42 protein-coding genes, 1 tRNA gene and 3 pseudogenes (2 of these 46 only partly in view) are annotated in these 57,419 nt (G+C 73.8%); 17 read left to right on the forward strand and 29 right to left on the reverse strand.

Annotated features, from left to right (window positions below):
• The 3 genes from ACE4Q9_RS01460 to ACE4Q9_RS01470 all read right to left on the reverse strand — a co-directional run.
• Window positions 1-8,897, reverse strand: partial view of a non-ribosomal peptide synthase/polyketide synthase gene (locus tag ACE4Q9_RS01460; protein WP_397982350.1) — the beginning only. Its footprint begins 9,976 nt before the window's first position; 8,897 of the gene's 18,873 nt are visible here — the first part of the coding sequence; its start codon is at window positions 8,895-8,897; its stop codon lies beyond the left edge, outside the window.
• 460 nt (window positions 8,898-9,357) lie between these two features.
• Window positions 9,358-10,710 carry a serine hydrolase domain-containing protein gene (locus tag ACE4Q9_RS01465; RefSeq protein ID WP_397982351.1) on the reverse strand — a complete coding sequence of 451 codons (1,353 nt, stop codon included), beginning with the start codon at window positions 10,708-10,710 and terminating at the stop codon, window positions 9,358-9,360.
• A gap of 99 nt (window positions 10,711-10,809) precedes the next feature.
• Entirely contained in the window at window positions 10,810-12,018 is a 1,209-nt protein-coding gene (locus ACE4Q9_RS01470) for a cytochrome P450 (protein ID WP_397982352.1), read from the reverse strand.
• Between the two features lie 1,103 nt (window positions 12,019-13,121).
• Between ACE4Q9_RS01470 and ACE4Q9_RS01475 the strand changes: the two genes are divergently transcribed.
• On the forward strand, window positions 13,122-13,391 hold the full coding sequence (locus ACE4Q9_RS01475) for a hypothetical protein (protein WP_397982353.1): 270 nt from the start codon (window positions 13,122-13,124) through the stop codon (window positions 13,389-13,391).
• Window positions 13,392-13,689: 298 nt separating this feature from the next.
• Here the strand turns inward: ACE4Q9_RS01475 and ACE4Q9_RS01480 are convergent, their stop codons facing one another.
• Window positions 13,690-13,983: a hypothetical protein gene (locus ACE4Q9_RS01480; RefSeq protein WP_397982354.1), complete on the reverse strand. Its 294-nt coding sequence runs from the start codon at window positions 13,981-13,983 to the stop codon at window positions 13,690-13,692.
• Window positions 13,984-14,049: 66 nt separating this feature from the next.
• Window positions 14,050-15,168, reverse strand: a complete 1,119-nt coding sequence (locus ACE4Q9_RS01485) for an FAD-dependent oxidoreductase (protein WP_397982355.1) — start codon at window positions 15,166-15,168, stop codon at window positions 14,050-14,052.
• Window positions 15,169-15,249: 81 nt separating this feature from the next.
• Here ACE4Q9_RS01485 and ACE4Q9_RS01490 point away from each other — a divergent pair, with 81 nt between their 5' ends.
• Window positions 15,250-15,942, forward strand: a complete 693-nt coding sequence (locus ACE4Q9_RS01490; RefSeq protein ID WP_397982356.1) for a TetR/AcrR family transcriptional regulator — start codon at window positions 15,250-15,252, stop codon at window positions 15,940-15,942.
• A gap of 30 nt (window positions 15,943-15,972) precedes the next feature.
• On the opposite strand, the gene ACE4Q9_RS01495 is transcribed toward ACE4Q9_RS01490, so the two are convergent.
• Window positions 15,973-17,433, reverse strand: a complete 1,461-nt coding sequence (locus tag ACE4Q9_RS01495; RefSeq protein ID WP_397982357.1) for an FAD-dependent monooxygenase — start codon at window positions 17,431-17,433, stop codon at window positions 15,973-15,975.
• A gap of 115 nt (window positions 17,434-17,548) precedes the next feature.
• On the opposite strand from ACE4Q9_RS01495, the gene ACE4Q9_RS01500 reads away from it, so the two are divergent.
• Complete coding sequence (locus ACE4Q9_RS01500) at window positions 17,549-18,514, forward strand: Lrp/AsnC family transcriptional regulator (protein ID WP_397982358.1); 966 nt, start codon at window positions 17,549-17,551, stop codon at window positions 18,512-18,514.
• Between the two features lie 79 nt (window positions 18,515-18,593).
• On the opposite strand, the gene ACE4Q9_RS01505 is transcribed toward ACE4Q9_RS01500, so the two are convergent.
• Window positions 18,594-19,208 (reverse strand): TetR/AcrR family transcriptional regulator, encoded by a 615-nt coding sequence (locus ACE4Q9_RS01505; protein WP_397982359.1) that lies wholly within the window; start codon window positions 19,206-19,208, stop codon window positions 18,594-18,596.
• A 113-nt stretch (window positions 19,209-19,321) separates the two neighbouring features.
• Between ACE4Q9_RS01505 and ACE4Q9_RS01510 the strand changes: the two genes are divergently transcribed.
• Entirely contained in the window at window positions 19,322-19,780 is a 459-nt protein-coding gene (locus tag ACE4Q9_RS01510; protein ID WP_397982360.1) for a cupin domain-containing protein, read from the forward strand.
• 31 nt (window positions 19,781-19,811) lie between these two features.
• Here ACE4Q9_RS01510 and ACE4Q9_RS01515 read toward each other — a convergent pair whose 3' ends face one another.
• Complete coding sequence (locus tag ACE4Q9_RS01515) at window positions 19,812-20,639, reverse strand: alpha/beta fold hydrolase (protein ID WP_397982361.1); 828 nt, start codon at window positions 20,637-20,639, stop codon at window positions 19,812-19,814.
• A 604-nt stretch (window positions 20,640-21,243) separates the two neighbouring features.
• Here ACE4Q9_RS01515 and ACE4Q9_RS01520 point away from each other — a divergent pair.
• Window positions 21,244-21,341: pseudogene (locus ACE4Q9_RS01520) on the forward strand.
• Window positions 21,342-21,395: 54 nt separating this feature from the next.
• On the opposite strand, the gene ACE4Q9_RS01525 reads toward ACE4Q9_RS01520, so the two are convergent.
• The 4 genes from ACE4Q9_RS01525 to ACE4Q9_RS01540 all read right to left on the reverse strand — a co-directional run bounded on the left by ACE4Q9_RS01525 (window position 21,396) and on the right by ACE4Q9_RS01540 (window position 26,347).
• Entirely contained in the window at window positions 21,396-22,508 is a 1,113-nt protein-coding gene (locus ACE4Q9_RS01525) for a hypothetical protein (protein WP_397982362.1), read from the reverse strand.
• A 25-nt stretch (window positions 22,509-22,533) separates the two neighbouring features.
• Complete coding sequence (locus tag ACE4Q9_RS01530; RefSeq protein WP_397982363.1) at window positions 22,534-23,409, reverse strand: geranyl diphosphate 2-C-methyltransferase; 876 nt, start codon at window positions 23,407-23,409, stop codon at window positions 22,534-22,536.
• Window positions 23,410-23,424: 15 nt separating this feature from the next.
• Window positions 23,425-24,819 (reverse strand): family 2 encapsulin nanocompartment cargo protein terpene cyclase, encoded by a 1,395-nt coding sequence (locus ACE4Q9_RS01535; protein ID WP_397982364.1) that lies wholly within the window; start codon window positions 24,817-24,819, stop codon window positions 23,425-23,427.
• Between the two features lie 112 nt (window positions 24,820-24,931).
• The gene (locus tag ACE4Q9_RS01540; RefSeq protein ID WP_397982365.1) at window positions 24,932-26,347 is read right to left on the reverse strand and encodes a family 2B encapsulin nanocompartment shell protein; all 1,416 of its coding nucleotides are present in this window, start codon (window positions 26,345-26,347) and stop codon (window positions 24,932-24,934) included.
• Window positions 26,348-26,902: 555 nt separating this feature from the next.
• Between ACE4Q9_RS01540 and ACE4Q9_RS01545 the strand changes: the two genes are divergently transcribed.
• Both ACE4Q9_RS01545 and ACE4Q9_RS01550 read left to right on the forward strand, forming a co-directional pair.
• A complete protein-coding gene (locus tag ACE4Q9_RS01545; RefSeq protein ID WP_397982366.1) occupies window positions 26,903-27,358 on the forward strand; it encodes a hypothetical protein in 456 nt (151 codons plus the stop codon).
• A gap of 382 nt (window positions 27,359-27,740) precedes the next feature.
• Window positions 27,741-28,673: an Ig-like domain-containing protein gene (locus ACE4Q9_RS01550; RefSeq protein ID WP_397982367.1), complete on the forward strand. Its 933-nt coding sequence runs from the start codon at window positions 27,741-27,743 to the stop codon at window positions 28,671-28,673.
• A gap of 165 nt (window positions 28,674-28,838) precedes the next feature.
• Here ACE4Q9_RS01550 and ACE4Q9_RS01555 read toward each other — a convergent pair whose 3' ends face one another.
• The 8 genes from ACE4Q9_RS01555 to ACE4Q9_RS01590 all read right to left on the reverse strand — a co-directional run bounded on the left by ACE4Q9_RS01555 (window position 28,839) and on the right by ACE4Q9_RS01590 (window position 39,505).
• The gene (locus tag ACE4Q9_RS01555; protein WP_397982368.1) at window positions 28,839-30,512 is read right to left on the reverse strand and encodes a class I adenylate-forming enzyme family protein; all 1,674 of its coding nucleotides are present in this window, start codon (window positions 30,510-30,512) and stop codon (window positions 28,839-28,841) included.
• On the reverse strand, window positions 30,509-32,257 hold the full coding sequence (locus tag ACE4Q9_RS01560; protein WP_397982369.1) for a CoA transferase: 1,749 nt from the start codon (window positions 32,255-32,257) through the stop codon (window positions 30,509-30,511). The genes ACE4Q9_RS01555 and ACE4Q9_RS01560 overlap by 4 nt, the downstream gene beginning before the upstream one ends.
• Complete coding sequence (locus tag ACE4Q9_RS01565) at window positions 32,254-33,063, reverse strand: class I SAM-dependent methyltransferase (protein WP_397982370.1); 810 nt, start codon at window positions 33,061-33,063, stop codon at window positions 32,254-32,256. Before ACE4Q9_RS01565 ends, ACE4Q9_RS01560 begins: the two co-directional genes overlap by 4 nt.
• A gap of 71 nt (window positions 33,064-33,134) precedes the next feature.
• A complete protein-coding gene (locus ACE4Q9_RS01570) occupies window positions 33,135-34,691 on the reverse strand; it encodes a class I adenylate-forming enzyme family protein (RefSeq protein WP_397987084.1) in 1,557 nt (518 codons plus the stop codon).
• 1 nt (window position 34,692) lies between these two features.
• Window positions 34,693-36,063 (reverse strand): FAD-dependent oxidoreductase, encoded by a 1,371-nt coding sequence (locus tag ACE4Q9_RS01575; protein ID WP_397982371.1) that lies wholly within the window; start codon window positions 36,061-36,063, stop codon window positions 34,693-34,695.
• Entirely contained in the window at window positions 36,060-37,034 is a 975-nt protein-coding gene (locus tag ACE4Q9_RS01580) for a UbiA family prenyltransferase (protein ID WP_397982372.1), read from the reverse strand. The genes ACE4Q9_RS01575 and ACE4Q9_RS01580 overlap by 4 nt, the downstream gene beginning before the upstream one ends.
• 237 nt (window positions 37,035-37,271) lie before the next feature.
• Complete coding sequence (locus ACE4Q9_RS01585) at window positions 37,272-38,414, reverse strand: DegT/DnrJ/EryC1/StrS family aminotransferase (RefSeq protein WP_397982373.1); 1,143 nt, start codon at window positions 38,412-38,414, stop codon at window positions 37,272-37,274.
• Complete coding sequence (locus ACE4Q9_RS01590) at window positions 38,411-39,505, reverse strand: DegT/DnrJ/EryC1/StrS family aminotransferase (protein WP_397982374.1); 1,095 nt, start codon at window positions 39,503-39,505, stop codon at window positions 38,411-38,413. Before ACE4Q9_RS01590 ends, ACE4Q9_RS01585 begins: the two co-directional genes overlap by 4 nt.
• A gap of 379 nt (window positions 39,506-39,884) precedes the next feature.
• On the opposite strand from ACE4Q9_RS01590, the gene ACE4Q9_RS01595 reads away from it, so the two are divergent.
• From ACE4Q9_RS01595 to ACE4Q9_RS01620, 6 genes are read left to right on the forward strand one after another with little or no spacing between them, the layout of a single operon-like run.
• Window positions 39,885-40,922, forward strand: coding sequence for a Gfo/Idh/MocA family protein (locus ACE4Q9_RS01595; protein WP_397982375.1), 1,038 nt, complete (start codon window positions 39,885-39,887; stop codon window positions 40,920-40,922).
• A 1-nt stretch (window position 40,923) separates the two neighbouring features.
• Window positions 40,924-41,802 carry a sugar phosphate isomerase/epimerase family protein gene (locus ACE4Q9_RS01600; protein ID WP_397982376.1) on the forward strand — a complete coding sequence of 293 codons (879 nt, stop codon included), beginning with the start codon at window positions 40,924-40,926 and terminating at the stop codon, window positions 41,800-41,802.
• The gene (locus tag ACE4Q9_RS01605) at window positions 41,799-43,121 is read left to right on the forward strand and encodes a M20/M25/M40 family metallo-hydrolase (RefSeq protein WP_397982377.1); all 1,323 of its coding nucleotides are present in this window, start codon (window positions 41,799-41,801) and stop codon (window positions 43,119-43,121) included. The genes ACE4Q9_RS01600 and ACE4Q9_RS01605 overlap by 4 nt, the downstream gene beginning before the upstream one ends.
• 49 nt (window positions 43,122-43,170) lie before the next feature.
• The gene (locus ACE4Q9_RS01610) at window positions 43,171-44,289 is read left to right on the forward strand and encodes an Ldh family oxidoreductase (protein ID WP_397982378.1); all 1,119 of its coding nucleotides are present in this window, start codon (window positions 43,171-43,173) and stop codon (window positions 44,287-44,289) included.
• On the forward strand, window positions 44,286-45,230 hold the full coding sequence (locus tag ACE4Q9_RS01615; RefSeq protein ID WP_397982379.1) for a Gfo/Idh/MocA family protein: 945 nt from the start codon (window positions 44,286-44,288) through the stop codon (window positions 45,228-45,230). Before ACE4Q9_RS01610 ends, ACE4Q9_RS01615 begins: the two co-directional genes overlap by 4 nt.
• Window positions 45,227-45,634: a DUF6917 domain-containing protein gene (locus tag ACE4Q9_RS01620; protein WP_397982380.1), complete on the forward strand. Its 408-nt coding sequence runs from the start codon at window positions 45,227-45,229 to the stop codon at window positions 45,632-45,634. Before ACE4Q9_RS01615 ends, ACE4Q9_RS01620 begins: the two co-directional genes overlap by 4 nt.
• Before the next feature lie 161 nt (window positions 45,635-45,795).
• On the opposite strand, the gene ACE4Q9_RS01625 is transcribed toward ACE4Q9_RS01620, so the two are convergent.
• The 4 genes from ACE4Q9_RS01625 to ACE4Q9_RS01640 all read right to left on the reverse strand — a co-directional run bounded on the left by ACE4Q9_RS01625 (window position 45,796) and on the right by ACE4Q9_RS01640 (window position 48,862).
• A complete protein-coding gene (locus ACE4Q9_RS01625) occupies window positions 45,796-46,329 on the reverse strand; it encodes an EF-hand domain-containing protein (protein ID WP_397982381.1) in 534 nt (177 codons plus the stop codon).
• A 168-nt stretch (window positions 46,330-46,497) separates the two neighbouring features.
• Window positions 46,498-47,757 carry a nucleotide sugar dehydrogenase gene (locus ACE4Q9_RS01630; RefSeq protein ID WP_397982382.1) on the reverse strand — a complete coding sequence of 420 codons (1,260 nt, stop codon included), beginning with the start codon at window positions 47,755-47,757 and terminating at the stop codon, window positions 46,498-46,500.
• Between the two features lie 68 nt (window positions 47,758-47,825).
• Window positions 47,826-48,119, reverse strand: coding sequence for a hypothetical protein (locus tag ACE4Q9_RS01635; protein WP_397982383.1), 294 nt, complete (start codon window positions 48,117-48,119; stop codon window positions 47,826-47,828).
• Between the two features lie 137 nt (window positions 48,120-48,256).
• Window positions 48,257-48,862 carry a hypothetical protein gene (locus ACE4Q9_RS01640; protein WP_397982384.1) on the reverse strand — a complete coding sequence of 202 codons (606 nt, stop codon included), beginning with the start codon at window positions 48,860-48,862 and terminating at the stop codon, window positions 48,257-48,259.
• Between the two features lie 256 nt (window positions 48,863-49,118).
• On the opposite strand from ACE4Q9_RS01640, the gene ACE4Q9_RS01645 reads away from it, so the two are divergent.
• Window positions 49,119-49,214 (forward strand) — tRNA-OTHER (locus ACE4Q9_RS01645).
• A gap of 218 nt (window positions 49,215-49,432) precedes the next feature.
• Here ACE4Q9_RS01645 and ACE4Q9_RS01650 read toward each other — a convergent pair.
• The gene (locus tag ACE4Q9_RS01650) at window positions 49,433-50,308 is read right to left on the reverse strand and encodes a class I SAM-dependent methyltransferase (protein WP_397982385.1); all 876 of its coding nucleotides are present in this window, start codon (window positions 50,306-50,308) and stop codon (window positions 49,433-49,435) included.
• A 124-nt stretch (window positions 50,309-50,432) separates the two neighbouring features.
• Window positions 50,433-51,089, reverse strand: a complete 657-nt coding sequence (locus tag ACE4Q9_RS01655) for an MSMEG_1061 family FMN-dependent PPOX-type flavoprotein (RefSeq protein ID WP_397982386.1) — start codon at window positions 51,087-51,089, stop codon at window positions 50,433-50,435.
• Between the two features lie 292 nt (window positions 51,090-51,381).
• Here ACE4Q9_RS01655 and ACE4Q9_RS01660 point away from each other — a divergent pair.
• A pseudogene (locus ACE4Q9_RS01660) lies at window positions 51,382-52,338 on the forward strand (P1 family peptidase).
• A 125-nt stretch (window positions 52,339-52,463) separates the two neighbouring features.
• On the opposite strand, the pseudogene ACE4Q9_RS01665 reads toward ACE4Q9_RS01660, so the two are convergent.
• From ACE4Q9_RS01665 to ACE4Q9_RS01675, 3 genes and pseudogenes are all read right to left on the reverse strand, one after another.
• A pseudogene (locus tag ACE4Q9_RS01665) lies at window positions 52,464-53,117 on the reverse strand (SDR family NAD(P)-dependent oxidoreductase); the annotation flags it as partial.
• On the reverse strand, window positions 53,114-54,043 hold the full coding sequence (locus ACE4Q9_RS01670; protein WP_397982387.1) for an alpha/beta fold hydrolase: 930 nt from the start codon (window positions 54,041-54,043) through the stop codon (window positions 53,114-53,116). The pseudogene ACE4Q9_RS01665 and the gene ACE4Q9_RS01670, both read right to left, overlap by 4 nt.
• The gene (locus tag ACE4Q9_RS01675) at window positions 54,040-55,548 is read right to left on the reverse strand and encodes a flavin-containing monooxygenase (RefSeq protein ID WP_397982388.1); all 1,509 of its coding nucleotides are present in this window, start codon (window positions 55,546-55,548) and stop codon (window positions 54,040-54,042) included. The genes ACE4Q9_RS01670 and ACE4Q9_RS01675 overlap by 4 nt, the downstream gene beginning before the upstream one ends.
• 123 nt (window positions 55,549-55,671) lie before the next feature.
• Here ACE4Q9_RS01675 and ACE4Q9_RS01680 point away from each other — a divergent pair, with 123 nt between their 5' ends.
• Together ACE4Q9_RS01680 and ACE4Q9_RS01685 are read left to right on the forward strand one after the other, a co-directional pair.
• The gene (locus ACE4Q9_RS01680) at window positions 55,672-56,901 is read left to right on the forward strand and encodes a PucR family transcriptional regulator (protein WP_397982389.1); all 1,230 of its coding nucleotides are present in this window, start codon (window positions 55,672-55,674) and stop codon (window positions 56,899-56,901) included.
• Window positions 56,902-57,172: 271 nt separating this feature from the next.
• Window positions 57,173-57,419 carry the 5' end (the start) of a DUF5954 family protein gene (locus ACE4Q9_RS01685; protein ID WP_397982390.1) on the forward strand. 854 nt of this gene lie beyond the right edge of the window, so 247 of the gene's 1,101 nt are visible here — the first part of the coding sequence; the start codon lies at window positions 57,173-57,175; its stop codon lies beyond the right edge, outside the window.

Here is a 57,419-nt window from a genome sequence, read left to right on the forward strand (position 1 = left end):
AGCGGGTCGCCGGAGCGGAAGGCGCGGCGGGTGGCGAAGGTGGTGGTCTCGGTGGGGCCGTAGCCGTCCACCACGGTCAGGCCGGGGCAGGCGTCCAGCACCCGGCGCACCACCGCGCCCGGCACCGCCTCGCCACCGGTCCAGACCTCGCGGGCGCCGCGCAGGCAGCCGGGGTCCTCCTGGGCGAGGAGCCGGAAGAGTCCGGCGGTCAGCCACAGGCAGCTCACCCGCTGTTCCGTGATGGCCGTGCGCACCTGGGCGGCGTCCAGGTCGGCGGCCGGTGCGAGGACGGCCGTGCCGCCGCGCAGCAGCGGCACCCACACTTCGTAGGTGGCGGCGTCGAAGGCGTGCGGCGAATGGACGAGGACCCGGTCGTGCCCGGCGAAGGCGCGGTCGAGGGCGAGGGCGGCGACGTCCCGCTGGCGTACCGCGACGCCCTTGGGGGTGCCGGTGGAGCCGGAGGTGAACATCAGGTACTGGACGTTGTCGGGATGGACGGCGGGCGGCGGCCCGTCGGGGGCGGGGCCGTCCGGGTCCGGGACGCGGTCGGCGCGCAGCACGCCGTCGCCCGGCAGCAGCTGACGGGCCGTCTCCTCGCGGGCGGCGTCGGTGAGCAGCAGGGTGGCGCCGGCCTCGGCCAGCATCCGGCGCAGCCGCTCGGCCGGTGCCCGGCCGTCCAGCGGCACGTACACCCCGCCCGTGCGGGCGAGGGCCAGCTGGGTGACGATCAGCGTCACGGACCGGTCCATCAGCACGCCGACCGGGGTCTCCGGACGCACCCCGAGGCCGGTCAGGCGGGCCGCCAACCGGGCGGCTCGGGCGTCGAGTTCGCGGTAGGTGAGGTGCTCGTCGCCGGCTTCCAGGGCGACCGCGTCGGGGGTGCGGCGTGCCTGCGCGGCGAAGAGGCCGGCGGTGGTGGCGGCGGTCCGTTCGGTGGCGGTGTCGTTCCAGGCGCGCAGCACCTGTTCGCGGCGCTCGGGGGTGAGCAGCGGGAGCCGGGCGGGCGGACGCCGGGTGCCCTCGGGCATCCCCGCGAGCAGCACGCGCAGGTACTCGGCCAGCCGCTCGGCGGTGCCCGCGTCGAACAGGCCGGGGTCGTAGCCCAGGCGCAGGGTCAGCTCGGGTCCGGGATAAGCGGTCAGGCTCAGCGGGTAGTTGGTGGACTCGATGCCCTCCAGGCCGCTCACGCGCAGTCCGTGGGCGGCGGCGAGGTCGTCGTCCACCGGGTAGTTCTCGAAGACCACGATGCTGTCGAACAGCCCGACCCGTTCCGGCAGTTCGGTGAAGGCGCGCAGCCGGGTGAGCGGCAGGTGGTCGAAGCGCCGGTCCTCGCTCTGGTCGTGCTGGAGGGCGCGCAGCCAGTCGAGCAGGGTGCCGTGGCCGGGGACGGCGGTCCGGGTCGGCAGGGTGGTGATGAACAGGCCGGTCATGGCGTCGGCGCCGGGCAGCTCGGGCGGCCGGCCGGACACGGTGGTGCCGAACACCACCTCGTCCCGGCCGGACTGCCGGGCCAGCAGCAGCGCCCAGGCGCCCTGCACCAGGGTGTTGAGGGTCAGTCCGGAGGTCCGCGCCAGTTCCTGGAGGGCCCGGCTGGTGGCCTCGGGCAGGGTGACCCGCACGGCGTGGGTGGACTCGGCACGGTGGCTCTCGCGCGGCTCGCGGTCGTACGGCAGCGCGGTGGCCTCGGTCAGGCCGGCCAGCCGCTGCCGCCAGTGCCGTTCGGCGGCCCCGGTGTCGCGATCGCGCAGCCAGGCGAGGTAGTCCCGGTACGACGGGCGGTGCGGGAGGGCGTCCGGGCCGTCGCCGCCGTGCAGGGCGAAGACGTCGGAGAGGACCTGGAACAGGCTCCAGCCGTCGAGCAGCAGGTGGTGGAAGGACCACACCACGCGCACGGCGGTGTCGGAGACGCGGGCGAGGAGCAGGCGCTGGAGCGGGGCCCGGCCGAGGTCGATGCCCTCGGCGCGGTCGCGGTCCAGGAGTTCGTCGAGGCGGGCGCGCCGCTCCGGCTCTGTCAGGCCCCGCCAGTCCAGGTGGGTGACGGGCAGGGCCGCGTGCCGCTGCACCACGAGCAGCGGCTCGGGCACGTCCTGCCAGACGACCCGGCCGCGCAGCACCTCGGCGCGGTCGGTGACCTGCTGCCAGGCGGCGGCGAGGGCGCTCGGGTCGGGCACGCCGTCGAGGTCGAAGGTGAGCTGCTGGAAGTAGACGCCGCGGTCGTCCTGGGACAGACCGTGGAACAGCATGCCGGCCTGGGTGGGGGTGAGCGGCAGGACGTCCGCCACGACTGCCGGGTCCGAGCCGGTGACCCGGTCCACGGCGTCCTGGTCGAGCCGGGCCAGCGGGAAGTCGGACGGAGTGCGCCCGGCCGTTCCGGGCCGGCCGGCGAACCGGGCCAGGTCCGCGAGCGCGTCGGCGAAGCGTCCGGCGAGCGCCCCGATGGTGTCCTCGTCGTGCAGCCGGTCCGAGTAGAACCAGGTGAACTCCAACTGTTCGCCGACGAGTTGGCCGACGACCTCCAGGGCGTGCGGGCGCTCCGCCGCCGGGTCGGCGTCCAGTTCCAGCGGCCGGGCGGTGCCCCGGTACAGGCCGCCGGGTTCGGTCAGCAGCCCCATCCGGCCGAGGTAGTTGAAGCTGATCTGCGCGTCCGGGGTGGTGAAGTCCCCGCCGGGTCCGGTCAGATGGCGCAGCGCGTCGTGGCCGAGGCCGTGCCGGGGTATCGCGCGCAGCTGCTCCTTGACCCGCTTCAGTACGGCGTCCCAGTCGTCGTCGGGGGCGGTGAGCGCGACGGGGTGGCGGGTGGTGAACCAGCCGACCGTGCGGCTGATGTCCAGCTCGGGGAAGAGTTCCTCGCGGCCGTGCCCCTCGACGTCGACCACCACCCGGTCCCGGCCGCTCCAGGCGCACAGGGCCCGGCCGAGGGCGCTGAGCAGGACGTCGTTGACCTGGGTGCGGTAGGTGTCGGGCAGGGTGTGCAGCAGGACCGAGGTGTGCTCGGGGCCCAGCCGTACGGTGACCGCGCGCTGCGAGGCGTACGTGTTGGCGCCGTGCTCGGGCCCGGCCGGCACCAGCGGTCCGGTCTCCGGGACGGCGCGGGCCCAGTACTCCCGCTCGTCCTCGAAGCCGCCGTCCGCCGCGTGGGCGGCCAGCCGGCGGGCCCACTGGCGCAGCGGCGAGGACTTCGCGGGCAGCGCCGCGGTGCCGTCGGCGCCGGTGCGGCGGGCCCGGTAGGCGCGGTCGAGGTCCTCCAGCAGCACCCGCCAGGACACGCCGTCGACCACCAGGTGGTGGACGGCGAGGTGCAGCAGCCGGGGCAGGCCGGGCGCGGTGTCGTGCAGCACGGCGCGCAGCAGCGGTCCGCGGGCCAGGTCGAACGGCCCGAAGTGCGGGGTGTCGGTGTCCGGGCCGGTGTGCCGGGCCAGTGGGAGCCGGGGGGTGTGCGCGTCGATGAACCACAGGACCTCGCCGTCCGGTTCGCCGGTGGCGGCGAACCCGGAGCGCAGGGCGTCGTGGTGGGCGACGAGGTCGTTCAGCGCGTCCTCCAGCGCGGCCGGGTCCAAATCGTCAGGCACCTGGACGGACAACGCCTGGGAGAAGTGCCCGGCGTCGTGCACCGGGGCGCCGAACAGCCAGTGCTGGATCGGGGTCAGCGGGGCCGTGCCGGTGGCCGCCTCCGCCGCCGGGGCGGTGGCGCGGAGGCCACCCGCGGCGTCCGCACAGCGGGCCAGGGCGGCGACCGTCTGGTGCCGGTAGACGTCCCGTGAGGTCAGGGCCAGGCCGTCCTGCCGGGCGCGGGCCACGACCTGGATGCTGAGGATCGAGTCGCCGCCGAGTTCGAAGAAGTTGTCGTCGACGCCGATGCGTTCGACGCGCAGCACCTCGGCCCAGATCGCGGCGAGCGCGCGTTCGGTGGGGGTGCGGGGCGCGACGTGCCGTACGGCGCGCACGGCGGGACCCGGATCGGGCAGCCGGCCGCGGTCCACCTTGCCGTTCGGGCCGAGCGGCAGGCTCTCCAGTACGACGACCGTCGAGGGGACCATGTAGTCGGGCAGGGTCCGGCCGAGTTCGCGGCGCACGGCCTCCGGTTCCACCCGCTCGCCGGCGGCCGGGACGACGTAGCCGACCAGGCGCCGGTGGTCCTCGCCGTCGCCGGTGACGGCGGTGGCCGCGGCCTCGGCCACGCCCGCGCAGCCGCGCAGCGCCTCCTCCACCTCGCCCAGTTCGATGCGGAAGCCCCGCACCTTGACCTGCTGGTCGATCCGGCCCACGTACTCCAGCCGGCCGCCGGCGCCGCGGCGCACCAGGTCCCCGGTGCGGTACATCCGCTCCCCCGGCACGCCGAACGGGTCGGCGACGAACCGGGCGGCGGTCAGACCGGGACGGCGCAGATAGCCGCGGGCCAGGCCGCAGCCGCCCAGGTACAGCTCGCCGGTGACGCCGGGCGGCTGGGGCCGCAGGCGGCCGTCAAGGACGTAGGCGCGGGTGAGCGCGACCGGTTCACCGATGGGCGGGGCCTGTTCCGGCAGCTCGTCGCCGGCGAACCAGGCGGTGGCGTACACGGTGGCCTCGGTGGGGCCGTAGATGTTGGCGAGGCGGGCCGCGGGCATGGCGGCGCGCAGCTCGTGCAGGGTCTGCGCGGGCAGGGCCTCCCCGGCCAGTACGACGGTGTCCGCGGTCAGCGGTGCGCTGCCGCCCGCGAGCAGGCGGGAGACGACGGAGGGCACCCCGCTGAGCAGCCCGGCGTGCCGGGGCCCGGAGCCGTCGGCGAGGGCCGGCAGATCGGCGACCACCTCGACCGTGCCGCCGGCGGTCAGCGGGCACAGCAGCTCGAACACCGACACGTCGAAGTTGAGGGAGGTGGAGGCGATGACATGGCTCAGTCCGGCGTCCGCGAACCGCTCGCCCGCCCACGCGGCCAGCGCCGCGACACTGCGGTGGGTCACCACCACGCCCTTGGGCCGGCCGGTGGAACCCGAGGTGTAGATGACGTACGCGGGATGGTCCGGCAGCAGCGGCGAGTGCCGGTCGGCGTCGGTCACGTCCGCCTCGGCCTGCCCCGCCTCGTCGCACTCGTCCAGCAGCAGCGGCGCGCAGTCGGCGGGCAGGGCGGCGGCGGTCTCGCGGGTGGCGAGGACGAGGGCGGGCCGGGCGTCGCCGAGCATCAGCCGGACCCGCTCGGCCGGGTAGCCGGGGTCGACGGGCAGGTAGCCGGCGCCCGCGGTGAGCACGGCCCACAGCGCGGGCACGAGGTCGGCGGTGCGCGGCAGGCAGAGCGCGACCAGGGTCTCGGGTCCCGCGCCGCGCGCGATGAGCAGCCGGGCCAGCCGGTTGGCGCGCCGGGCGACCTCGGCGTAGTCGAGCCGGGTGCCCGCGCACACGACGGCGGTACGGTCCGGGGTGCGGGCCGCCTGCGCGTGGAACAGCTCGGGCAGCGTGCCGTGCCCGGCGCTCCGGGACCGGCGGGCGGGCGCGTTCCAGGTGTCCACCAGGGTGCGCTGCTCCTCGGCCGAGAGCATGGGCAGCTCGGCCAGCGGACGGCCGGGACCGTCGGCCATGCCCTCCAGCAGGCGGTGCAGATGGGCCGTCAGGCGGGCCACGGTCGCCGCCTCGAACAGGTCCGTGTTGAACTCGGCGGTCAGCAGGCAGCCGCCGTCCGTCTCCGGCGTGAACTCCAGGACCAGGTCGAAGCGCGCGGCCGGGCGGGGCAGCGGATGCTCCGCGAGGCGCAGCGCGCCGGAGCGCGGCGGGACGGGCAGGGCGGTCTGCTGTACGACGAGCGCCTGCACCAGCGGGGTGCGGCTGGGGTCGCGGGGCGGGGCCAGCTCCTCCACGACCCGGTCGAACGGCACCCCGTCGTGGGCGAAGGCGTCCAGCACCGTCGTGCGCATGGTCTCCACGAACCGGTCCACCGTGGCCCGTTCGTCCACTTCCCCGCGCAGCACCACGGTGTTGGCGAAGAAGCCCGGCACCTCCTCCAGGTCCCGCCGGCCGCGCCCGGTGGTGACGGTGCCGAACGCGATGTCCCGCTGGCCGGAGTAGCGGGCGAACAACAGCGCGGCGGCGCCCGCGAACAGGGTGAACACCGTGGTGCCGCGTCCGGTGGCCAACTGGCGCAGCCGAGCCACCAGTTCGGCGGGCAGCGGGTGCCGGTGGGCGGCTCCGGCGGTGGTGCGCACCGCGGGACGCGGCCGGTCGGTGGGCAGCTCCAGGTGCTGGAGTCCGGCCAGGTGCCGCTTCCAGTAGGCGAGGTCGGCGGCGTCCGCGCCGGAGGTCCGCTGCCGGCGTTCCCATACCGCGAAGTCCGGGTACTGGACGCCTGGTTGGGGCAGGCCGTCCGGCTCGCCGGTCGTCTCGGCGTGGTAGAGGGCGGCGAGTTCGCGGGTGAGGATGCCCACCGACCAGCCGTCGGTGACGATGTGGTGCTGGGCGACGAGCAGCAGGTGGTCGTCGTCGGCGAGCCGCACGAGCAGGGCGCGGGTGAGCGGCCCGGCCGCCAGGTCGTAGGGCCGGCGCAGCTCCTCGGTGAGCAGGTCCTCGGCGGCTTCGGCGCGGCGCGCCGCGGGCAGGGCACGGACGTCGGCGGTGCGCAGGGGCAGGTCCGGCTCGGCCGCGATCCGCTGGACGCCCTGCCCGTCCTCCGCCGTGGCGAACGTGGTGCGCAGGGCGGCGTGCCGGGCCGCGAGGCGGTGGAGCGACCGGCGCAGCGCGTCCGCGTCCAGGGCGCCGCGCAGCCGCAGCGACACACCGGTGTTGTACTCGGTGCCGCCCTCGCTGAGGTCGTCGAGGTACCACAGCCGCCGCTGCGCGCTGGACAGCGGCAGCGCGCCCTCGCGCGGGGCCGGGGCGATCGGCTCGGGGGGCGCGGTGGCCGAGGGGTCGGCGAGGAGCGGGGCGAGCGCCGCGATGGTCCGCGCCGAGAAGACGTCCCGCACGGTCAGCCGGACGCCCAGTTCCTCGCGGATCCGGGACAGGGCGCGGGCGGCGAGGATGGATTCGCCGCCCAGGTCGAAGAAGTCGTCCGTCACGCCGACCCCGGTCACGCCCAGGACGTCGGCCCAGATGGCCGCGAGCGCCCGCTCCTGCTCCGTGCGCGGCGCCACGTGGCCGCCCGCGGCCGTCCGCTCGGGCGCGGGCAGCGCCCGCCGGTCGATCTTGTTCTGCGGGGTGAGCGGCATCCGTTCCAGCACCACGACCGCGGCCGGGACCATGTGCGCGGGCAACAACGCGGCGACGGCGGCACGGAGGGCGGCGGGGTCGAGGGGACGCTCGGGGGCGGCCGGGTCTGGGGCGGTGGCCGAGCCGGGGACGGTGGTCGAGGCGGGGGCGGCAGCGAGGTCAGGATCAGTTGCCGGGGCCGGGGCGGTGGCGGGTTGCGGGGCGGCCGGGGTGACGTACCCGATGAGGCGCTGGTGGCCCGGCTCGTCCTCGCGTACGACGACCACGGCCTCGCCGACGGCACCGGCACCGGCCCGGCGCAGGGCGGCCTCGATCTCGCCCGGCTCGATCCGGAAGCCGCGGATCTTCACCTGCCGGTCGAGCCGGCCCAGGAACTCCAGTTCGCCGTCGGCGGTTTGGCGCGCCCGGTCGCCGGTGCGGTAGAGGCGGGCCCCGGCCGGCCCGAAGGGGTCGGGGACGAAGCGGGCGGCGGTCAGGCCCGGCCGGCCGAGGTAGCCGCGGGCCACCGCGTCACCGCCCACGAACAACTCGCCGTCGGTGCCGGGCGGCACGGGCCGCATCGCTGCGTCGAGCACATACGCGCGGGTGTGCGGCAGGGCGCCGCCGATCGTCGGGGTGCCCCGGCCCGCGGTGAGCGGCCCGGTCCAGGTGGCGACGATGGTGGCCTCGGTCGGACCATAGGAGTTGATCATCCGGCGGCCGGGTGCCCAGGTGTCCACGAGCCCGGCGGGGCAGGCTTCGGCGCCCACGATCAGCGTGCGCAGATGGCGCCCGGTACCGGACGCGGGGCCGGGCAGGGTGGCGAGCGCGGCCGGCGGGATCAGGGCGTGGGTGATGCGGTGCTCGTCCAGGACAGCGGCGAGTTCGTCGCCGAGCCAGGGGCCGTGCGGCGGTACGACGAGGGTGGCACCGCACAGCACCGAGATGAACAGTTCCAGGACGGAGGCGTCGAAGCTCGGCGAGGAGAACTGGAGCACACGGTCGCCGGGACCCACGGCGTACCGCTCGGCCGCGGCGGCGACGAAACCACCGATGCCGCGGTGGGTGACCGTCACGCCCTTGGGGGTGCCGGTGGAACCGGAGGTGTAGATGACGTACGCCGCGTTGTCGCCCCCGGCGCCCTGCTCCCCGCCCCGCTCCCCCACGGGCTGCGCCCCATCACGGGCTTCGGACGACTCGCCGCCCCGGTCCGCGTCGTCGAGGAAGACGGCGGGTACGGCGTCACCGGCACGCTCCCCGGCGACGGGCTCCCCGTCCCTCTCCCCCGCGACCCCCACGCCGTCCCGGCCGTCGAGCATCTCGCCCACCCGGTCGGCGTCATCGAGGATCACGGTGGGGGCGGCGTCGGTGAGCATCAGTGTCCGGCGCTCGGCGGGGTAGGCGGGGTCCACGGGCAGGAAGGCGGCACCGGTGCGGGAGACGGCCAGTTCGGCGGCGATCAGTTCCATGGAGCGCGGCAGGACCAGGGCGACCACCCGCTCCGGCCCGGCGCCCCGGCGTATCAGGTGTCCGGCCAACCGGTCGGCCCGCTCGGCGAGTTGACGGTAGGACCAGGTCCGCCGGCCGTCCGTGAGGGCCGGGGCGTCGGGGGTGCGGGCCACCCGGGCGGCGAACAGCGCGCCGAGGGTCGGACGCTCCGCGGTCGGGCCGCTCTCCGCGGTGCCGGCGGGTCCGGAGTGCGGCAGGGAGGACGCCGGTGCGGGCTTGTCGTGCGGGTCCGTCATGGGTCTAGTCCTTTGGAGAGCGGGACGATGCGGCGCGGGCCACGGGGGCGACCCGGTCCCACCGCGGGGGCGGCGCGCTGGAACGGGGGCACAGCGGGGGTGTGACGGTGCTGGACGAACGGGGTTGCCGGGACCGGACGGGGATGACCGACACCGGGGTGTGACGCCCGGCCGCGCCAGGTGGCACGGCGGTGTCCGGGCCGGATCCGGGTACGCGCTGCCGGGCGGACCACGTACCGGGGGCGGGCATCCCGGCGGAGGCTGGACCGGAATCCGGGGCGGGGGCCGGCACGCCGGCCGGACATCCGTCGTACCCCGACCGGAGCCCTGACCGGAACCGGAGCCCGCATCGGCCGTGGGCACCCGCAACCGGGTCCGGACCGTGCCCGGTTCATGACCGGGGCCCTGGGCCAGGCCCGGCGCGCGAGAAGCCGAGCCGGTGCCGGTGGTCCCGGCGTGATCAGCCGTCGTCGGTGCGGCGTGCCGTGCGGCCGGATATCTGTATTCGGTCGATCCTCCCGGTGACCGGATCGCGGTGGAACCGGCCGCCGGGTTCCAGGCTCCCGGTGGCCGGATCGCGCAGGTCGCACGACAGGTCGGCGTAGCAGACCAGCGGGAGCGCCAGGTCGCCGTCCACGGACAGGGCCGGCTCGCCGTCCGGGCCGGCGGTGACGCGGTAGGTCGTACCGCCGTTGCGGTACGTGCCCACGCAGTCGGGCAGGGCGGCGCGGCGCTCCCCGGCCACCGGGCGTCCTCCGGCGGGCACCCGGATGCCGGTCAGCCGGGCGAGTTCCCCGGTGAGGTCGCGCCACAGCGCGGTCGCGCCGCCGGCGTTGCCCGTGAAGGCGACCACCACGCCGCTCTCCGGGTCGGTGCGCAGATGGCAGGACGTGCCCTGGGCGTTGCCGTCGTGGCCGTACCAGGTGCGCTCGTCCTGCTGGTAGACGGCGAGTCCGGGGCTCCAGCCGTCGGCCAGGGTGCCGGGCCGGGCGGCGGGCTCGGGGCGGCGCATGTCCTTGGCGACGGCGGGCGGCAGCAGGTCGCGGTGGCCGGTCAGCGCGTTGCCGAACGCGGCCAGGTCCGCGGCGCTCGCGAGCAACGCGCCGGCCGGCGCCTCCAGCGGCGCCAGGTTCTGCCGGGTCGCCAGCGCCTGCCCGGTGGCGGTGTTGACGGCGTGTCCCGCCCCCAGGGGACGGGCGTGCGCGGCGTCGCCGATGAACGCCGGTACGACACCGAGCGGTTCGAGCAGCAGCGCCCGGACCGCCTCGGCCCACGGCATGCCGGTGACGGTCTCCACCAGCCGTCCGGCGGCGACGTAACCGGCGTTGGAGTAGGAGAAGTCGGTGCCCGGCGGGAAGATCAGGTCCTGGGCGGTACACACCGAGGCGAGGTAGCGGGCGGCGGTCGTCGCCGCGGCGGTGTCGGAGTCCGGGCCGGTGGGCAATCCGCCTGTGTGACTGAGGAGTTGACGGACAGTCACGTCAGGGACGGCGGCCAGCTCGGGGAGGTGTCCGGCGGCGGGTTCGTCCAGGTCCACGTCGCCGTCGTCGGCCAGGAGCATGACGAGGGCCGCGGTGAAGGGCTTGGTGAGCGAGCCCAGCGGGACCGCCGTCTCCGGTGTGACGGGCGCGCCGGTGGAGACGTCGGCCGTGCCGGTGTGCACGGCGATGACGTCCGTGCCGGTGTCGAGGACCAGTTGGGCGCCGGGCACCCGGTGGGTGCGGGCGAGCGCGCCGAGCCGTTCGAGCAGTTCCCGGTGTAACAGCGAGGGTGTCCGGGACGCGGGCGGAGCGGCGGGGATGGTGTACGGCATGAGAAGGGGACTCCCGTTGGATGGGTCTCATGTGCGGGTGTTCGGGTCCGGCCGGACGCGAGCGGTGCGGGCCGGCCGGGGGTGCTTCGGGTGCCGGGCCTACGCTCTGCCGACCTCGACGGGCAGCTGCCGTACGCCGACGATCACGGCGGGGTTCTGGTGGGTGATGTCCTCGTAGGACGGGATCACCAGGGTGCGGAATCGTTCATGCAACATACGCAGGGCGATCCGCGCCTCCAGCCGGGCCAGTGGCGCGCCGAAACAGAAGTGGATGCCGTGCCCGAAGGTCAGATGGGGGTTGGGCGAGCGGGTCACGTCGAAGACGCCGGGCGCCTCGAAGCGGGCGGGGTCCCGGTTGGCGGCGCCCAGATGTGCCATCAGGAGGGCGTCGGCCGGGATCTCGTGACCGCCGAGCACGACGGGCCTGGTCACCCGGCGGCCCAGTTCGGGGAAGGGGGGCAGCCAGCGCAGCACCTCCTCGACGGCGGTGGGGATGCGCGCCGGGTCGGCGCGCAGCGCCGCGTCGGCCTCGGGATGCCGGTCGAAGGTGACGACGGCGTTGCCGAGCAGCGCGGTGGTGGTGATGTGCCCGGCGACCAGCAGCAGCGCCACGAAGCCCACCATCTCCTGGTCGCGCAGGCGGGCGCCGTCCACCTCGGCGGCGATGAGTCTGCTGGTCAGGTCGTCGCCGGGGGCGGCACGGCGGGCGCGTATGTAGTCCAGCATGTAGCCGTTCATCTCGCGCACCGTGGGGGCGATGGCTTCCAGCGCCCGTTCCAGATCGGCCATGTCCGGCGCTTCGCCGAGCTGGTCGCCGCCGAACAGGACGCTCGCCCACTCCTGGAACAGCCGGTGCTCCTCGGCGGGGATGCCGAGCAGTTCGGCGATCACGATGATCGGCAGCGGGTAGGCCAGCGCGTCGACCAGGTCGAACCGGTCCCGGTCGGCGACCGCGTCCAGCAGCCGGCCGCAGATGGCCTCGATGCGGGGTTCGAGCCCCTGTACGACCCGGGGGGTGAACGCCTGGCTGACCAGGGTGCGGAGCTTGCGGTGCTCCGGCGGGTCCATGCCGACGAAGTTGCCCTGGGTGAAGGTCTCGAAGTCGGGCTGGGTGGGACTGAGAGCGGAGAGGTCCGAGGAGTACGTCGCCGGGTCGGCGAGCACGGCGGCGACGTTCTCGTGGTCGAGGACCTGCCAGACGCCCTGCGCCTCGTCGTGCCGTACCGGACCGGCCTCGTGCAAACCCTGCCAGCGGTCGGGTAACTCCTCCAGGAGGAGCCGGCCGTCCGTCGCTCGGCTGCTGATCACCTTGTCTCCTTGCTAGCGCGTGCGGGCACAGAGGAGTCACACACACGGGGTGGCGGGAACCGGCACGGGCCGGCCGCGGAAGGTCCGGGCAGCGCTGCGCGACCGTTCGGACGGGGCGGCGCGTGGCCCGCGTGGCGTGCTGAGGACGTGCTGTGGAGCGGCGGGACGGTCAGACGACGTCGGTCCGCTGCCGGGATGGACCGGTGAGCGTCAACACATGCGGTGCAGGACGCGGCGGCTGCGCGGCCGCCCACGGCCTCGCGGCGAGCCCGGCCGTACGACGCACCAACCCGACATAGCCCATCCCCCTTGATGAAACCTCCCGCGCGGCGATGGCGCGGGACCCTCCCGGCTCGTATACGGACAACGGGGCCGAGGGCCCCGGCTGTTCGGAACGCGGTGTGAGAATACGCAACCGCGGGGCATGCCGCCCCACGATTGGCATGATGCGTACCCCGCCACACCTTCGTTTCGATGGATCTCGGCCACAGTCTTCACGGTGAGTCACACGTAAGCAACCCCCTGAAGTTGAACGGAGAGTATTCTGACGGTCTTTTTGCGTCACCATGGAGCCAACTCGACGAGCCTCTGCACACACACGGAAGCACGGCCGGATCGTCGCCCCCGCGTGTGCCCCGGCGCCTCATCCGCAAACCGGCTCGGCGAAAAAATCTCCGCCGGAGCCCGGTCCGGAGCGCCACATCCCGCCGCACCTCTTCGACCCGGTGCCGCGGTCCACATGCCGGCCGATGCCCGAACTCGGCTCTGATCTGGGGCGATTGCGCCTCAGCTAACACCCCTCGCACGCCGCCACGAGAAGCGCCCGCACACATGTCCGACACGTCTCGGGCACATGCCGGGCACGCCTTCGGCACGCGCCCGACACACCACAGCGCCCCTCACGCCCCAGCCGCACCACGCGCAGCACTGGACAGCGGAGCCAAAGGTTCCGGCCCGATGCGCAAGGTTTCAGCCAACATGGCGCATCGGGGGCGCATTTGACGAACCCCGCACACCACCCGAGCTCCCTCGGCACGGCCGGACGAGCACGCCGGTACCCCACGGAGGCCGGTATCACCGCAGTCGGCGGACCCCAACTCCGCATGATCCGGAAGACGAAGGTCGTCGTGTGCGTGATGGTCCATGCGAACACGACCGGCCGCCTGCCCGTCGCCGAACGGCTGGACAGGCTCCGCGCGGCGGCAACCGGCATGAGCAACGTCACGGTCGGCTCCCACACAGGCGGCCTGCTGGTCGGCTACTGCCGCCGAGCCGGAATCGACGTTGTCGTCCGCGGCGTCCGCAGCACTTCCGGCCACTCTCGTCACCGCGACGGGCCGACAGGACCGTGGGTCCGGCCGGAAGCCGGATGACGGCCCCGTACGGCGCCTCACTTCGGAGGCGCCGTACGGGGCCCCGCGCAAGCTCGCGTGACCTCGGCGTCCGCGCGCAGCATCTCGCCCCTTGCCCGGATGCGGTTCGCGTCGGCATACCCGTGGGCCTGTACGTACTTGGCGTATGCCACCAGGATGACGCCGATCACAGTGCTGGTGGCCGTGGCCAGAGGGTGAAAGGGCTCCGCGTCGTCCCTGCGAACACGGAGAACCCGCTGAAGGGGCGGCGTAGCGCGCCATCGGGTCATTCACGTGTCCAGCGTTCGGATCGCCGTCGTCACCGCACGCCGCGCATGGCGAAACGCAGTTCCTCGAACAGGGCACGCAACTCGCCCGGCATACGGGACGCCACGGCCGCGCCCGACGCCAGCAGGAGCCGGACGCCGGCGCGGAATTCCTTGTCGCCGGTGGGCTCGTCCAGCATCCTCGCCACCTCGGTCAACGGAACGGCGATGGAGTTCTCGACCTCGTCGGAAAGGCTGTCGAGATAGACGTCGTCCTCGGTGAGCACGAGATCCGCGATGCGGCGGGCGGCTTCCCTGACGGCCCGTGGATCGTCGTCGAACGGCACGGTCACCCCCATGTCGGTCGGTAAGCCCTCTTCCAAGCGGCCGGGGCCGCGAGGGGTGTCGTACGGTCAGGCGGGCTGGACCTGGTCGAACTCGGCGATGGCCGCGGCGGGGTCCGCGCTCACGAGGCGTTCCAGGCCGGCCGTCGTGATCTTCGCCCACCTGCCGGCCCGTGCCCACATCCTTTCCTCGAAGGCGCGGACGGTTTCGTCCGGATCACCGGAGCCGGTGGCGATCGCCTCCGCGAGTTCGGCGCCTTCCAGCATCGCGAGGTTCGCGCCCGCCCCCAGGGGCGGCATCAGGTGGGCGGCGTCGCCCAGCAGCGTCACGCCGGGAACATGGGTCCAGGTGTGGGACACGGGCAGGGTGTAGAAGGGGCGGTGGACGAAAGAGGTGCCCTGGCGCAGGAGGTCGAGGACGGGCGCGGCCCAGCCGTCGAACAGGTCCAGCAGGCTCGACCGCACGGCATCGGCGTCGGCCGGGTCCAGGTTCGCGTGCCAGTCCAGCGGCGCCCGGCACTTGGCGTACATCTTCACGTGGCCGCCGCTGTTGCGCTGCGCGACGAGGGAGCGGTTCGCGCCGTACACGGCCATGGAACCGTCGCCGATCAGCCGGGCCAGGCCGGGGTGGCGGGCGTCGATGTCGTCGAGGGAGGTCTCGACCGAGGTGACTCCGGTGTAATGCGGCGTCACCGGCGAGACTGCCGGGCGGACTCGGGACCAGGCGCCGTCCGCGCCGATCACGAGGTCGAACGTCTCCTGCCGTCCGTCCGCGAACCGGACCAGTACACCGTCCCCGGCCCCCGGCACCACCTCGCTGACGCCCCTCCCCCACTGGACGTCGAGCGGGCCGAGCAGCAGGTCACGGAGCTGACCGCGGTCGATCTCGGGGTTGGCCCGCTCGTCCGGCCGGGGCCGCCAGTCGCGCAGCACCGTTCCGTCCGGGTCCAGGATGCGCATGGCCTGCCCCTCCGGGCGGGACAGCGCCTCGAACTCCGCCAGCAGCCCCGCCTTCTCCAGCGCGAGTTGACCCAGCCCTGCGTGCAGGTCCAGCGCGCCACCCGGAGGGCGGGCGTCGGGGGCGGGATCGCGTTCGAGGACGGTGACGGGGTGGCCATGGCGGTGCAGGACACGGGCGAAGGTGAGGCCGCCGGGCCCGCCGCCGACCACGGCGATACGTTGTCTCATGCCGATACACTGTATTTCCGCTGTACGACGTATCGCAATGCCGTAGCCTCGAGGCATCGCGCCGGCAGAACGGTGTGCACCATGACTGTCTGGGACCGGCCGGAGCCGCCGGCTCGCCCCGTGCCGCTCGACCGGGAGCGGATCGTCGCCGCCGCCATCGCGCTGGCCGACGAGGGCGGCCTGGAGGCGGTGTCGTTGCGCAAGGTCGCCGCCCGGCTGAACGCCGGGCCGATGCGGCTGTACGGATACATCTCCGCCAAACAGGAGCTGTTCGACCTCATGACGGACGAGGTGTACGCCGAGATCCTCCCCGAGGAGCGGCCCTGCGAGTGGCGGGAGGCGCTGCGCGTCCTCGCCCACCGCACCAGGCGGGCCGCCCTCCGGCACGAATGGCTGGCCGACCTGCTCGGTGGCCGTCCGAGCCTGGGCCCGAACGGCCTCGCCGTGACCGAGGCCAAGCTGGCGGCCCTCCACGGACTCGCCGACATCGACACCGTCCTGCGCGCCGTGGAGACGGTCAGCTCCTACGCCACCGGCGCGATCAGGCGGGAGATCGCGAGCCGGCGGGCGGAGCGCGCCACGGGCCTGTCCGAGCGCGACTGGCAGCGCGCTTCCGGCGCGCATGTGACGAGGATGCTGGCCACGGGCCGCTTCCCGGCGCTGGCCAGTGCCGTGCACGACGGCGCGGACGTGGACGCCGAGACGACCTTCGCGACCGGCCTCGAGTGGGTCCTCGACGCCGTGGCCGCCAGGCTCACCCGGCCCCCGGCGTGACACCCGACTCCCACCGCAGCCGGCCTGACCTCAACGTGCTTCCGCTCGCCGTGGCTCGCCGAACCAGTGGGTGAGCGCCGGTTCCAGGCCGGTCGTGCCGGCCCAGCACACGTAGCCGTCCGGCCGGATGAGCATCGGCTCGGTGTGGGCTCCCCGGCCCGCCCCGTCCACCCGGTCCACCCGGTCCGACCAGGGCGCGGCGATCGCGCCGAGCGCGTCGGCCGGGTCCAGCAGGACGCCGCGCCCGGAGCGCAGCAGTTCGTGCACGCGGGCCGGTCCGAGGTCCAGGTCCGGTGCGGGGCGGCCGACGAGCGGATGGGTCTCGGTGCCCGGCATCGGGTAGCGCAGGGCCATCCCGGACATCAGGCCGCCGAGATACCGCTGCGCGTCAGGGAGTTGAGCCAGGTCCGTGAAGATCTCACGGGCAGCCAGCACCTGCGGATCGCGGGTGCCGGCCCAGTCCATCAGCAGGCTCTGCGCCCGGACGTTGCGCAGGACGGCGGCCCCGGCCGGATGCCGTTCCCCGTGGTAGGTGTCGAGCAGGTGCTCCGGTGCCCAGCCGTGCACGGCGGCGCCGAGCTTCCAGCCGAGATTGAGCGCGTCCTGCATCCCGGTGTTCATGCCCTGCGCGCCGAGCGGAAGGTGCACGTGGGCGGCGTCCCCCGCCAGGAACACCCGCCCGTGCCGGTACCGCTCGACCTGCCGTGAGGCGTTGGTGATCCGGCGGGCGTAGCGCACTTCGAGGAGGCGCACCCGCGTTCCGAACACGGTGCTCAGACCGTCGCGGATCTCGTCCTCGGTGACCGGGGTCTCCCGGGGCAGCGACCGGTCGGGGCCGCCGAGGACCAGCCGGCGCAGGGGCCTGCCCTGCGGATCGGTGCCGAGCGGGAACAGCGCCGCCCAGTGCCCGTCCTCGTGCCAGGTGTGCGACGCCTCCCGGTCGGCGCCGTCCAGCCGCACATCGGCGGCGACGATCGTCAACGTACCCGCCATGCCGGGGAATTCGGCGCCCAGCAGGGACCGTGCGGCGCTGTGGGCGCCGTCGGCTGCGACGAGGTAACGGCTGCGGAGGGTCGCGCCGTCCGCGAAGGCGGCGGTGACCCCGTCGTCGTCCTGGGCGAGGCCGACCAGTTCGCAGCCCCTGCGGGCGTGCAGGCCGAGTGCGGCGAGATGCTGTTCGAAGAATCCCTCGATCACCACCTGCGGCACCGAACGCCAGGGCAGGCGGTGCCGGTTGGCGTCGTGCGGGAGGGGGATGCCAGCGAAGTGGCCGGTGGCGACGGGGTGTTCGCCGGTGGCCAGCAACGGCTCCAGCAACCCCCGCTGGTCGAGGGCCTCCAGTGTGCGGGACTGCACGCCGCCCGCCTTGGACAGGTCGCTGCGCCGCGGCAGCTTGTCGACCAGCACGGTCGGCACGCCCGCCAGCAGCAGTTCGTTGGCCAGTGTCATTCCGGTCGGGCCGGCGCCGACGACGAGGACTTCGGTGTCCATGGGTTCTCCTGTGGTTGTGTCGGTCGGGACACAGGCAACGCTCCGCCGACCGAGCCGCCCAGCACAGAATCCGACGTCATTGCGCCGGTATCCGACACGGCTTAGCCTTGGTCCGGTGGAATCCGACTACGACGAGCTGGACCGGCGGCTCGTGCATGCCCTCCAGATCGACGGCCGTGCCCCGTTCAGTGCCATCGCCGACGTTCTCGGCGTGTCGGATCGCACCATCGCCCGGCGCTACGCCCGGTTGCGGTCGGCCGGGGTGGTCCGCGTGCTCGGCGGGATCGACGCCACCGCGCTGGGGGCCGTTCCGTGGTTCCTGCGGGTGCGCTGTGCGCCCGCCGCCTCGCTCCCGGTCGCCGAGGCGCTGGCCAGGCGCCCCGACACGTCCTGGGTGAGCCTCAACTCCGGTGGCACGGAAATCACTTGTGTGGTGCGGACCGAGAGCGAGGCGGACAGCGAGGCGCTGCTGCTGGCCAAGCTCCCCCGCACCCCGCGCGTGGAGGGCGTGACCGCGCACTGCGTGCTGCACGCCTTCTACGGCGGCCCGGACAACGTGGTCGGAAAGCTCGGCTTACTGGACGAGGAGGCGATCGAGCGGCTGCGCCCGCCGCCGCTGCGGAGCCTGGAGGGACCGGTGCGGCTCGACGACGGCGACCGCAAGCTCCTCGCGCTGCTCGCCACCGACGGCCGGGCGGGGTACGAGCAGTTGGCCGCGGCGACCGGCTGGTCGCCGACGACGGTACGGCGCCGGATGACGGAGCTGCGCGAGCACGGCGTGCTCTACCTGGACCTGGACATCGACTGGCGCATGTTCGGCGGGAGGGCCCGGACCCTGCTCTGGCTCTCGGTCGCCCCGGCACACCTGGAGGAGGCCGGTCAGGCGCTGGCCGGTCATCCGGAGGTCGCGTTCGCGGCCGCCACGACCGGCCCGACCAACCTGTTCGCGAGCGTGGTGTGCGCCGGCCAGCGGGAGCTGTACCGGTATCTGACGACACGGATCGCCGCGCTGCCGGCCATCACTCATCTGGAGACGGCGCCGGTGATCCGGACGGTCAAACAGGCGGCCAACCAGACATAGCGACTCCTGCCAGCGGACCGGGACGCGGGCGCCACGCGGCGGTCTTCACCCGTCTCCGGGTCGTCGGGGCGTCGGGGCCTTACGGCTTCGGGTCCGGGTGGAGGGCGGCGCGGGTGAGGGACGTCGCGGTCGCCACGACGGCGGCGACGGCGTCCTGCGGGTCCAGGCCGTACAGGTCGGTGAGGTTGAAGAGCGCCTCGGCGCTGACCACCACGGCAAGGCCACGCTTGAGTTGCTCCAGCGCGGCGGGGTCCAGCGCGTCGGCCGCGGGCGCCAGCGCGTGGTCGATCAGCCCGAAGCGCAGGCCGGGGCGGGCGGAGCGGTCGGGCCGGGCGATGGTTCCGGCGATCATGGCGCGGACCACGCCCTGCCGGGCCAGCACATGGCGCAGCAGGAACCCGGTCGCGGCGGCGACGCGCTCCACCGGATCGGTGGAGTGCTCGACCCCGGCGAGCGCCTCGCCCGGCTCGGGGAGCTGGCCGGCGATGGCCTCCTGGAGGAGGCTGACGAGATCGGGGAAGTAGCGGTAGGCCGTGGCCTCGGACACCAGGGCCGTCGCCGCGATGTCGGCCATGGTCACCTCGCGCCCCGTACGGCTCAGTTCGGCCGCGGCCTGCACGATCGCCCGGCGCGTCCGCAGCTTCTGGTTCGCGCGGCCGGTCATGCCGGAGGCCGGCGACGTGGACGAGGACATGGATCAACCTTTCGGTCCGCGACGGGAGGCGTCATTTCTGCCCTGAAGACTTGCAGCATACGATGCGACCAGCCTATTTTCATGCGAGCCAACTCTCACAGAGGAGCCCGACCATGACCAGCGTCGCGATCGTCCCCCCTGACGGCGGCGAGGTGATCGAGCTGGGGCCGGCGAGGATGCGCATCCTGGAGGACGGCGGCACGACCGCGCACCGCCTCGGCATCGGGGAGATCACCCTCGCCCCGCACAGCGCCGGCCCGCCCCAGCACCGCCACGCCGAACACGACGAGGGTTTCTACGTGGTCTCCGGAACGGCCTGCTTCACCGTCGGCCGCGACGAGTACGAGGCGCCCGCCGGAACGCTGGTGATGGTTCCGCCGGGCGTGCCGCACACCTTCGCCAATCCGGGCGACGAGCCGGTGGTGATGGTCAACACCTTCACGCCCGACCTGTACGTGCAGTACTTCCGGGACCTGCGCGACGCGGCGGCGCGGGACGGGGAGCTGACGGGCCCGGCCACCGTGCGGGTCATGGCCCGGTACGCGACCACACCCGCCACGGAGTACGACTGAGCCGCCCGCCCGCGCACGCGGCGCGCCGGGTTCAGGCCGCGGCCGGAGCGTTCACCACGGTCTGCGCGAAGTTCCCGATGGCACCGAGGGTGAGCCCCAGCTGCTCGATGTGCGGGAAGTGCCCGGCCCCGGGGATCGGGACGAAGTGGCCGTTGGGGAAGGACTTGGCGTACCCGCGGCCGTAGGTGGTGGAAGCGATGCCGTCCTGCTCGCCCCAGACGACCAGGACGGGCACGCCGACGCGGTGCAGGCGACCGCGCAGCTTCGGGTCGTACGAGAACTCCTCGCCGCCGTAGACCGCCAGGGTCCGCTGGTTGGCGGCGCCCTGCGCCCGCCGCTCGTCGCTGAAGGAGGAGAAGTCGGGACGGAAGGCCGGGTTGGCGAAGGAGAGTTCGGCGATTTCGGCCGGCGCCAGGGTGCGGACGTCGACGACTGCGTTCTTCTTCTGCACCGCGTGGATGCCGACCGCGTTGAGCAGGGTGAGGCTGCCTATGCGGGCCTTGGTGTCGCGCAGGGCCATCTCGGAGGCGACCCAGCCGCCGAACGAGGTGCCGATCACCATGACTTCGCTCAGGCCGAGGAGGTCGATCAGGTCCAGGTAGGCGACGGCGAGGTCGGCCGCCGAGTCGAACCATTCGGGGCGGTGGGTGCCCTGGAAGCCCGGATGGGTCGGGACGACGGTGTACGCGTGCTCGGTCAGCGCGCTCGCCAGACCGGCCATCGACTGGGGGCCCGCACCGCCGTGCAGCAGCAGGAAGCCCCTCCCCCCGGAGCTGCTGCCGCGCTCCTCGATGGTCACGGTCAGGCCGCCGGGGAGGTCGACGGTACGGGTGGTGGCGGGGACAGGGGAGGTGGTCATGGGTACGCCCTTCATGAGAACCGACTCTCATGAATATAGGTACATCGCACCCTTTATGTAAGTGGATTCTCACGACGAGAGGGCTCACTCGACAGGGCGCCCGGCGGGCGCGGCCACCGGGATGTGGTTCGCCGGTTCCAGGCGCCTGCTGTAACGGAGTTCCGGGACCAGGGCGCCGTCGACCGACCAGTCCGCGGAGCCGCCATCCGGCTCGAAACCGGCGCGCTCGTAGAAGCGCCGGGCCCTGGTGTTGGCGGCGGGGGGTCGGGGGACGCGTACAGGGCGAAAACTTCACCGTCCTGAGGTTCGCGGTCGTCCTCGTGGGAGGCGCCGAGCGCCGCCCAGCCGACGACGGTGCCGTCGTCTTCGGCGACGAGGTTCAGCACGCCGGCCGCGGGACGTGCGAACGCCTCGCGCCGTCGGCGAGCGTCCTCCGCCACCGTGAGCGCGTCCAGGTAATCCTGCGGCACCATCCCGGCGTAGACGGCCTGCCAGCCTTTTACCCGCACCGTCGAGACACCGTGGCGTCAGCCGCGTATCAGCGTGTCCTGTCAACCTTGTTCATGTGAACGGCACTCGGGAGCGCCCTGGGGGCCGGGAGCGAGGAGAGGTGCCCGGAGTGGTTGATCGGGGACCAGCGAGCACGCCTCAAGGTCGGACCCTCAGGGGTCCACGCAGGTTCGAATCCTGCCCTCTCCGCCACCGAGTTCCATGCCGGCTACAGCCCATCGGCACGGAGCGGAAGGCCCTGGCTGATCACGGTCGGCGGTTCGAGCGCCCGACGGTGATACCGGCGGCGCGGGCCAGTACGTCGGCGGTTCGCGAGCCGGCCAGCACGGCGTGGTCGGCGGTGCTCGGCAGGCAGCGCTGACGCTCGGGGACGAACTCGGTCATGATGACACCGGCGTGATCGGTCGCGACCTCGTCGAGCGATGTCGGCCAGCCCCGTTCTCCGAGCGCCGTGTGCAGCTCGCGTGAGCGTTCGACGTCCACCACCGGATCCGCGGTGCCGTGCACCAGCCACACCGGCAGCGGCGGCCGTGCGCCACCGCCCCGGCGCAGGTCGTCGAGGGGGACGGTGCCCGTGGTGGGGGCGGCCGATCCGTACGCACCGGCGATCCCCACGACGGCGCTCGGCCGCCAGCCGCCGAACGCCTCGGGGTTCAGCGCGACGGCCACCGCCGCCTTGCCGCCCAGGGACCAGCCGGCGAGCACGATCCGCTCGGGGTCGCCGCCGAGCCCGACCGCGTTCCGCCGTACGAACTCGGCCGACTCCCCCAGCTGCGCTCGGCCGCCGTCCGGGGCGTCGGGACGCCAGTCCGGCACCAGGACGACGAGACCCCGCTCCGCCGCGGCGCGGGCGACGGCAGCGAGGACGTCCCGTTCATCGGGGCCCCGGCCGTGCCAGAACAGCACCACGGGCGCCGGCCCCGGCACACCGACGGGCTGGTACACGTCCAGAAGCTTGCCACTGGACCCGTACCCGAGCCCGACCCTGACGCCCACCTCCGCGGCCACCGCGCCCTCCGAATGATCATCCTGCGAACCACGCCACGTTACCAACGAGCGATCCGCGACGTCGGCGGTGTGGCGGCTGAAGACGGTGACCCGGACCGTCACCACGTCCGGGGAAGCGCGCAGGGCGTGCCGTACGCACGCCCGTACCCGGTCGGCGTCCAGGCCGATGCCGAACAGTTCCCGCCTGCCGTCGTCCCGCCGTCTCAGATGCAGGTCCAGGCCGCGGACGGCGTGGGCGTGTGCCTGCGTGGAGGAGAGATGCGCGTAGTCGGCCCGCGCGAGCAGCTTCAGATCGTGACCCGCGTCCAGGGGCGGGACCTCGAGGGTCGGGGTCCCGCCCCCGGTCCGCATGGCTGGTAGCGGATTTGACGCGGCGTCAGACCCGGTCGGCGGCGATCAGGACGTACTGGAAGGAGCCGTCCCGGTACGACTCGATGAACGCCTCTTCGATTCCGGTGACCAGGGAGGAGGTGGCCCGCAGTTCCCAGTAGGGCAGGGTGTCGGCGGTCAGGTCGATGATCGTCTGCGGGACGAGGCGGTTGTCGGCCATCGCGCGCAGGTACTCGCGGCGGGAGTGGATGTTGCACTCGAAGTGAGCGTTGATCTGCGAGACCCACTTCGACGGCTGGCCGTAACGCGGGTTCCAGCAGCCGGTGATCGTCACGTAGCGGCCGCCCACTTTGAGGAAGCGGGCGTGCTCGGCGAACAGGTCGTGCAGGTCGACGTACATCGTGGACTCGTTGTTCCACGAGGCGGCGACGCTGCCCTTCTCGAAGGGGGTGTCGAGCATGTTGCAGACGTGGGAGCGGACGTGGTCCTGGATACGGAGGTCCCGCGCGCGCCCGTTGCCGAACTCGGCCTGCGTCTCGGACAGGGTGACGCCCTGCACCCGGCAGCCGAAGCGGCGGTGGGCCATCACCATGGAGCCGCCGCGCCCGCAGCCGGCGTCCACCAGGGTGTCCTCGCTCGTGATGGCGCCGAGGTGGTCCAGGAGCAGCTCCGTCTGGGCGGACTCCAGCCGGTGCAGCTCGGCGATCAGCTTCTTCTCGTACTCGCGGTGTTCCGGGTCGCCGAGCGCGGCGTGGTCGACGGCGCCGATGCCGTAGTGGTGGTGATAGAGGCCGTCCACGTCGCCGAGGCGCAGGTTCACCGGCCTCGCCTCGTTGTTCCAGTACCGGGCGATGTCCTCCTGGTAGGGGGTCGCCGGGGCCGGGATCGTCGCGGAGAGGGGGCGGGTCGTTTCCGTGGTCACAGAAGTATCCGTTCTTTACCAGAAGTCGGGCAGGCTGTAGCGGTAGGTGTTGGTCCGGTGCCAGTCGTGGTTGCCGTCCACCCAGGTGGCCACGCCCTTGAGGAAGCGCAGCACGCTGGGCAGCGGGCAGTCCGCGGCGACGTCGGCCGCGGCGGCCTCGAAGGCGTGCATGAGCTGGTTGTGGACCTCGACGGCCTTCAGGTAAGCGTCGCGCTCGGAGAGCTGCTCGCGCCTGGCGATCACCACCGGCAGGTTCAGGTGCAGACCGGGGCTGTCGAGTTCCTTGGTGTAGGAGTAGAGGTCGTTGACGATGGTGGCCGCGTTGCCTGCGAGGGCGATGGCCCGCTGCATCTTCGGCAGGGCGTGCAGGTCCGCCGGGAGTTCGTAGCCGCCGACGGTGTCGGTGATGGTCGGGCAGGGGCGGAAGTTGTTGAACTGGCGCATCGCCAGGTACTCCCACACCTGCGGGACGTACCCCGTCTCGGCCCAGGCGGCCTCGGCCAGATAGCCCATGTGCAGCCGGGCCATGTCGTGCCGGTAGCGGTCGGCCTGGGAGGGCGTGGCCGCGCGGACGAAGTAGTCCATCGCGCTGCGGTACGCGCGCCGCGGGGCGTCCGAGCCCAGCGACTCCTCCCACTGCGGGGCGTACTCCGGGGTGGTGTGGAGGTGGTCGAGCGTGGTGTGCGCGAGGAGGAGGCGTCCGCCGAGACCGACGGGCGAGCCGCCGTGGTCCTCGCAGTAGCAGTCGTCGACGGCGTTCTCCGCGACCATCAGCCGGGTGGCGAGCATCAGGTGGTCGATGTCGGGGGCGTCGGGGTGGCAGGCGACCATGTACCGCCCGACGGAGAAGCCGTCGAACTGACCCTCCCACTCCTCGGGGTAGAGCTGGACCTCGTCCTCGGCCCACCGCTTGATCCGGCGGCTCACCTCCTCGACACGGGCGGGATCGGGCTCCGGGACGGGGTGGTGGTAGAGGCCCGGGACGACTTGCCCTGCGGCGGGCGGGGCGACCTGGGCTTCGGCGGTCAGGGCGAACGGGCCGCCGGCGGGCGGGGCGGGGGCCGGCGCGAGGGGCGCGGGGTCCGCGCCGGGCTCCAGGTCCGGTCCGGGTTTCAGGTCCGGTCCGGGTTTCAGGTCCAGTGTGGGTTTCAGCTCCGGGGCGGGCGGATTCAGTGTGCGGGCCAGGGAGAGCGAGGCCGTGCCCAGGCCGGTCGGTCCGCCGAGGATCCGCCGGAGGTCGGGGCCGGCGGCAGGCGCGGCCGTCTCCGCGGCGGCGGACGCGGGGGGCGTGGCCCTTCCCGCGGCGGCGGACGCGGGCGCGGACACGGCCGGGACCGGGCCCGCCGGGATCGACAGGGCGGGCGGCTGCTGCGCGGGGACGGTTGGTCCGAGGGGCCCGGATACGGGCATCTGCGACTCCTTGCTGCGGCGGCTTACGGTGAACTCGTGGCGCAGCGGGCGAGGTTGGCGGCCCCGCGCGCGAAACGGTTCCTCTGGTCCGGCCTGCGGGCGATATGTGTGTTCAGTCCGGCCTGCGGGCGATGTGCACGTTCTCCAGGACGCCGAGCGCGTCGGGGACGAGGACCGCGGCGGAGTAGTACAGGCTGACGAGGTACGAGGTGATCGCCTGCTCGTTGATGCCCATGAAGCGCACGGAGAGCCCCGGCTCGTACTCCTCCGCCAGGCCCGTCTGCCGCAGGCCGATGACCCCCTGGTTCTCCTCGCCCGTGCGCATCGCGATGACGGAGCTGGTCTGCTCCTCGCTGATCGGGATCTTGTTGCAGGGCAGGATGGGCACGCCGCGCCAGGCGGTGACGGTCTGTCCGCCGACGTCGACGTGGTCGGGGTAGAGGCCGCAGGCGGTGAAGCCGCGGCCGATCGCGGCGATCGTCCTCGGGTGGGCGAGAAAGAACTTGGTGCCGCGACGGCGGGTGAGCAGCTCGTCCATGTCGTCCGGGGTCGGCGGCCCGGCGTGGGGCTGGATGCGCTGCGCGAAGTCCGCGTTGTGGAGCAGCCCGAACTCGCGGTTGTTGATCAGCTCGTACTCCTGGCGCTCGCGCAACGCCTCGACCGTGAGCCGCAGTTGCTCCTCAGTCTGGTTCATCGGCCCGTTGTAGAGGTCGGCGGTCCGGGTGTGGACGCGCAGGATGGTCTGCGCGACGGACAACTCGTACTCGCGCGGGTTCAGCTCGTAGTCGACGAAGGTGTGCGGCAGTTCGGCCTCGCCGACGTGACCGGCCGACAGGGCGATCTCGGCCTCGCCGTACTTGTTCTGCCGCTTGCGGGTGGCGGAGCCGAACCGCTCGACGTGGGCCCGCAGGCCCGGCGCGGAGTCGTGTACGGCGGTGAAGTCGGCGCGGGAGAGGGTGAGGAGGGTGCCGGAGGTCTGGGCGGTGGCCGTGCAGGCGTGGCGGGCGTCGCCGTCCAGGAGGGCTTCCTCGCCGAAGTGGTCGCCGTCCGCGAGGACCGGGAGGGCGACTTCGGCGCCGTACTGGCCGTGGCCGGTGCGGCCGACGCGGCCGTGGGCGATCATGTGGATGCGGTCGGCGGGGGTGCCGCGCTCGACGAGGACCTCGCCGGCGGCGAAGTCGCGCTGGGTGCAGCGGTCGGCGAGGGCGGTGAGGGTGTCGAGGTCGTCGAAGCCCCGCAACAGGGCCAGTTCACCGAGTTCGCGGGGGATCACCCGGACCGCGGCGCCTTCCTGGACGAACTCGATGCGTCCGTCGCCGAGGGTGTGGCGCAGCCGTCGGTTGACCCGGTAGGCGCCGCCCTTGGTCTCGACCCAGGGGAGCATCCGCAGCAGCCAGCGGGAGGTGATCTCCTGCATCTGCGGGGCGGACTTGGTGGTGGTGGTGAGGTTGCGGGCGGCGGCGGTGCTCAGCGACTGCTGTGGCGCGGCCGGTACGGTCCGGGGCTCCGGGCTGCTGTCGACGGTCATCGGGGTGGGCCTCTCCTTGCGTGACTTCGCGGCTGGCGCGCACGGGGGCGCCGGCCGCGAAAGGGAGGAATGTCGAGGGGCGGGGTCTCGGGGATCCGTCCCCGTGGAGGACCGTAATCGGCCGGTCAGCCCGTGCTCCCGGAATGCTCACGTGCTTACTTCGAAGCAGTGATAAAAAATTGAACACGGTTTATCGGGCCGAAAGGCGGCGATTGCGCCATCCGCGCGGGGGCCGTGGCGGGACACGGCGGGCCGTATCGGGCCGGACAAGACGATCACCGCGTCGCGCCCGTACATGATCAAGCCACGACACCGGTGGGAAACCCACCGCCGGTGTTCGATTTCCGTCAGGGGCGGGCCGGTTACCAGGTATGCGGGCCGCACGGTCGGGCGGGAGCCGGGGGAACACGCGGAAGTCCCCGCCGACCGGCCGGAGCAGCGGGCGGGTGTGGCTGGTTTCGGTTCCCGGCGGTGGTCCGGCATACTCCCGTGGGCTCATACCTGCCGGGGGCGCGCGGTGGTCGTTCTCTCCCGCGGGGCGAATGGAGGAGGAACGTGCGGCACCACATACGCCGGACGGCGCTCGGCGCGGTGGTCCTGGTGGTCGCGGCGGCGCTCGGGGGCTGTGACAGCGAGCCGCGGAAGGTGTCGGGGCTGCTCGACAGCACCCGGCGGGTTCCGGCGGTGACCAGGCTCGCGACCCGGCCGCACCTGGTCAGGCGCTGTCATTCCGGGTCCGAGCGGGTACGGCACACCTCCGGCCACGGCAGCGGCAAGCGCACCTGGTACACGACCAGGTCGACGACCGTGTGCACGAAGGTGCGGCAGGGCACGGAGACCTACCGCCGGGTGATCCGCCAGGAGCGCTGGTGCGTCATGCTGGACGACGTGAACGGCAAGCGCCTCCGGGACCGGGTCTGGTACCGGGTCAGCAGCAAGACGTACACGGACGCCCGAATGCTCAGGTACGGCAGCAAAGTGACGATCGAGCCGGAGCGCGACGGCTGCTGAGCGGCACGGCCGGTGGACATTCGGGCCTGGTAGGCGCAAGCCCCCTGCGCAGCGACGCGAGGACACCGGGCCACCCGGCGGGCGTGCCGGTGCCCGCCGACACGACGAGCGCGGTTCCTCCGGTCCGGCCGCCCCGGCAAGGGTGGTTCGCGGTGCCCGGCCCTGGGGCGGGGGCCTCGTACAGGAACGGGCGCCGGGCGCTGTCCGACCACGCACCGGAGTTTGGGACACTCTTTGCGCGGGACACGCAACTACGGTCCGCCTTCTCCTTGTCTGGCAGGGAGTCGGGCTCATCAGGGCCGAGGTAACGAGAGAGCGGGGCAGGAAAGTGGGACGGCGCAAGGGCAGCATAGGGATCGCACTGGTCACGGGTGCGGTGCTGATGGGTGCGAGTGCCTGCGGAGGGAGCGGAAACGCCGGCGCGGGCGGTGACGACGCGAAGGCTCCGGGCAAGTCGACCGCGAGTGCCTCCCCGTCACCGACCAAGCCCGCGGGGCCGCCGATGCTGCTGGACACGATCACCCCGCAGAACGGCACCACGGTGGGCGTGGCCATGCCGGTCTCGGTGGTGTTCACCAACCCCGTGGCGGCCAAGGCACGGGCCACGGTGGAGAAGCACATGAAGGTCAGCGCCTCGCAGCCGGTGGCCGGCGCCTGGCACTGGTTCGGCGACAAGCGCGCCGACTGGCGGCCGAAGACGTACTGGCCCTCCGGCACGAAGGTGAAGATCGACGCCGACATGAAGGGCGTCAGCAACGGTGCCGGACGCTACGGCGTGCACGACTACACGCACACCTTCACGATCGGCGACGACGTGCGCGCGGACGTCTCGGTCACCGGCCACACCATGAAGGTGACCCGCGACGGCAAGCCGGTGCGCACCCTGTCCATCAACGCGGGCAGCGCCCAGTACCCGACGTGGAACGGCACGATGGCGGTCATCGACAAGCAGGAGAAGGTCCACATGACCTCTTGCAGCGTCGGCATCAGCTGCGACAAGGGCAGCCCCAACTACTACGACCTGACGCTGCCCTGGGACGTGCACCTGACCCAGAGCGGTACGTACGTCCACTACTCGACCGGCGACCCCTCGCCGGGCAGCGGCAGCGCCCGCGGCTCGCACGGCTGCGTCCACCTGTCCCTGTCGGACGCCAAGTGGTTCTACGGCCAGGTCAAGCAGGGCGACCCCATCACCATCACCGGTTCGAGCCGCGCCAAGGCGGACCCCGACAACGGCTACGCGGACTTCAACCTGGACTGGAGCCAGTGGCTCGCGGGCAGCGCCACCGGTGAGGAGACGACCTCGGCGCTGTGATCCGCCGCTGCGGCGACGGTCATCCGACGTACTGGACGGCCGTCGCCGCGGCGGCGTTGCCGGTGCGAGGCCGCGTCGTCACGGTGACCGGGTGGACGGAGACGGGAAGTCGCCGCACGCCACGTCGTCCGGCGCGGCCGCGCGTGCCTGTGAGCCTCGCCCGGACTACGTGCGGGCCGGGGCGTGCAGCCGGGCCGCGCGGGCGGTCAGCGTCCGGTAGCAGATCTTGCCGGTGGGGCCGAGGGGCATCTCGTCCACCAGGAGCAGGAGTTCGGGGTGTTTGCGGCGGCCCAGGCCGCGGGCCAGCAGGTGGGCGGTGAGGCCGGCGAGCGTGGGCGCGGGGGTGCCGGCCGCCGCGCGGACGCAGACGCACAGGCGTTCCCCGAGGTCCGGGTCGGGCACCGGGACGCAGGCCGCCTCGGCGACGGACGGATGGCCGGCCAGCTCGTGTTCCACCTCCGCGAGGCTGATGTTGAGGCCGCCGCGGACGACGATGCGTTTGAGCCGGCCCAGGACGTGCAGCCTGCCGTGCTCGTCCAGGCGGCCCAGGTCACCCGTGCGCACCCAGCCGTCGGGGGTGCGGTAACGGGCGTTCAACTCGGGCGAGTTGACGTAGCACAGGGGGGTCATCGGGCCCAGCGCCTCGATCTGGCCGTGTTCCCCGGCGGGCAGCGGGGTGCCGTCGGGGCCGGTGATCCGGATACGGGCCACCTCGGGGTCGGGAGTGCCGACGCTGTCCCCCGTGGGCCGACTCTCCCCCGCCGTATGGCAGTTGACGCCGTCCGAGGAACCGTAGACCGTCACCACGGGGCGGCCGAAGCGGCGGCGGCAGGCCTCGGCGACGGCCGGCGGCAGAGCGGCACCGCTGGAGACGACGGCGCGCAACGACGACGTGTCCTCGCCCGGCCGGGCCGGCAGGTCGGCGATGCGGCGCAGCATGGTGGGCACCGCGAACAGGTGGGTGGGCCGGTGCTCGGCGATCAGCCGCAGCGCGCCCGCCGGGTCGAATCGCGGTGCCACGATCAGGGTGCCGCCCAGGACGGCGACGGTGACCGGAGTGCCGAGGGAGCCGAAGGAGGAGGCCAGCGGCACGAGCACGAGGTGGCGGGGCGGCACCGCGGGGTCCGGGTGCAGGGCGCGGACGTAGCGGGCCCGGCCCCCGGCGAGGGCGTGATGGCTGTAGGCGACCATCTTCGGCTCGGTCTCGGAGCCGGACGACACGAGGATGCGGGCCGGCCCGTAGGGGTCGACCGGCCCCGGCCGCCAGGGCTCGGGGTCTTGGGGCCGTGGCGGGTGCAGGCCGAGCGCGCGTTCCTGGTCCGGGCCGGGGACGTACACGGTGACCAGATGGGGCAGGTCCGTCAGCGCTTCGGTCTGCCGTGCGGAGGCGAGGACGGCGGCGCGGGCGCGGGAGCGGGCGAGCAGGGCCCGCGTATCGCGGTCGTCGCCGCTCGGGGGCAGGGGCAGGGCGACGGCGCCGAGCGCGTACACGGCGAGTTCCGCGGCCACGGCGTCCCGCCCGTCGGGCAGCCGCAGCGCCACCACGTCCCCGGCGGCGAGGCCGGACCGGGCGAACAAGGCGGCGATACGGCGGACTTCGGCACCCAGGGCCGCGTAGCTCAGCGTCCCCGCGTCGTCCACCACGGCGGCACGGTCGGGGTGTGCGCGGACCCGCCCGGTGAACAGCGTGTACAGGTCGGCGTCCGGACACAGCCCCTGACGCACCCAGGCCAGACGCCGCGCCCGCGGCACGAGATCGGGAAAGGCCACACCGGCACGCGACGTCCACACCGGACGCCCGCCACGGGCCGCGGGAAGGGTGGCGGGGACGATGGTCATGCGAACTCCCAAGGCACGTACGGACGGGCGTGACCGAGGGCCGCATCCGGTGGGACCACGGCCGCCTTGAAGGCGGGGTCGTCCACCAGCGCGGACAGGTCGGTGAGGACGGGGGTGGCGGTCAGGCCCGCTTCGGCCAGGCGGTGCGTCCACTCCTCGGTGGTGAGGGAGGTCCCGTCGGCGCGGTCCAGCAGGCGGTGCGCCGTCTCGGGGTGCGCGCGGGCCTCCGGGCCGAGGCAGAGGTGGCCGTTGGCGGTGCGCAGGGGGCGGTCCAGCGGCGTGAAGCGGACGCGGTGCGCGGGGCGCGGGATCAGGGCGGCCGCGGAGACCAGGCTGGAGTCGACGCGGCCGCCCCGTCCGGTCCGTTCCCGGTCCGCCAGCGCGGCCAGCACGCCCTGCGCGCACACCAGTCCGCCGAGTACGTCCGTGAGCGTCATCAGGGAGGGCGCCGGGGGTTCGTCGTCCGGGCGTACGGCGGCGGCGAGTCCGCTGTGCACCTGGGCGAGGTAGTCGGTGCCCAGGGGCGGCCGGTCGCCGAGGGTGTCGCCGAAGCCGGAGGCCCAGGCGTACACCAGGGCGGGGTGGGGGGACAGCAGGTCGGGGGCGTCGAGGCCGAGCCGGGCGGCCTTGCCGGGGGCCCAGTTGTGCACGAAGACGTCGGCGTCGGCGGCCAGCGCGCGCACCGTCTCCCGGCCCGCCGCGGTCGTCAGGTCGGCCTCGACGATCCGCTTGCCCGCGTTGAGCGCCGTGAACCGGGCCGAGGTGTCCCCGGCCAGTGGTGGCAGCCAGCGCATCGGGTCGCCGCCCGGCGGCTCGATCCGGATCACCTCGGCGCCCAGCATCCCGAGGACGTGACCCGCGAGGGGGCCCTGCACCCGGCGCGTGGACTCCACCACCCGAAGGCCCGCGAGCGGGAGGCGCGGGACGTCGCCGGACCAGGGCTCGGGCCCGGCGGTCACCGGACGCTCCGGGGCGGGACCGAGCCGCCAGGAGGCGTGGCAAACGGCCGGGGCCGGAGTGAGCCGCCAGGGGTCGGGGTGGACGGCCGGGGCGGGGTCGGCGCCGAGGGTGAGGAGGCTGACGCCGGTGTCGTGCGCGGCGGCCCGCAGGTCCGGCAGGGTCCGGCGGCGGACGGCCGCGCGCAGCTCCTCCGGCAGCGGGCACACGGCGGTCGCGAACCGCTGCTGGAAGGGCAGCCAGCCGCGCCCGGCCGGGGCGGACGGCACGCCGAGCCGGGCCCAGAACTCCCGCCAGGCCAGCGGGTCGAGGGTCTCCAGCTCGACGCGGGCTCCGTCGGACGTCTCCAGGGTCGCCAGGCCGCCCCCGTACGGCTCCGGTCCGGCCGTCGGCTCCGGCGGGCCGTCGCCCGCGCGGGCCGTCGCGGCGGCGAGGTACTGGCCGACCGCCAGCAACGCCCCCTGCGCGACCGAGGTCCGCACCTCGCGCAGGTCCAGCCCGCGGGCCCGGCCGATCCCGACGGCGGTGACGCCCTGCGCGGCGAGCACCCCGGCCACCACCGAGGCGTAGTCGACGGCGAGCGGGGCCGGCCCGCCGGTGGCCCGGCCATGGACGTGCATGAGCCCACAGGCGGCCTGTACGGCACGCTCGTCCGGCAGGTCCATGCCGACCGGGCCGGCCCAGTCGAGGCCGGCGCGCGCCTGCGGGGCGGCCGGTGCGGTGTGGCGTAGCAACCGGTCGGCCACGGCGGCGGCTACTGCCGGGCGCGCGGTAGTACGAGGGCTCACTGGTCCTCCCCGCCGGGCCGGCGGCCCTGTACCGAGTAGAAGACGCTGGAGGCGGCGCGGAACGTCGGGTCCCGCATCAACTCCCCCACCCGGTCCAGCTCCTCGTCGGTCATGCCTTGCTCCACCAGCCGGCCCCGGAGGTTGCGGGTGTGGTTCAACTGGAGCCCGAGTCCCGGATCGTGGGCCTGGCGGACGCCGATGTGCAGATGGACGTCGACGGCGGTGAGCCCCGCCGCGCGCAGGGCGGCCGGCACCCTGCGTCCCCAGTGCGGGTCGCCGCCCGCGGCGCGCATCGCGGCCGACTTGGCCCGCAGGAAGCGGGTGTACAGCTCCTCGGCCGCCGCGTCCGGGGTCAGCAGCGGGGGCTCGTACGACGCGTCGATCTCGTCGATCTGGAGCAGTCCGCCGGGCCGCAGGGCGCGTACGAGCCGGCGCAGGACGGCGTCGCGGGAGGGCACGTGCTGGAGCACCAGGCGCGCCACGATCAGGTCGTAGGCCGCCTCGGGCAGCGGGTCGCGGGCCACGTCGAGCGCGGCGACCGCGAGCCGCGGGCCGGGCGCGAGGTCGCGGGGGTCGCGGTCGGTGGCGAGCACCGAGCCGCCCGGCGCGACCCGCTCCGCCAGCCAGCGGGCGATGCTGCCGCCGCCCGCGCCGATCTCCAGGCAGTGCCAGCCCGGTCCGACCCCGGCGGCGGCCAGCCGGGGCAGGGTCACCGGATCGTAGGCGGCCTCCAGGCAGCGGTGCTGGTCGCGGCTGTGCGCGGTGCCGTTGCCGAAGACCGCGCGGGCGGGGGCCGGCGGTGCCATGAGGGGGTTCCTTTCATCGGGAGGTCGGGCCCGACCCGGAACGGAGCAGGCCGGGCCGGGGGTGCCGTCCGTCAGGTCCAGCGGCCGGTGCCCGCGGGTCCGGTGCCGGTGAGGCGGCGCGCCAGCGCGGCGCGGCGGACCTTGCCGGTGCCGGTGCGGGGCACGTCGTCCCAGGTGAGGACGGCCGGTTCACGCAGCGCCGGCAGACCGTCCGCGGCCTCTTTCCAGACGGCCGGGTCCAGTCGGCCGTCGGCGGTGACCACGACGGGCAGCGGATCGCCGTCGGCGGCCCCGAGGATCACGCACTCCAGGGCCTCGGGCAGCCGCGCCTCCAGCAGGTCCTCGGTGCGCAGGCAGCTCAGGCCGGGCAGGCTGTCGACCTCGCGGTCCAGGACGCTGACACTGCCGTCGCGGTGGAGCACACCCATGTCGCCCGTGGACCACCAGTCGCCGACGCGTTTGGCCTGCCAGCGTTCGTCCTCGTCGAGGTAGCCCAGGGCGAGGGCGGCGGTGCGCGCCAGGAGCAGCCCGGGGCGGCCGCGCGGCACCGGGCGCAGGGTGTCCGGGTCCACCGCGCGCAGCCGGGTCCGGACCGGCACCGGACGGCCCAGCCGCCGTGCCGTCGACTTCGCGTCCGGTGCGAGCGCGGCACGCCGGGTGTGGAAGCGGAAGGTCAGCGGGCCGGTCTCGGTCTGGCCCCAGCCCTGCATCCACAGCGGCCGGGCGTGCCGGGTCGCCGTCAGGTAGGCGCGCAGCACCGGCGGGTGTACGGCGTCGTAGGTGCTGATGTAGAGGCGGACCCGCCGGAAGGGGTTGTCGAGGCGGGTGGTGAGCGGCCGCAGCCGGACGTAGGTGGCGGGCAGGGCCTCGGCGACGGTGGGCGGGTGGGCGCGCAGCAGCGGGTCGGCGGTGTCCGGGTCGTCGCCGGTGAGCACGACGACCTCGGCGGGCGGGGTCGAAAGCACCACCGCCGTCCAGCAGAAGGTCCGGCCGTGGGCGTAGGCGCTGGCGTTGAGCAGGATGTCGTCCCGGCGGATGCCGATACCGGGGTAGCGCACCGCCTCGAAACGGGCGAGTTTGTGCACGAGGGTGCGGGTGGAGTGGACGACCAGCTTGGGCACTCCGGTGGTCCCCGAGGTGTGGTGGATGACGAGGGGGTCGTCGTCACGGCGGCGGACCGGGGGGCGGGGCCGGGAGGCGTCCAGCGCGGCGAGGTGGACGGCGCCGGGCGCGGCGGCGTCCAGGGTGACGCGCAGGGGCGGGCTCGCGGCCCCGCAGTGGGCGAGCAGTTCGGAGGTGGTGACGAGCGCGGCCGGGCGCAGCCGCTCCAGCAGGGTGCGCAGGGTCTCCGGCTCCAGCCGGGCGGACAGCAGTGCGGGGACGGCGCCGGCGCGGACGGCGGCGCAGGCGAGCAGGTCGTAGTCCCAGTGGTTGTCCTTGACGATCGCCACCCGGTCGCCCGGCTGCACCCCGGCGGCGGCCAGCCGGGTGGCGGTGACGCGGACGAGGTCGGCGAGTTCCGTGACGGTCCAGCGCGTTCCGGCGTCGGGGGCGAGGTCGAGGGGCCGGTCGAGGTGGAACACGGTGCGGGCGCCGTCCGCCACGGCCTCGTCGAACAGGGTGCCCATGTCATGCGGTCGCAACGGTCTTCTCCAGTCGGTCGGGGCCTGCCGGGCGGGGACGGCCCAGCCTGCTCAGGACGCGGGACGCGGCGAGCGCGCCCGCGCGGACGGCGCCTTCGGACGCGGGCCGCAGCATCACCCAGTCGCCGGCGTACTCCACGGCGCGCACCGGCCGGTCGAGGAAGGCGGCGCGCTGCGCGAGGGCCGCCGGGGTGGCTTCCGGCAGGCCGTGGCGGAAGCCGTGCGTGAAGTGGTGGCGGCGGGCGGCGCCGATGCCGGGGACGTAGCGTTCGGCCGCGTGCACGAGCAGGTCGGCGGCGGCGTCCGGGTCGGCGTCCAGGAGTTCGGGGACCTGGGGCGGTGCGGCGACGAGAGTGACGAGGCCGCGCCCTTCGGGGGCCCGGCCGGGGTCCTTGGCGTGGTCCACGACGACGCCGGAGAGGATCTGTTCCCCGGCGGCCGGGGTGAGCAGGATGTGCACCGGGCGCCGGGCGGCCGGGGCGAGCGGGCGGTCCAGCAGGCAGCTGACCTTCAGCATCGGAGTGAAGGTGCAGGCAGTGAGGAACGGCCGTTCATCGGCGGGGAGTTCGGGGCGCAGGGCCGCCGCGGCGGGGGCGGGGACGGCGAGCACCGCGGCGCGCGCCCTGACCTCGCCGTCGTCGCAGCGCAGCAGGGCGTGGCCGCCCTCGTCGACGACCTCGCGCACGGTGCGTCCGGTGACGACGTCGGTGTCGGCGGCGAGCCGGCGGGCGAGGAAGTCCATGCCCTCCCGGTAGGTGCGCCAGCTCGTCGGGGAACCGGCCTCCAGCAGCAGGCTGACCAGGGGGGCGGCGGCGGAGCGGGCGGTGTCCCAGCCGAAGAAGCAGCCGGCGACCGGCTGGAAGAGGTAGTCGTGCAGGTCGCGGTGGTAGCGGGCGGTCGCCTCGCGGACGGTGGTGGCGCCCAGCGGGGTGCGTTCGGGGTGGTCGCCGTCGAAAGCGGCGCGGCGGCGGCCGGACCAGGCGGAGAAGGCGGCCAGGTCGCGGCGGGCGCGGGCGGACAGTCCGGCGCCGGTGAGGACGGCCGTGCGCTCCCCCACGCCCGGACGGGCGCGCCCGCCGCGCCAGACGGCCACTCCGCCGCCGACGCGGGGCACGTCGGCCGCGGTGGCGCCGAGGCGGCGCAGCAGTTCCCAGGTGGCGCGGTAGCCGTGGGAGGCGACCTGTTCGGCGCCGGTGTCCACGGTCCAGCCGTCGTGGCGCAGGCTGCGCATCCGGCCGCCCACGTCCGGGAGTTGCTCGTAGACGCGGACGGAGAGTCCGGCGCGGCGCAGTTCGTGCGCGGCGGTCAGTCCGGCGATGCCGGCGCCGACGACGGCGACGTCCAGTTCGGGTGTCACCGGGTGGCCCCCCATCCGACGAGGACGTTGGCGACGGTCATCAGCACCACGCTCAGCCGGTGCACCGTGAAGCCGGTGCGGCGGGCGCTCATGATGTCGCCCCGGACGAAGCCGGTCAGGTACTGCCGGGTGCGCAGCGCGGTCGCCGGGAGCATCAGCAGCACGAACCACCAGGGGGCCGCGCCGGCGAGCGAGGCGAGCGCGCCGATGAGGAACTCGACGGCCGACAGCGCCCCGACGAAGACGGCGTTGCCCCGCTCCGAGACCAGCGCGGCGACGGTGGGGCGGCCCACGGCCCGGTCGCCCTCGACGTCGTTGGTGTTGGAGTAGACGCCGAACATCAGCGGGCCGAACCCGAACAGCACCGCCTGCACCATCAGGAACCCGGCGAACTCGCCCGTCAGCAGGCCGTAGGGGACGATCACCAGCACGGCGCCCAGGGCGACGAGGAACGCCTCCTGGAAACCGTGGTAGCTGATCTTCAGACCGTACGAGTACTGGAGCGACACCGCGAACAACGCGCCCGCGGCGAGGAGCGCCCACAGCGGGCGGTGCGGGGCGAGCGCGGCGGCGCCCGCCCACAGCAGCGCCCCGGCCACCGCGCAGGTCCAGGCGAAACGCAGCGCCTGGGGTACCGTCAGCGCCCCGGCGACCAGGGGTTTGCGTGCCTTGCTGCGCAGGGGGTTGTCGGGGCCGTAGTTGGCGAGGTCGCTGCCGTCGCGGAACCCGGTGACGTCGTCCAGGGCGACCATCGCCATCAGCACGGCGATCTCACCGCCCAGGAACAGCGCGAGGACCAGCGCCTCGCGGGCGGTGAAGGCGTCGAGCGGGAACAGGGCGGCGGTCAGGGCGAGGAAGATGCCCAGGTAGTAGTCGTACACGTCCAGCTTGCCGAGCCGCGCGTAGGTGCGCAGCCTGCCGGGAGCGTGGGCGGTGGCCGTGGGACGGCCGGCCACGATGCTGTCGGTCATGGGGCCTTTTCGGATCTGGTCGGTGGGAGAGGTGGTCGGCGCCGGGGGGTGGGGCGCGCGGGTGGGTCTGGAGGCCGGGATGTGCGCTGGGTGCCGAACGGGCTGGTGGTGTGCCACGGGCGGACGGTTGTGACGGTGCTCGGGGCGGTCGGCCGCCGGGTGTCACCGGTACGCGCGCCCGGCCGGGCGCCGTGGTGGCGGGCGGCCGTGGCGCTCCGCACCGGCGGCCGCCGCCGGTCAGCCGTGCCCCGCCGCGAAGGCGCACACCAGGTCGGCGACCTGCCGGACCTGGGCGTCGGTGAGCAGGTGGTGCACCGGCAGCGACAGATGGCGGCGGGCGGCCTCCTCGGCCGCGGGCCAGCGGGCGCCGGGTGGCGCGTAGGGGGCGAAGGCGGCGTGCGCGGGCAGGGGGCTCGGGTAGTAGACGTGGCTGGCCACGCCGTGCGCGGCCAGATGGGCGGCGAGGGCTTCCCGGTCGGCGGCGAGGACCGTGTACACGTAGAAGCAGCGGCCGTCGGGGTCGGGCGGCGGCGGGGTCACCCCGTGGTCGGCGAGCGGGGTGAAGCGCTCGGTGTAGTACGCGGCGATCTCGGCCCGGCGGGCGAGACGGACGGGGAATCCGGCGTAGCGGTGCGTCTGGAAGGCCGCCTGGATCTCGTCGAAGCGGCTGTTGACGCCGATGGCGTGGTGGACGAACCGCTGTCCGGGACGCTGGCCGTGGTTGCGCAGCATCCGCACCCGCTCGCCGAGCGCCGGGTCACGGGTGATCACCACACCGCCCTCGCCGGGCATCCCGCCCGCCTTGACCTGGACGAAGGAGTAGACGCCCGCCTCGCCCCACAGCCCGGCCGGCACTCCGCGCAGGACGCCGCCCTGGGCGACCGCCGAGTCCTCCAGCAGGCGCAGTCCGTGCCGCCGGGCCAGTTCGGCGAAGCGGGGCATGTCGGCCATCACGGAGAACATGTGGGCGGGCATCACGGCCCTGGTCCGCACGGTGACGCGGCGTTCGGCGTCGTCCGGGTCCATGGTCATGGTGTCGGGGCGGATGTCGGCGAAGACCGGGACGGCGCCGACGGCGACGACCGAGGAGGCGAGCGGCGCGCAGCCGAAGGCGGGGACGATCACCTCGTCGCCGGGGCCGATGTCCATGGCGCGCAGCACCAGGGACAGCGCGGAGGTGCCGCTGGAGCAGGCCACCACGTCGGCGGCGCCGAGGTCGGCACGCAGCAGTTCCTCGAAGGCGGTGGTGCGCACGCCCAGGATGAAGCGTTGCTCCGGATCGAGGCCCACCTCGCGGACCAGGGCGATCAGTTCGGCGCGGCCGGCCTCGAAGAGGTCGGGCGGGAAAAAGGGGACGGTGGTGGCGGGCGTGGTGGTCATGCGGTGGTCCTCGTCGTGGCGAGGAAGGCGCCGACGGTGTCGCAGACGCGGTCCAGTTCGCCGGGGCGCAGATCGGGGTGGAAGGGCAGGGCCACGGCCCGGCGGGCGGCGGCCTCCGCGTGCGGGAACTCGCCGGGCCGGTGCCCCAGGTGACCGAAGACGGGCTGGTGGGGCAGCGGCAGCGGGTAGTAGACCTCCGTGCCGATGCCCTGGCCGGCGAGGTGGTCGACCAGGGCGTCGCGGTGCTCGGTCTCGATCAGGTAGACGTAGTGCACATCGCGGTCGCCGGGCGTCTCGGCGGTGGCCCGCGGCAGGCGGAGGACGCCGGGCAGGTCCCGCAGCCGGGCGGTGTAGGCGGCGGCCAGGTCGGCGCGGCGCGCGATGTGGTCTTCCAGGAGCGGGAGTTTGGCGAGCAGCACGGCCGCCTGGATGTCGTCCATCTTGCTGTTGGCGCCCGGCAGCGCGCTCTCGGTGGAGATGGCCGGGAAGTCGTTCAGCGTACGACCGCCCCTGCCGTGGTGGCGCAGGGCCGCGACGGTGTCCGCGATCTGCGGGTCGTCGGTGAGGACCGCTCCGGCGTCGCCGATCGCGCCGAGCGTCTTCGAGGGGAAGAAGGACAGGACGCCGCCCCTGCCGTGCAGGCCCGCGTGGATTCCCCGGCGGCGCATGCCGATCGCCTCGGCACTGTCCTCGACGACGGTGAGGCCGTGCCGCCGGGCGACGGCGGAGACGGCCGCCATGTCGGCCATGGTGTGGAACAGGTGGACCGGCATCACGAACCGGCTGCGGGGGGTGACGGCGGCGTCGAGCGCCTCGGGGTGCATCGCGTAGGTCATCGGGTCGATGTCCACGAACTGCGGGCGCCCGCCCGCGAGTACGACCGCAGAGGCGGTGGCGAAGAAGGAGTACGCCGGCACCAGCACCCCGTCGCCGGGGCGCAGTCCGCAGGCGCGCAGCAGCAACACCAGGGCGTCCGTACCGCTGTTGACGCCGATCACATGCCGGGCGCCGGTGTACCGCGCGAGGGCCGTCTCCAGTTGTCCGACCTGTTTTCCATGGCTGAATTTTCCGCTGTCGAAAACGTCGTCCAACGCCTTTTCGATGGACGGCCACAATTGTTCGAAAGTCGCGGCCTGGGAGAAGAAGGGAATCGATTCGGCCGTTCCCTCGGGGGTCGGTTCCGCACCCCCGGCCGGCGCCCGGAGCTGTCCACTGGAAGGCAAACTCTCACCCGTCCCGTCGTTTCTGTGGAACGGCCACGTTAGTCGGATCGTTCCGCAGGCGGAGAAAGGAAAGGATCATCTTCACACTTTGTGGGTAACGGCGTTCCGGATCGCTTGACCCTATCCGCGCCGGGCGGCAATAGTCGGGCGGCGCACCGGGGTTGTGCGCGCCGTGCGGCGAACCGCGACCGGCGTTCGCGCGCCCCCCGGTTCTCCTTCCCCTTTTTTCCTTTTCCCAGGAGGCTCCGTGCTCCAGCCCCTCGTGGTCGGGCTCGGCCGCTCCGGATCCGGGCTGCATCTGAAGACCCTCGCCCGGCTGGCCCGGCGCACCGCGGCCACGGGTGCGCCCCTGGTCGCCCTGCCCGTGATCGGCTGCGACCCGCGCGCCGGAGCCCGGGCGGGCGCGGCCGGTGAACTCACGGCTTTCGGCAGCCTGGAGGAGGCCCTGGCCGGGGTGGAGCCCGCCGCGACGGTGGCCCATGTGTGCACTCCGCCCCGGCAGCGGTACGACGTGATCGCGCGGCTCGCCGATTACGGGGTGCGCCGGCTGATCGTGGAGAAACCCCTCGCCGCCTCAGCGGCCGAACTCGACGCCCTGGTAGGGCTCCGCGAACGGGCGGGGCTGGACATGGTCGTCGTAGCGCACTGGACCGGCTCCCGGCTCGCCGCCCGGCTGCGCCGGCTGGTCCGCGAGGAGACGCTCGGCCCGCTGCGCCGTATCACCGTGGACCAGCACAAGCCCCGTTTCCTGCGGTCTCTGACCACCGACGGGCACCCCACCGCGCTGGACGTGGAGCTCCCCCATTCCCTGGCGCTCGCCCTGGACCTGGCCGGTCCGGCCGAGCTGCGGGCGGCGGGCTGCTGGGAGTTGCGCTGCGAGGACCGCGTACTGCCCCGCCTCGGCGGCGCCCATGTCGAGCTGGAGCACCGGTCGGGCGTGACCACCCTGCTGCGCTCGGACCTCGGCGCGGCGGTCCGGCAGCGCAGCGTCGTCTGCGCGTTCGAGGGGGGTACGGCCACGGCGCACTTCCCGCTGAGCGAGGACGACGACCACGCCCAACTGGTCGTCGAAGGGCCGGACACCGGGCCCGCGCACCACGTCTTCCGCGACGACGCCCTGACCGGCTTCCTGGAGGACGCCTACCGGGGCTTCGCCACCGGGACGGCCGGTGCCCTGAACTTCCCGCTCGCGTGCGCGACGGCCCGGCTGCTGTGCGCGGCGCGCGAGCGCTGTGCCGTCGTACCACCCCCCAGGGTTCCTCAGACGCCTGCGGAGAGCCGCTGACATGAGCTCGCGACCCGTCACCGCTCCCCGCTTCGGGCCGCTGGCCGGCATCGGGGACGAGGCCGCGCCCGGCGCGGACGGTCAACTGGCCGCCCTGCGACGCCTGGGCTGGAGCGCCGTCGAGCTGCGCAACGTCGACGGCACCGCGCTCGCCGATCTCTCCCCCGCCGCCTTCGGGGCGCTCGCCCGGCGCCTCGCGGACGACGGCGTCAGCGTGGTCGCCGTGGCGTCCCGGATCGGGAACTGGTCGCGTCCGGTCACCGGCGGCACCGGCCCGGACCTCGCCGAGCTGGACGTGCTCGCCGAGCGGTGCGCCGCCCTCGGCTGCCGGCTGGTGCGGATCATGTCGTACCCGAACGACGGCCTGCCGGAGCGGGAATGGGCCGACCGCGCGCTGGCCCGCATCGCCGTCCTCACGGACCGGGCCGCGCGCGCCGGCCTGGTGCTGGTGCACGAGAACTGCGCGGGCTGGGCCGGGGACCGGGCCGACCGCGCGCAGCGCCTGCTGCGCGCCGTCGACAGCCCCGCCCTGCGCCTGCTGTTCGACATCGGCAACGGCGTCCCCTACGGGTACGACGCCCCGGCCATGCTGCGGGAACTCGCGCCGTACGTCGCCCACGTGCACATCAAGGACGCCGTGCGCCTGCCGGACGGCTCCACCGCCTACACGCTGCCCGGCGAGGGCGCCGCCCAGGTGGCCGAGTGCCTGCGGATCCTGGCCGCCCACGGCTACCGCGGGGCGCTCTCCCTCGAACCGCACCTCGCCGTGCGGCCCCACGAGGGGCTGGTCCGGGCCGGCGCGGACGCCGCCGACCTCTTCGTGCGGGCCGGGCAGGCACTGGTCACGCTGTTGGACAAGCTCCCGGACGGCCCGGCGTGAGCGCCGTGTTCACCGACCGGTATCGCGCGCTCCTTCTCGACTTGCTGCGCCTGCCGAGCGTCAACCCGCTGGAGGCCGGACCGGACGACCCGCCGTCCCGGCTGCCGCAGCTCCTGGAGCGGTACGCGACGGCCGCCGCCGGAGCCGGGTTCCGCACGGTACGGCTGGCCGCGCCGCCCGCGGGCTGCCTGGACCGGCCCGGCGTACCGGCCACGGTGCGCGCCGCCGCCCGCGATCCGCGCTTCCTCGCCGGTCAGCCCAGTCTGCTGCTGCGCCTGGGGCCCGAACGCGCCCGCGCGGACACGGTGATGTTCAACGTGCACCTGGACACCGTCGCCGGTCACACCCCGCCGGTCTTCGACGGCGCCCGGTTCACCGGGCGGGGCGCGGTCGACGCCAAGGGGCCCGCGGTCGCCCTGCTCGCCGGGCTCGCGGCCGCCGCCGCGCATCCGGCCGTCGGACGGGACGTCACCGTGCTGGTGCAGGCCGTCGCCGGGGAGGAGGGCGGCGCCCTGGGCACCTACGGCACCCGCCCGCTGATGGAGGCCGGGTACCACGGGCGGCTCAACGTGTTCTGCGAGCCGACCGGGCTGCGCGCGCTGCCCCGGGCGACGGCCGCCATGACCGCCCGGATCACGGTGGCGGGCGAGGACGCGGTGGACGACCACCCGGACGCCGGGCACAACGCGAGTGTGCTGCTCGGCTTCCTCGCCCAGCATCTCGCCGCCCGCCTGGACGGGACCGTGCCCGGTGGCCGGGTCTGCGTCGCCGGACTGCACACCGGCCACACCCACAACCGGGTCCACGGCACCGGCACGCTGCTGCTGAACCTGTCGTACCGCACCACCGCCGACGGCGACCGGCTGAAGGCGGCGGTCACCCGGCAGCTCACCGACGGCCTCGACCGGTTCGCCGAACTGTTCGGCTCCGTGAGGGAATTCGCCCGTACCGCGCGGGACGCGGGCCGCGTCACCCGGCTCGGCTGGGACAAGCAGGGGCTGCCCGCGCTGGACAACCGGGACCCGTGGGCCGAGGCGCTGCTGGCCGGTGCCGGAGCCCGGCCGGCGACCGACGACCCCGGCTTCACCTGCGACGCCGTCTGGGCCGCGGGCCTGGCGGACGCGTTCACCGCCGTACTGGGCCCCGGCTCGCTGGCCGCCAACCGCGCCCACGCGCCCGGCGAGTTCGTGGACCTCGCCGATCTGGAGGACTTCGCCCGCGTGATCCACCGGCTCGTCACGTCCTTCGCGGACGGGGAACGACCGCCGGCGGGGCGTCCCGAGCCGCGGAGAACCACCCGAGAGCGAACCGCCCGGTAGCGAACCGCCCACCCCTACAGAACCATCCCCCATCCCCTAAGGAATCCGGATGACGGCACCCCCCGCCCACCGAGCGGCGGCCGAGCGCACCCCTGTCCTGGTCGACCACGCCGAGCTGCACACCGCGCTCACCGCCCTGTTCGCCGGGCACGGCATCCTCGCCGCGCGGGCCCGCCTCGCCGCGGACGCGCTTCTCCACGGCGACCTGACCGGGCTCGACTCCCACGGTGTGTTCAACCTCGGCCGCCTCTACCTGCCGCTGCTCGCCTCCGGCCGCTGCGATCCGAAGGCAGAACCGGAGACGCTCACCGACCTGGGCGCCTGCGCGGTCGTCGACGCGCACAGGGCGCTCGGCCTGTGGGCCGCGGCCGAGTCCATGGACGACGCCGTGGCCCGCGCCGCGCGGCACGGAATCGGCCTGGTGTCGGTCCGCGGCGCGACCCACTTCGGGTGCGCCGGGTTCCACGCCGCCCGCGCCGCGCACGCAGGGATGATCGGCGTGGTCGCGAGCAACTGCGGTGGTCAACGCATCGCCCGGCCGCCGGGCGGCGCCGTCGCGATGCTCGGCACCAACCCGCTCAGCGTGGCCGCGCCCGCCCTCGACGGGCATCCGTTCCTGCTGGACATGAGCACCACGGTCGCGCCCACCGGAAAGGTCCGCGTCGCCGCCCGGCGCGGTGAGCCGGTGCCCGCGGAGTGGCTGGAGGACGCGGCGGGCGAGCCGGTGACCGACCCGGCCGCCTTCGACCGCGGCGAGGCCTTCCTGCGCTGGCTCGGCGGGAGCGCCGGGGCCGGTGTCCACAAGGGCTTCGGACTCGGCATCGCCGTGGAGCTGCTGGCCGCCGTGGTCTCCGGCGCGGCCGTGGGACCCGCCCCCGCGGCGCTGGAGGGGGACGGCCGACCGCACGGCAGCGACGACGACATCGGCTTCTTCCTGCTCGCCATCGCCCCGCAGGTGCTGCGCCCCGGCGCGGACGTGGCGGGCGCGACCCGGTCCCTGTTCGGCGCGCTCACCGACTGCCCGCCGGTGCGCGCGGGCGAACCGGTGCGCTATCCGGGCTGGTGGGAGGCGGAACGCGCGGCCGAACGGCGCCGCGACGGCATCCCGCTGCCGCCGCACCTGTACGACGAACTGGCCGGCCTCGGTCTGCTCGGAGGCCGCTCGTGAACCGTCCCCTGCGTCTCGGTGTGATCGGTCTCGGCGCCATCTCCCCCTACTACCTGGCCGCCGCCGAACGGCTCCCCGAGTGGGAGCTGGCCGCGGTGTGCGACGCCCGCGCACAGACGCTGGAGCGGTATTCCGGCCCGGCGGCCCGGTTCCGCGACCATCACACGCTGCTGGCCGGGGCCCGGCCGGACGCGCTGGTCGTGGCTGTACCCAACGACGTCCATCTGCCCGTGTGCCGGGACGCGCTCGACGCCGGTGTTCCGGTGTGCGTGGAGAAGCCGCTGGCCCTGACCGCGGCCGAGGGGCGGGTCCTGGTGGATTTGGCACGCCGCGCCGGGGTCCCGCTGATGACGGCGTTCCACCGGCGCTACAACACGGCCGTCCGCGACCTGTCCCGCCGGATCGCGGGCCGGCAGGTGCGCTCGGTCCGGGTGCGGTACCTGGAGCGCATCGAGGAGCATCTCGGCGGCGAGGACTGGTACTTGGACCCCGGTCGCTGCGGCGGGGGCTGTCTGGCCGACAACGGACCCAACGCTCTTGACGTGGTCCGGCTGCTGCTCGGCGACCTCACCGTCACCGGGTGCGTGCTCGAACGCGACGGCCGGGGCGTCGACCGCCGGGCGGCGATCGGCCTGCGCGGCCGTACCGGCGCGACGGCCGAGGTCGAGCTGGACTGGTCGTACCCCGGTGAACTCAAGGACGTGGAGGTGGAGTTGGCCGGCGGGGAGGTCCTTGCCGCCGACATGCTCGACGGGCACACCGCCTTCAAGGGGTCGCTGTGGCATGAGTACGAGGCGATCCTCGGCGAGTTCGCGGCGCTCGTGGACGGGCGCGATGACGCCGGTCCGGGGGCGCACGGGGGGCTGCCCGCGCTGGAGTTGGTGGAGGCCGCCTACGGCTGCGCCCGGCCCGCGGCCCCGGTGGCGGAGGCGGGCCGGTGAACCCCGCGGAGGACGGCCCGAAGCGGGTGGTGCGCGGCACCCTGGTCAAGGTGCTGGTGCACCAGCGCACGGACCGGGGCATGCGGGTGGAGGAGCACGCGGCGCGCTGTGTGCGCCGTGGTGAGGTGCACGAGCTGGTGACCACCGACCAGTGGGAGCCGCGCCCCGGCGCCCGGATCGACCGGGTGGGCTTCCTGGGCTTCGCCGAGCTGGCGTGCGGCGGGGTGATCGACCGGGGCGACCTGGTGCGTGTCGGGGACACGGTGGTCGGCACGGTGCTCGGGTTCGACGCCTGCCATCTGCCGAACCACTACAACATCCTGATCCATGCCGAGCGCCCGGTCAGCGGCCGGGACCTGGGACTGCGGCCGGAGCTGGCCGTCACCTTCACACAGGCCGTCTGACCGCGTGCGTGGGCCCCTGGACCCGAGGTCGGGTTCAGGGGCCCACGTGTGACCGGTCCGGCCTTCGCCTCCTCACCGGTGTTGCCGCCCACGGGGTGGCGCCGGCCGCTGAGCCCGGCGGCGCCACCCCGTGTCACCGGAGCGGAGTCGGTCCGGCCGGGTCAGCCGAGCAGCTCGACCTCGAGGCGGCCGAAGTGGAAGTCGCGTACGACCTCCAGGAGTTCGTCCTCGGACAGCCGTCCGTCGCCGTTCTTGTCGACCTTCTGGAACGCCAGGCCGGCCTCGGACAGCGGCACGCCGACACCGGACAGCCAGGACTGGAACTCGCGGGCGTCGATCTGGCCGTCGTGGTCCTCGTCGCACAGGCGGATGAGCGCCTTCACGATGGGCGACAGGACACGGTTGAAGCTGGCCTCGCCCTCCTTGAACAGCATCTCCCCGGTGGCGTCGAGGAACTGCTCGCGGCTGATGGTGCCACGGGCCCCGACACCGGCCTTGTCGGCGAGGTACTCGTACAGCCCGGTGAAGGCGGCGTGGAGTTCCTGCACCTCCGGGGAGTCGGCGTCCTTGCCCAGGTTCTGGGCGATGCGCGCGGCCTCGCTCTGGAAGTCGGCGGCGTCGAGGACCCCGTTGCCGTCGGTGTCCCACTTGTCGAAACGCTTGACCAGTCGCTCGTTGGCGGCAGCGGTGCTCATGTTGATTCTCCTTGTTTCCGATGGGTGTTACGGCGGTGCTGAACTGCGGCACTTGGGCAGGGCCGCATCCACGCACGGCGGTGCCGGTGCGCGGGCTCTGGGGGGCCGGTTCCGGACCGGCCGGTGATGCGCCGGGCGAGGCCGGCGGGAGGGGGAAGTCCAGGGGAGTCAGAGAAGGGTGACTCTGCTGCCCACGGCCTTGCCGCGGGTGTCCAGCAGGGCACAGCGGGCCTGGCCCAGCGTCTGACGCGCGTAGCAGGCGTGGTCCTGGAGCAGGATGGCCACATCGGCCCGGTCCAGGGCGTCCCGCAGGTCCTCGGTGCGGGGCAGCGCGGCCCCGCCGACGGTGAACTCGGGGACGTACGGGTCGTGGTACGACACCTCGACGCCGGCGGCGAGCAGTCCCGCGGCGACCTGGCGGGCCGGTGTCTCGCGGGTGTCCGCCACGTCGGGTTTGTAGGTGACGCCGAGCAGCAGGGCCCGTGCGCCCACGGGGTGCCCGACGGTTTCGGTGAGAAGGGTCAGGGCGCGGTCCACGACATGGTCCGGCATCCGGCTCAGGACGTCCTGGGCGGCTGCCAGGGTGCGGAAGGCGAAGCCCTGGGACTCCGCGCGGGCGGCCAGGTAGCGGGGGTCGACGGGGATGCAGTGGCCGCCGACGCCGGGTCCGGGGCTGAACGGCGCGAAGCCGAAAGGTTTCGACGCGGCGCAGTGCAGTACGTCCCAGATGTCGATGCCCGCTTCATGGCAGAACAGGGCCACCTCGTCGACCAAGGCGATGTTGACGTAGCGGTAGGTGTTCTCCAGGAGCTTGGCCATCTCCGCCTCGCGGGTGCCGCGGGCGACGACGAGCTGGTCCACGAAGCGGGAGTAGAACGCCACGGCGTACTTGGCGCACAGCGCGGTGTACCCGCTCACGACCTTGGGGGTGTTGCGGACGTCCCAGATCGGGTTGCCGGGGTCGATGCGCTGCGGGGAGTACGCCAGGTGGAAGTCCTCGCCGGCCCGCAGTCCGCTGCCGCGCTCCAATAAGGGGCGTACGACGTCCTCGGTGGTGCCCGGATAGCTGGTGGACTCCAGGACGACCAGCGTGCCGGGGCTCAGCCGGGCGGCGACGGCTTCGGCCGCGTCCTCGACGGCGGACAGGTCGGGCAGGCCCTTGTCCGTGAGTCCGGTGGGCACACAGATCACCACGGTCTGCGCGCCGTCCAGGACCGCGGGGTCGTCGGTGGCGTGGAAGCCCGCGCCCAGCATGGCCGCGACATCGGCGTCGCCGACCCCGCCGACGTGCGAGCGGCCTTCGGCCAGGCCGGTCACCACCGGGCGGGAGACGTCGTACCCCGCGGTCGCCAGGCCGGCGCAGACCGCGGCTCGGGAGAGCGGCAGCCCGACGTGCCCCAGCCCCATGACGACGAGTTCGGCGGGCATGTGTGCAGGTTCTCCAAGGTGTGGAAGCGGGTGGACGCGGGTGTGAAGCGAAAGGGGGCGGCCGGGGCTCAGGCGGAAACGCCGCAGCCGAGCGCGGTGCGCGAGCCGCAGCCGAGCGCGGGGCGGATGCGGTGGCCGGGGCGGCGCGCGGTCAGGTCTGGCGCCGGTCGCGTCCTGTGCGCCACGGCATCACCCTCGTCCGCCGCGACGGCGGTGCCGGCGGAGGCGCTTGCCGCGGGCGGGGCACTGGGTGCGGCGAGCAGGGCGATCCGGGTACGGCGCATGTATTGCTCCAGTTCGGTGGTGTCGTTGAGTTGATTATTTTCTGCCGGAACACCGGATAAGCGCAGGAGCTCACGCAAGCACCTGAACCAGGGACCCGGTCAAGCGGAATTGACGGCGGCACCGGCGCCGTGCCCGGAAACGACGAAGACCGCCGCCCGGCCGGGCGGCGGTCATGCTCGTACGGGTCCTGCCCCGGCTCGGAGCCGGGCGGAACTCAGTGCTGGACCGGCGGGCAGTAGCCCGTCTCCTCGCCGATGGAGTTGATCTCGGCGTTGGACCGGGGGTCGCCCGCGTAGTTGATCTGGTTGGTGCAGCTGACACCGGGCTTCTTCGGAGTCCCCGAGGGCTTGGTGCCCTTCTCCGGCACCGGGCAGTAACCGGTCTTCTCGCCGATGGAGTTGATCTCCGCGTTCGACCGCGGGTCACCCGCGTAGTCGATCTGGTTGGTGCAGCTGACACCGGGCTTCTTCGGAGTCCCCGAGGGCTTGGTGCCCTTCTCCGGCACCGGGCAGTGACCCGTCTTCTCGCCGATGCTGTTGATCTCCGCGTTCGACCGCGGGTCACCGGCGTAGTCGATCTGGTTGGTGCAGCTGACACCGGACTTCTTCGCGGTGCCTGCCGACGTGGTGTGGGCCGAGCCCTGGCCGCCCTTGGTGGCGGAGGCCGCGGAGCCGGACGGCGTGGCGGTGGACGAGGCGGACGAGGAGGGCGCGGACGAGGAGGGCGCGGCGCTGTCGGAGCCGCTCCCGCCGCAGGCCGTGAGCGACAGGCCGAGAGCCACACCGGCGACAGCGAGCATCGAGATCTTCTGGACGCGCATCGAATTCCCCCTCGGGACCAGACCCGCTCCCGGTGAGCGGGCCTTGCGACTATCCAGACAGGAGCCCCGCCGCCCCGGTTGCCGGGCACCTCTTCCTGAGACATTCCTGTGACACTCGTGGCCGATACACATATCAACTGGCTGGAACCCGGACGGAGTAGAGACCCCATCAGGGTGCCGTCAGCCGCCCGTCAGCGCCGCCTGCGAATCTCTTCCCTGTGAACGGCGAGGGGCCCCGCCCCGAAGCCGGGAACGAGGAGAGGTGCCCGGAGCGGCTGATCGGGGACCAACTGAGCTCGTCTCAAGGTCGGACCCCCAGGGGTCCACGCAGGTTCGAATCCTGCCCTCTCCGCCGGGACGACCCTCGCGCCCGTCCCGCTGCGCGCGGCGACCGGGCGCACGCGGTCCACGGCGGCGCCGACCGGCGACGCGCGGCTCATCGGCGCCATGGCCGACCGGGCGGGCGGCGACGGGGATGTCGCACTCGTCGGTCTGTCGATCTGTCGATTTTCCGGTCGCCGGCCTGTCAGCCTGCGGGTCTGTCGGTCTGTCGGTCTGTCGGTCTGTCGGTCAGCGAGACCCCGACGCGCTGACCGTGGCCAGCAGCAGGTCCTCGCCGCTCGATGGGCGCAGTCCGTCGGCGCGGTCGGCGAAGTAGCGGTCGCCGAGCGCGGTTCCCGAGATGTGCCGCGGGTCCGCGAGTCCGGCCTCGCGGGCCAGGGCCAGCATCTCCTGGGGCGTGTAGAAGCTGATGAAGGGGGTCCCGGATGACCGTGCGCCGTTCTCGCTCGCGCGCAGGCCGGGCCGGTCCGCGGCGTCGAGGAGGTCGGCCGGGAGCAGGAAGCTCATGGCGAGCGTCGAACCTGGCGCGAGCGCGGCGATCTGGCGCAAGGTGGCCGCTGTGGCGTCCTTGGTGAGGTACATGCTGACGCCGGTGGAGACGACGACCGCCGGCCGGCCGGTGTCGAACCCGGCGCCAATCAGCCGCTCCCACCAGGACTCGTCGGCCTCGAAGTCGACCGGCACGAGGTGCAGCCAGTCGGGGACGCCGTAGCCGAGCCGCACCAGCCGGTGGCGTTTCCATGCCTGCGGGCCGGGCCGGTCGACCTCGAAGATCCGCAGCCGGGACGCGAGTTCGGGATTGCGCTGGGCGAAGGTGTCCAGGCCGGCGCCCAGGATGACGTACTGGGTGACACCGAGGCCGGCCTGCTCGGCGACCAGGTCCTCGATGAAGCGGGCGCGGGAGACCATGGCCGCCCGGAACGCCCTGGTGCCGACCGGGTCCATGTCCGGCCGCTCACGCCAGCCGTCGTCCGGGGCCGCGAGCCGCAGCCCGATGTCGTCCTCGAGTACGTGCGGCGGCGGGTCCACCTGGAGGTGCATCGCCCGCCAGAGCGCGGTGCGCACCGCGGTGCTGTCCGGCGCCCCGATCTGATCGTCTGCCATCCTCTGCCCTCTCCTTCCGCGATGGCGGTGCCCTGCGCCGCCCCGCCCCGGTCATGCGTCGTGCGGGACGTGACCTGACGAGCCGGTCGAGTCGGCCCGTGGGCCCCGGCGCGCGGCCCGGATCCTACTCGTACCGGTACTTCAGTGAGTCCGCCTCCGCCCGCTCGATGTCGGCGATCGTCAGCTCCGGCATGCGCAGCTGGGCCAGCGTCACCTCGGCCGAGGTCGGCTGGGCGTCCGCCGGGAGCCACTGCTCCGGCTTCCAGGCCCCGCTGCGCAGCAGCGACTTGGGGCAGTGCGGGTAGACCTCCTCGATCCCCACCACCAGCGCGCTGGCCGGCGGCTTGCCCACCGCGGTCAGCCGCGACAGCAGCTCCGGGCGGGTGGAGACGCAGGCGCGGCCGTTCGCCCTGAGCGTCGTGGTGCGTCCCGGTATGACGAACAGCAGCCCGGCCCGTCCGGTGGCGATGACGTTCTTCAGGGTGTCCAGACGCTTGTTGCCGGTGGCGTCCGGGATCGCCACCGTCCGCGCGTCCAGAACGGTGACGAACCCGGCGGGGCCGCCGCGCGGGGAGACGTCGCAGTTGCCCCCGGCGTCCGCGCTGGCAATGAAGACCAGCGAGGAGCAGCCGATCAACCGCCGTGTCTGCTCGGTGAGTTCGGTCATCTGCTTGCGCACGGACGTGTCACTGGGACGCGGGTAGGCCCGGCGCAGTTCCTCTTGGTCGCGCACGGCGTCGAGACGGAGCGAGTCGAAGGCGGTGCCGGCGAGGGTCGTCATGTTCTCGACCCTAGCGGGCCCGGCCCGCGCTTGACCTTGGGCAGGTCCGCCTTGGCGCCGCCACACCGCGCCACTTGCTTTGCAACGCTACAGCCGCAGGGTCAGCATCGCGACGGCGGAGGTCTCGGCGGTCCTCGCTGGGGCAACGAGCGCTGACGTGGGGATTCAACGATCGAATGACTAGCCGAAAACGATCGTTGACAGTGCGTGTCCGTCCATAGCACGATCATGCCGCGGGGCGGCGGCTACGGGGGTGCCGTCGCCCCTGCCCCGCGGCGGTACCGTCCGGTCCTTGGAACCCACGGAACACTCCCGTGCGGGGCGGCGGGTCCGGGCCCGTGAACTGGGCATCGTCATCGGGGAGTTCGCGCCCGGACCGCTCGACGCGATCACCGACGTGCCGGGTGTCCGGGTCGGGCACGCCACCGTACGCCGCCCCCGGACGTGCACAGCGGGGTGACCACCGTGGTGCCGGACGCCGTCGGCCCCGCGCGCCGCTGCCCGCCGGGGTGTTCACCGGCAACGGTCGGCGTCCCGGGTCGCCGACGCCCTCGTCGGCTGGATGCTGGAACAGCCCGGCTGCGGGGAGGTGCGCAGCCTCAACCCGGTCGTCGGCGAGTGCGACGACGGTTACCTGTCCGGCATCCGCGCCCGCCCGGTGCGCGCGGAGCATGTGCGGGCCGCGCTGGCGGCGGCGTCCGGCGGTCCGGTGGCCGAGGGCTGTGCCGGCGCGGGCACCGGGACCGGCGCCCTGGGGTTCAAGGCGGGCATCGGCACGTCCTCCCGTACGACGGACCTGGACGGGCGGCCGTACACGGTCGGGGCGCTGGTGCAGGCGAACTTCGGCGGCACGCTGCGGGAGCTGGGCCGCGCTCTCACCCTACGCGCTCTCGGGCTGACCGGCGGACCGGGACCGGCCACGGAGAACGGCTCCTGCGTGACCGTCTTCGCCACCGATGCCCCGCTCGACGCCCGTCGGCTCACCCGCGTCGCGCGCCGCGCCGTGTTCACGCCGGCCCGGACCGGCGCCGCGTACAGCCACGGCAGCGGCGACTACGCCCTCGCCTTCACCACCCGCCCGGACGCCGCCCTGAGCCCGCTGTTCCAGGCGGTGCTGGACGCCGTCGAGGAGGCCGTCCTCACCTCCCTGCTCGCCGTGACGACCACCACGGGCCACGCCGGCCACACCTGCCCGCCCTCACACCTTGCCGAAGATCCGGCGTTCGAACAGCACGGTCAGTTTCGGTGACAGACGCGGGAAGGCCCGGACGACGAGGTCAGCGAGGCGGGCGTCGCGGCCCACCATGATGCGCGGGCGGCCGGCCTCCACGCCGTCCACGATGATCGCGGCGGCCTGCCCGGCGGGCATCTTCAGGAGCTTGTCGTTGTAGACGCGGGCGCGGGCGAGCTGCCGGGCGGGGATCTCGATGCCCTGGCCGCGGGCCGCGTCGAGGGCAGCGGTGGCGATGTTGGTCCGGACACCGCCGGGGTGGACGACGCTGACCCGCACGGGGTGCCGTCCGGCGAGCATCTCGGTGCGCAGCGTCTCGGTGAAGCCCCGCACCCCGAACTTGGCGGCGCAGTAAGCGCTGAGCGTGGGTTGCGCCATGATCCCGTTGAGGCTGGAGACGTTGACGACGTGTCCGTCGCCCGAGGCGATCAGGTGGGCAGGAACGCCTTGGTGCCGTGCACCACCCCGAAGAGGTCGACGGCGATCGTACGGTCGTAGACGCTCCAGTCGGTTTCGAGGACGGTGCCGCCGCCTCCGCCGATTCCGGCGTTGTTGTACACCTGGTGCACCACCCCGAAGTGCTCGGCGACGGTGGTGGCGTAACGCTCCACCGCCGGGCGGTCGCCGACGTCGAGCCGCGCGGTGTGCACCTCGGCGCCGAGGCACTCGGCCTGGGCGGCGGTCTCGGCGAGCCCGGTGCCGTCGATGTCGCTGAGGGCGAGCCGCGCGCCGCGGCGGGCGAGTTCGGCCGCGATCGCGCGGCCGATGCCGGAGCCGGCGCCGGTGACGGCACTCATGCGGGCTCCTCGGTCCGGGTGCGGGTGACGGCGGCGCCGTGGGCGCGGGCGAGGTCGGTGGTCAGGGCGACGAGCCGGTCGAGGACTCCGGGGGCGAGGTGGTGGCCCATGCCGGTGATCTCCACGTGCCGGGCGCCGGGGATGGCGGCGGCGGCGCGGCCGCCGCTCGAGTGCACCATGGGGTCCCTGGTGCCGTGGACGACCACGGTGGGGGCGGTGATCCGGCGCAGTTCGGCGGTGCGGTCGCCGGATGCCTGGATGGCGCCGATCTGGCGGGCGACGCCCTGGTGGGCCCGCTGGTCCCGGCCGCGCTGCCACACCGCGCCGGCCCAGGCCCGCTCGCGTGCCTCGTCGGGCGGGAAGACGCGGGAGCCGATGTGGGCGAGCAGCGCCAGGTGCCGGGTCACCGCTTCCTCGGGGGTCCTGGCGGGGCGCTTGGCCATGCGGATCAGGGTGGAGAGCGCGGGTTGGCCGACCTTCCGGCTGCCGGTGGTGGAGAAGATGGAGGTCAGGGTGGCGACCCGGTGCGGGTGCCGGGCCGCGAGGGTCTGCGCGATCACGCCGCCCATCGACATGCCGACCAGGTGGGCCCGTTCGACGCCGAGGTGGTCGAGGAGGTGACGGATGTCCTCGGCCATGTCGGCGAGGTCGTAGGCGTCCGGGCGCGGCCGGGCCAGCGCCTGGCGCAGCAGGCCCGGCGGCGGGGCCTGGACGCGGTCGGAGCGGCCGGTGTCGCGGTTGTCCGGGCGGATCACCCGGAAGCCGCCGCCGGTGAAGGCGTCCACCATCGGCCGTGGCCAGGAGGCGAGGTCGAGGCCGAGCCCGGCGATCAGCAGCAGCGGCACGCCGCCGGCGGGTCCGTCGGCGCGGTGGCACAGGCGCAGGCCCGCCGGGGTGGTGAGGAAGCGGTCCTCGGTGTCGTTCACCGGGCCACCGCCCGGCGTTCGCCGGCGCCGACCCGGCTGAAGCGCAGTTCGGGGTCGGTGACGCTGTCGGACCGCAGCAGTCTGACGTCGTCGCGGTAGCCGGTGGAGGTCAGCCAGGGCATGCGGTCGCCCTGCCGGGGCAGCTGGTCGACGGCGCGCTGGATGTAGCCTGCGCCGAAGTCGAGGAACGGCCGGGTCGGCATGGCGGGGTCGGCGGGTTCGGGGCGGCAGCTGTCGTAGCCGTGCGTGCTCATGTGGGCCAGCAGGCGGCAGAAGTGCTCGCAGAGCAGGCCGACCTTCAGGGTCCAGGAGGAGTTGGTGTAGCCGATGGCGTAGGCGAGGTTGGGGACGCCGGAGAGCATCATGCCCTTGTACGCGATGGTGTCGGGCAGGTGGACCGCGGTGCCGTCGACGGTCATCGGGATGCCGCCGAGCGCCTGTACGTTCAGACCGGTGGCGGTGACGATGATGTCGGCCTCCAGTTCGCGGCCCGACCGCAGCAGGACGCCCCTCTCGGTGAAGGTGCTGATCCGGTCGGTCACGATCGAGGCGCTGCCGTTCCTGATGGCCTGGAAGAGGTCTCCGTCCGGGACCGCGCACAGCCGCTGGTCCCAGGGGTCGTACGGCGGGTTGAAGTGCTCGTCGACAGGGTAGCCCGCGGGCAGTTTCCGGGCGTTGACCCAGCGGATGATCCGGCGCGCCGCCTTCGGGTGCCGCCGGCAGAAGGACCAGACGGCGCTCTGCCGGGCGATGTTCTTGCGCCGGGCGAGCGCGTAGCCGCGCCGGTCGCCGAGGAGTCTGCGCAGTGCGTTGGCGATGGGGTCCTCGCGGGGCACCGGCATGATGTACGACGGGGTGCGCTGGACCATCGTGACCCGTGCGGCGGTGCGGGCCATGGACGGTACGAGGGTGACCGCCGTGGCGCCGCTGCCGATCACCACGACCCGCTTGCCGGCGTAGTCCAGGTCCTCGGGCCACGCTTGCGGGTGCACGACCCGCCCGCGGAAACGTTCCCGCCCCTCGAAGTGCGGGGTGAACCCGGCGTCGTAACGGTAGTAGCCCATTGCGCAGAAGAACCAGCCGCAGGTCAGCGTCGTGCGCTCGCCGGTGTCGGTGCGCTCGATCTCGACCGTCCAGCGCGCCCGTTCGCTCGACCAGGAGGCGCCCAGCACCTTGTGGTGGTAGCGGATGCGGGACTCCAGGCGGTTCTCGCGCACGGTCTCGCGCAGATAGGCGAGGATGCGCGGCGCGTCGGCTATCGACTCCGCGTCCCGCCAGGGCTTGAACTCGTAGCCGAAGGTGTGCAGATCGGAGTCCGACCGGATGCCGGGGTAGCGGAACAGGTCCCAGGTACCGCCGAGACCGGCGCGCGCCTCCAGGATCGCGAAGCTCTTGTCCGGCAGTCCGGTCGTCAGATAATGCCCGGCGCCGATGCCGGAAATCCCGGCGCCGACGATCAGGACGTCCAGGTGTTCGACGGCGGGTGCGTCGGCTTCACAGGACATGGGCGGCTCCCTCACAGCGGCGGTGGATCGCTCCATGGTCGGAACGAACACGGCCGACGCCTAGAGGCAGTTCGCCCCGCGTTCCCCGTCGGCTGGTGCATTCTGCACCACCGTGTTGCCATCATGTCCGTCATGTTATGGACCCCGCCCTCGCCCCGGATCCGGAAGCTGATCCGGCAGGGTGCCGAGATCAGCCTCACCCCCCGGCCCGAGTGGCTGGCCGAGCTGGACGCGGCCACGCTGGCCGGCGAGACGCGCCGGCCGATCGCCGACGATCCGGTGCTGTCGGCCGGCATCCGGCGGGCCAACCGGGCCAATCTGCTGCACTGGGCCGCCGCCAACGTCAACGCGCCGGGCGCGCCCGTGCCCGCCCACGAGAGCGACGTGACCCGCGCCATCGCGCGGGACATCGTGCGCCGTGGGCTGGCCGAGCCCGCGCTCGACTCCTACCGGGCGGGCGAAAGCGTGGCCGTGCGCGTGTGGACGCGCATCGCCTGCTCGCTCACCGGCGACCACGAGGAACTCGCCGAGCTGCTCGACGTGTCCCTGCGCTCCATCTCCGACTACGTCGACCGGACCGTCGCGGTCATGTCCGCGCAGATGAACGCCGAGCTGACCGACCTCACCAGCGGCACCCACGCCGAGCGCCGGGAGACCGTCACGCTGCTCCTGGACGGCGCGCCCATGACCCGCCGGCGTGCCGAGGCCCGCCTCGGCTATCCACTGGACGCCACCCACACCGCCGCCGTCGTCTGGACCGACGCGCCCGAGGCGGAGCTGCGCCGACTCGACCGTGCCGCCGACCTGCTGGCCGCCGCCGCGGGCTCCGCCCATCTGCTCAGCGTCATGGCGAGCGACGCCACCCGCTGGGTGTGGCTCACCGGACGGCCGGACACCGCACGGGTACGGGCCGGGCTCGACCGGCTGCCGGCCGTGCGGGTCGCACTCGGCTCACCGGCCCACGGCATCGACGGCTTCCGCCGCAGCCACCTCGACGCCCTCACCACCCAGCGGATGCTCGCCCGGCTGGCCTCCGCGCAGCGGCTCGCCTCCCACGACGAGGTGGAGCTCGTCGCCCTGCTCTCCCAGGACCTCGAACGCGCCGACCGCTTCGTCCAGCGCACCCTCGGCGCCCTGGAGCACGCCCCGGACGACCTCACCGACGCGGTCCGCGCCTACCTGGCCGAACAGTGCAACGCCTCGCGGGCCGCCGCCCGGCTGTTCACCCACCGCAACACCCTGCTGCGCCGCCTCAACCGCGCCGATCGGCTACTCCCCCGCCCCCTCGCGGAGCTCCCGCTGGACGTCGCCGCGGCCCTGGAGATCCGGCACTGGCGCGGCTCCGCCGGATAGTACGGGGGTGTCGGCAGGAGCGCGGGTCTGGTAGTTCTGACGGACGGTCCCGAGGGGCCTGCCTGCATGCTGGGTTTGCGGGTTTATTGGGGCCGTCGGGGCTGCCTGGCCTTTCGGCAGGGACGTTCCCGCAGGTCCTTGCGGCGCGACCGGGCCCACCGTCAAGTCACCGGCGCCCTCCGCTGCCACGGATGGCTGGTTTTCCGTACGGGAAGCGGTATTTCACCAAAAACCGCACTGGGCGCATCTCGCGGTCGGCAGGATGGAGGGCATGGACCTTGGGAATGTCAGACCGGACGGGGTCCGGCCGGTGGTCGTGCGCGTTCCGGTGGAGCCGGTCGAGGCCGCCATGGAGGCCGACGCCCTCGAAGCCGTATTCAGCGCCGGCGAAGTGGCCGTGCGCGGACCGCTGTTCGGGGTGGTCGAGCAGCGGCCCGAGGACGGACCGCGCTGGCGTGCGGTGACCTCGATCGCGTCCCCTTTCCCGCAGTTGTCGCGCGACAGCCTGAACTCGCTTC

It is taken from the genome of Streptomyces sp. AM6-12 (genome assembly GCF_044327085.1).
Classification (GTDB): Bacteria; Actinomycetota; Actinomycetes; order Streptomycetales; family Streptomycetaceae; genus Streptomyces.

Excerpts from the sequence above, each read along its gene's own strand:
- ACE4Q9_RS01585 (WP_397982373.1), bottom strand. The coding sequence starts at position 38,414 with ATGACCACCACGCCCGCCACCACCGTCCCCTTTTTCCCGCCCGACCTC.
- ACE4Q9_RS01490 (WP_397982356.1), top strand. The coding sequence starts at position 15,250 with ATGACTGTCTGGGACCGGCCGGAGCCGCCGGCTCGCCCCGTGCCGCTC.
- ACE4Q9_RS01570 (WP_397987084.1), bottom strand. The coding sequence starts at position 34,691 with ATGGGCACCCTGTTCGACGAGGCCGTGGCGGACGGCGCCCGCACCGTG.
- ACE4Q9_RS01650 (WP_397982385.1), bottom strand. The coding sequence starts at position 50,308 with ATGGCAGACGATCAGATCGGGGCGCCGGACAGCACCGCGGTGCGCACC.
- ACE4Q9_RS01550 (WP_397982367.1), top strand. The coding sequence starts at position 27,741 with ATGGGTGCGAGTGCCTGCGGAGGGAGCGGAAACGCCGGCGCGGGCGGT.
- ACE4Q9_RS01600 (WP_397982376.1), top strand. The coding sequence starts at position 40,924 with ATGAGCTCGCGACCCGTCACCGCTCCCCGCTTCGGGCCGCTGGCCGGC.
- ACE4Q9_RS01475 (WP_397982353.1), top strand. The coding sequence starts at position 13,122 with ATGATCCGGAAGACGAAGGTCGTCGTGTGCGTGATGGTCCATGCGAAC.
- ACE4Q9_RS01505 (WP_397982359.1), bottom strand. The coding sequence starts at position 19,208 with ATGTCCTCGTCCACGTCGCCGGCCTCCGGCATGACCGGCCGCGCGAAC.
- ACE4Q9_RS01625 (WP_397982381.1), bottom strand. The coding sequence starts at position 46,329 with ATGAGCACCGCTGCCGCCAACGAGCGACTGGTCAAGCGTTTCGACAAG.
- ACE4Q9_RS01680 (WP_397982389.1), top strand. The coding sequence starts at position 55,672 with ATGTCCGTCATGTTATGGACCCCGCCCTCGCCCCGGATCCGGAAGCTG.
- ACE4Q9_RS01525 (WP_397982362.1), bottom strand. The coding sequence starts at position 22,508 with ATGCGGACCGGGGGCGGGACCCCGACCCTCGAGGTCCCGCCCCTGGAC.
- ACE4Q9_RS01515 (WP_397982361.1), bottom strand. The coding sequence starts at position 20,639 with ATGACCACCTCCCCTGTCCCCGCCACCACCCGTACCGTCGACCTCCCC.
- ACE4Q9_RS01565 (WP_397982370.1), bottom strand. The coding sequence starts at position 33,063 with ATGGCACCGCCGGCCCCCGCCCGCGCGGTCTTCGGCAACGGCACCGCG.
- ACE4Q9_RS01655 (WP_397982386.1), bottom strand. The coding sequence starts at position 51,089 with ATGACGACCCTCGCCGGCACCGCCTTCGACTCGCTCCGTCTCGACGCC.
- ACE4Q9_RS01510 (WP_397982360.1), top strand. The coding sequence starts at position 19,322 with ATGACCAGCGTCGCGATCGTCCCCCCTGACGGCGGCGAGGTGATCGAG.
- ACE4Q9_RS01640 (WP_397982384.1), bottom strand. The coding sequence starts at position 48,862 with ATGCGCGTCCAGAAGATCTCGATGCTCGCTGTCGCCGGTGTGGCTCTC.
- ACE4Q9_RS01580 (WP_397982372.1), bottom strand. The coding sequence starts at position 37,034 with ATGACCGACAGCATCGTGGCCGGCCGTCCCACGGCCACCGCCCACGCT.
- ACE4Q9_RS01630 (WP_397982382.1), bottom strand. The coding sequence starts at position 47,757 with ATGCCCGCCGAACTCGTCGTCATGGGGCTGGGGCACGTCGGGCTGCCG.
- ACE4Q9_RS01465 (WP_397982351.1), bottom strand. The coding sequence starts at position 10,710 with ATGCCGTACACCATCCCCGCCGCTCCGCCCGCGTCCCGGACACCCTCG.
- ACE4Q9_RS01485 (WP_397982355.1), bottom strand. The coding sequence starts at position 15,168 with ATGAGACAACGTATCGCCGTGGTCGGCGGCGGGCCCGGCGGCCTCACC.
- ACE4Q9_RS01540 (WP_397982365.1), bottom strand. The coding sequence starts at position 26,347 with ATGACCGTCGACAGCAGCCCGGAGCCCCGGACCGTACCGGCCGCGCCA.
- ACE4Q9_RS01555 (WP_397982368.1), bottom strand. The coding sequence starts at position 30,512 with ATGACCATCGTCCCCGCCACCCTTCCCGCGGCCCGTGGCGGGCGTCCG.
- ACE4Q9_RS01535 (WP_397982364.1), bottom strand. The coding sequence starts at position 24,819 with ATGCCCGTATCCGGGCCCCTCGGACCAACCGTCCCCGCGCAGCAGCCG.
- ACE4Q9_RS01610 (WP_397982378.1), top strand. The coding sequence starts at position 43,171 with ATGACGGCACCCCCCGCCCACCGAGCGGCGGCCGAGCGCACCCCTGTC.
- ACE4Q9_RS01675 (WP_397982388.1), bottom strand. The coding sequence starts at position 55,548 with ATGTCCTGTGAAGCCGACGCACCCGCCGTCGAACACCTGGACGTCCTG.
- ACE4Q9_RS01495 (WP_397982357.1), bottom strand. The coding sequence starts at position 17,433 with ATGGACACCGAAGTCCTCGTCGTCGGCGCCGGCCCGACCGGAATGACA.